This window comes from Clostridium gasigenes (assembly GCF_900104115.1).
GTDB classification, from domain to species: domain Bacteria; phylum Bacillota; class Clostridia; order Clostridiales; family Clostridiaceae; genus Clostridium; species Clostridium gasigenes.
The window spans coordinates 57,672-115,342 of the sequence record NZ_FNJM01000003.1 but is presented as its reverse complement, the minus strand read 5'-3'; the positions used below and the strand labels follow the sequence as shown (position 1 = coordinate 115,342).

The window sequence follows — 57,671 nt, the reverse complement described above, 5'->3', positions numbered from 1 at the left end:
TGATAATAAAGAATTCGGAAGTGGAGATGGATATAGTAAAAAAGAAGCAGAACAAAATGCAGCAAAAGAAGCATTGAAAATTCTGGAGGAAGTAAATGAGTAAAAATCATTACATCATCCCAGTTTTTATATCACATCAAGGATGTCCCCATCAATGTGTATTTTGTAATCAAGATAGAATTGCAAAAGTAGTTAATGAGGTAAAGGCAAAAGATGTAGTAAAAACTATAGATGAATATTTAGAAAGTATAAATAACAAAAGTGCAACTATTGAAGTGTCATTTTTTGGAGGCACATTTACAGCGATAAATGTTGATAAACAAAAAGAGCTTTTAAGTGTTGCCAAAGAGTATAAAGATAAAGGCTTAATAAATAAAATTAGATTATCTACAAGACCAGATGCGATAAACAAAGGTATATTAGATTATTTAAAAGAATATAAAGTTGATGTTATTGAACTTGGAGTGCAATCATTAGATGAAGATGTGCTAAGGCTATCTGGACGTGGTCATGGGGTCTTAGAAGTAGTTAATGCATCAAAACTAATTAAAGAATATGGAATAACATTAGTGCATCAAATTATGCCAGGTCTTCCTGGAGATACATTTGAAAAGGATATTAAAACAGTGAAAAAATCAATAGAAATGAAACCGGATTTATGCAGAATATATCCAGCCCTTGTAATTCGTGATACTCCAATGGAAGATATGTATAAGGATGGACGTTTCACGCCGTATTCATTAGAGGATGCAGTTTCTATATCAAAAGAAATGTATAAGTTGTACAAAAAAGAAAATATACAAATAATAAGAATGGGATTACAACCAACTGAAGCTATAACTTGGGGACAAGATATAATAGATGGACCATTTCACCCATCATTTAGAGAACTTGTTGAAAGTAGTTTAATTTGCGAGAATATACAAAATCAAATAGAAAAAAATGATAATATAATATTAGAGGTTAATTCTAAAGATTTAAGTAAACTATATGCAAATAAGAAAGTTTATTTTAATAATCTTAAACAAAATCATAATGGTCAAATAAATGTAACTATAAATGATAAGTTGAAGATTGGGAAAATAAAGTTAATAGTAGTTAAAAAAATAGAAGATATAATAATCTAGGTGCTTGAAAAATAAATTAAATGGTAAAAAATATAAGGTGGGCATAAATAAAGCCTACCTTATTGCTATTTATATATATATATAATAAAATTAAGGCATCTGAAAAAATAGACTAATATAGCATAGGAGTGATATTTATGAAAAAAGCAACAAGACAAAAAATGATATATGTAATAACAGTTTTTTTAGCAATTATATTTATTATTACATTATTACCAGGCATATTGTTTTAGATAGGGAGTGGATCAATGTTTTTAAAATCATTAGAAATAAGGGGATTTAAATCATTTGCAGATAAAACACAGTTAAAGTTTAAAAGAGGGATAACAGCAGTAGTTGGACCTAATGGAAGCGGAAAAAGTAATATTTCTGATTCAGTTAGATGGGTACTTGGAGAGCAAAGTGTAAAAACTCTTAGAGGTGGAAAAATGGAGGATGTAATCTTTGCAGGTACTCAATTTAGAAAAGCGGTAGGACTTGCACAAGTATCCCTTACATTAGATAACACAGATGGAGAGCTTGGAACAGATTACTCAGAAGTAACAATTACTAGGCGTATATTTAGATCTGGTGAAACAGAATATCTTATGAATAATCAAAAATGTAGATTAAAAGATATAAATAATTTATTTATGGATACAGGTATAGGAAAAGAAGGTTATTCATTAATTGGACAAGGTAAAATAGATGCAATATTAAGCGGGAAGCCTGAAGAGAGAAGATCTTTACTTGAAGAGGCTGCTGGTATTGTAAAATTTAAATCAAGAAAAGAAGAAGGCGAGAAGAAGTTATCAAATACAGAAAATAATTTAGTTAGAATAAGAGATATAATTGGAACTTATGAAGAGAGATTAGAGCCTCTTAGAATCGAAAGAGAAAAGGCTTTGAAATACAAAAATCTAGCAGATGAGTTAAAAATTAAAGAAGTTTCTACAGTGGTTCAGTACATAAAAAAAGTAGAGAACGAAATTAAAAGTTTAACTGAGGATATAAAAGAACGTAATATTGTTTTGCTGGGAAAAAGAAAAAAGCTAGAAGCCGAAAAAACTATAATTGAAGAATTAGAAGTTAAAATAAATTCTTTAGATGAAAAAAATAATATAGAAAAAAAAGATTATTACTCAAAGAAAGAAGATGCTTCTAAAAGTGTAAATGATATTGAACTATTTAAAGAAAGAATTAAGAATCTTTTAAGTATAATAGAAAAAAATACTAATGAAATTACGGAATTAGATAATAGTGTGAAAATATTAGAAGATGAAAGAATTTTTTTAAAAAGCGAACTTCATGAAAAAAGAAATAATCAAATTGAAAAAGAAGAAAATATTAAAAACTTTGAAAATAATATAAAAACATTAAATATTACAATTCAAAGACTAGAAAAAGAAGTTAATTCCTTAAAAGATGATGAATTTGAACTTTTAAGAAAAACTTCAGAAATTAATAATAGTATAGCTGTATTAAATAAAGATATCCTAAATACAGAAGAGGGAGAAACTTATTTAAGTAATTCATTAAAATCTATAGAAAGTAATATAAGCATAAATAGTGGAACAGCTAAAGGCTTAAATGAGAATATAGAAACTAGTAATTTAGAAAGAGAAGAAATTAAAACATTAATAATAGAGAATAAAAAGAAAATAACATCTTTACTAGGCACTTCTACTAAAAAAGAGGTGAATGTAAAAGAAATTACAAGGATTATTAATAACTTAGAAGGTAAATACACTACACTTTCTGACTTAGAAAAAAGTTATGAAGGTTATAATAAATCAGTTAAGAATTTAATGGATAGAATAGAAAAAGGACTAATATCAAAAGCTAAAGAAGGTACAAAAGTAATTGGTGATATATTTACTGTAGACAAGCAATATGAAATTGCTATTGAAATATCATTAGGGGGAGCTATATCTAATGTAATTACGGAAAATGAATTAATAGCTAAGGAACTTATTAAATACTTAACAGATAATCGTTTAGGAAGAGCTACATTTTTACCTTTAAATATAATTAAGGGGAATAGAATAGTAGTTCAAAGTGAAATAGTTAGTGCTGAAGGGTATTTAGGAATAGCATCAGATATAATTAATTTTGATGATAGATATAAAAATATAATGGATTATTCATTAGGTAGAACTATTATAGCTAGAGATATGGATGCAGCTCTTGAAATTTCAAAGATAGGTAAACATAAGATTAGAATAGTTACGTTAAATGGTGAAGTTATAAGCCCTGGAGGAGCATTAACAGGAGGTAGTATATATTCTAAGAACTCTAATATACTTGGAAGAAAGAGAGAGATTCAAGAGTTAGAATTGTCTATTAAGGATAATAAAGAAAAGTATACTAAAGAAGTTAGTGAACTTAAGGAAATAAAAGCTAGTATTAAAGTTTTAGATGATGAAAATTTAAACAAGCGTGATGAAATTCATGAAAAAAATATTGAAATAACAAGATTTGATAGTGAAATTAGAGGTTTAGAAAGTGAAAGTTTAAAGCTTAAGAGTTCATTAGAATTATCTATATCGCAATTAAAATATAATAAACAAACACTTTCTAAGTTAAAAGAACAAATAATTAAAAAACAAGAGGAACAAAAAGCTTTTAAAAATAAAAATGTTAATAATAAAGATAAAGCTTTAGAAATAGAAAAAATTCTTAATATTAAAAGAAGTGAAGTAGAAAAGTTTAGAGATGTTTCTATAGAAATTAAGCTTTTAAAAGCAACATTAGATGAATGGATTCAAGGTAGAACAGTAGAATTATCTAGAAAAGACCGAGAAATTCAAGAGAAGAATAATAAAATTGAAACTTTAAATATAGAGTGCAAGGAACAATATAAAAATATACAATACATTGAAAAAAGCATAAAAGAAAAAAATGAATTAATTAAAGTTATAGAATATAGAATTAGCCAGTTAGAAGAGATATTTAAAGAAGATGAAATAGAAAAAATAACTTTAAAAGAGAAATTAAAAATTAAAGATGGTTTAACTAGTGAATTAATTGATATAATAAGAATTGATGAAAATGATTTAAATAGAAAAGAAATAACAAATGCTAGGTTTGAAAGTGAAAGAGATGGATTATATAAAAAGCTAAATGAAGAATTAAATCTAACTTTAGCAGAAGCAGCTGAAATAGCAGTAGAAATAGAAAATCTTTCAGTTATTAAAGAACAAATTTATAAATTGAAGTCTAAAATAACAGCTTTAGGAACTGTAAATCTTGCATCAATAGCCGAATATGAAGAAGTATGTGAAAAGTATGAATTTATGGCTGCCCAAGAAGAGGATTTAAATAAAGCAAAAGATGAACTTCTTAAGGTTATTTTAGAAATGACAACTAAAATGCAAGGTATATTTAAAGAAAACTTTAAAATCCTTAATAAAAACTTTAACGAAACCTTTAAAGAACTATTTAAAGGAGGAACTGGGGAACTTATTCTCTCAGATGGGGATGAGTTAACTGCAAATATTGAAATAAATGTTCAGCCACCTGGTAAAAAGCTTCAAAATATTAATCTTATGTCTGGTGGAGAAAAGGTTCTTTCGGCAATAGCTCTATTATTTGCTATATTAAAGATGAAACCTACGCCCTTTTGTATATTAGATGAAATTGAAGCTGCATTAGATGATGCTAATGTTTACAGATATGCAGAATTTTTAACTAGGTTTTCAGATCACATTCAATTTATTGTAATTACTCATAGAAAAGGAACTATGGAGGCTAGTGATATGATGTATGGTATAACTATGGAAGAAAAGGGGATTTCTAAAGTTGTTTCAGTAGATTTAAGCAAAAATAACTAGGAGGACAAATGATGTTTGGAAAACTTTTTGACAATTTAAAATCAGGATTAACAAAAACAAGAGATGCGCTAACAGATAAAATAAATGAAGTATTAAAGTTAGCAGTATCAATAGATGATGATTTATATGAAGAACTAGAAGAAATATTAATAATGTCTGATATTGGCATGGATACAACTATAACTATAATAGAAAGATTAAAAGAAAAAATTAGAAAAGAAAAAATAAATGATATTGATGAAGTTAGACCAGCTCTAAAAGCTGTTATAAAAGAAATGATGTTAGAAGGCGATGAAGTACCAGAAGATAAGAGTGATAAAAAGGTGATTCTAGTTATAGGCGTAAATGGGGTAGGTAAAACTACATCAATAGGAAAGCTTGCAGCTAAAAATAAAAATGATGGTAAAAAGGTGTTGTTAGCAGCTGCGGATACTTTTAGAGCAGCAGCTATTGATCAGCTTCAAGTGTGGAGCTCTAGAGCAAATGTTGATATGATAAGACATAGTGAAGGTTCAGATCCAGCAGCAGTTGTTTTCGATGCTATATCAGCAGCTAAATCAAGAAATGTAGATTTATTGATTTGCGATACGGCAGGTAGACTTCATAATAAAAAGAATCTTATGGATGAACTCGAAAAAATAGGGAGAATAGTAGAAAGAGAATTTGAAGAAGCGTCAAAAGAAACTTTATTGGTTTTAGATGCAACTACAGGACAAAATGCAATAATTCAAGCAAAGCAATTTATGGAAGTGTGTAAAATAGATGGAATTATACTTACAAAACTTGATGGAACTGCAAAAGGTGGTGTTGTTATATCTATAAAACACGCTCTAGATATACCAGTTAGATATGTTGGAGTTGGAGAAGGTATTGATGATCTTCAAGAATTTGATGCAGAAAGTTTTGCAGAAGCATTATTTTAAAAAAATAACTAGGTGTTAAGTGAAAGTACTTGACAGGTGGAAATTATTTTGGTAGAATTTATTTGTGGGTAAGGTGATATTTATGAAAGATCGATTTGAAATTTCAAGGTTAATGGATTTCTACGGATCATTATTAACAGAAAAGCAACGTGGTATTATGGAGCTTTATTATAATGATGATTTATCATTAGCGGAAATTGCTGAAATAAGCAGCACAAGTCGTCAAGCTACCCATGACCTAATAAATAGATGCTATAAACAATTTCTATCCTATGAAAGTAAGCTTAACTTACTTAAAAAAAGTTTGGAAAAAGATAAGAAAATTATAGATCTTTTAGATAATATGAAAAATAAATATTCTCTATCAAAAGAGGATTATCAAGAGTATAAATATACTTTAGAGGATTTATAATCATAGGAGGGTTAACATGGCTTTTGAAGGTTTAGCAGATAAGTTACAGGAAGCTTTAAAAAAGCTTAAGGGCAAAGGAAAGCTTACTGAAAAAGATATAAAAGAAGCTATGAGAGAGGTAAAACTTGCATTATTAGAAGCTGACGTTAATTACAAAGTAGTTAAGACATTTATATCAAGCGTTAGCACGCAGTGCTCTGGCAGTGAGGTTTTAGATAGTCTGACACCAGGACAACAAGTGATTAAAATAGTTAATAATGAACTTACTAATCTTATGGGTGGTAGTGAAAGTAAATTAAATTACTCAGATAATGGAACAACAATTATAATGCTAGTTGGGCTTCAAGGAGCCGGTAAAACCACCGTGTGTGGTAAATTAGCACTTCAACTTAAGAAAAATAATAAAAGACCTCTTTTAGTAGCCTGTGATGTTTACAGACCAGCAGCTATTAAACAATTAGAGGTTGTTGGATCACAAATTGATATTCCAGTATTCCAAATGGGAGACAAAATTAGCCCTGTTGATATAGCAAAGGCTGGTATGGCTCACGGAAGAGATAATGGAAATAATGTTATAATAATAGATACTGCAGGTAGACTTCATATAGATGAAGCACTTATGGGTGAACTTGAAGATATTAAGTCAGAGATAAACCCAACAGAAATACTATTAGTTGTAGATTCAATGACAGGTCAGGATGCCGTAAATGTTGCAGAAAGCTTTAATAATACTTTAGATATAACTGGAGTAATATTAACAAAGCTTGATGGAGACACTAGAGGTGGAGCTGCTCTATCCATTAGACATATGACTGAAAAGCCAATTAAGTTTATTGGAGTTGGAGAAAAAATGACTGACTTTGAAGTGTTCTATCCAGATAGAATGGCTTCAAGAATCCTAGGAATGGGAGATGTACTTACATTAATAGAAAAAGCACAAGAAGCTTTTGATGAAAAATCAGCTCAAGATTTAAGTACAAAAATGATGGAAAATGACTTTAACTATGAGGATTATTTAAGTGCCATGGATCAAATGAAGAAACTAGGTTCATTAAGTAGTATTATGGAAATGATGCCTGGTATGCCAAAAGAAATGCAAAATGTTGATTTCACAGCAGGTGAAAAAGCAATTGCAAAACAAAAGGCAATAATTCAATCAATGAGTCCAAAGGAAAGAAGAAATCCTAAATTAGTTTCAACTGTTTCTTCAAGAAAGAAGAGAATAGCTAGAGGGTCAGGTTCAACAATTCAAGAAGTTAATAAACTCATTAAAGGTTATGAAATGATGAAAAAGCAAATGAAGCAAATGAAATCATTACAAAAGAAAGGCAAAAAAGGATTATTTGGTAAGATGCCTTTTATGAGTTAGAAATAAATATATTACCAATGATTTTTAAAGGAGGTGAAATTAAACATGGCAGTTAAAATTAGATTAAGAAGAATGGGTCAAAAGAAAGCTCCTTTCTACAGAGTAGTAGTTGCAGATTCAAGAAGCCCAAGAGATGGTAGATGTATAGAAGAAATAGGTTACTACAATCCATTAACAGAACCAGCTGAAATCAAAATTGATTTAGAAAAGGCTACAAAATGGATAAATGATGGTGCACAACCAACAGATGTTGTTAAAAGATTATTAGCTACAGTTAACAAGTAGTTTTTAGGAGGTGAACCTGTAATTAATATTAATTACAGTTGTTTATGAAAGAATTAGTTGAAGTAATCGCTAGATCCCTTGTGGATAATCCAAGTGAAGTTTCAGTTAATGAGCTTCAAGGAGAGCAATCAATTATTCTTGAACTAAAGGTTGCTCCTGAAGATATGGGAAAAGTTATAGGCAAACAGGGAAGAATAGCGAAAGCAATTCGAACTGTTGTCAAAGCTGCAGCAATTAAAGACGACAAAAAAGTAGTAGTGGAAATTATTGATGTAAAGAGTTAGGATATTCCTAACTCTTTTTACACATATAAAAAAATATTTTATGAGGTGAAAAAATGAGCGGATTTTTAAGAGTTGGAAAAATAGTTAACACACATGGATTAAAGGGTGAAATGAAAGTAATATCTTTAACAGATGATCCAAAAAGATTTGACGAGTTAGAGTATGTTATTATTGATGGAGAAGAAAAAAAGCTTTTAGGTTGTAAATATCAAAAAGATAGGGTTATAGTTAGAATAGAAGGTGTTGATACAATAGAACAAGCTGAAACATATAAAACTAAAATAATAGAAATTCCAAGAGAAAATGCTATAGAGCTAGAAGAAGATTGTTATTTCATAGCAGATTTAGTGCAATGTTTTGTATATGATACAAATGGAAAAGAACTTGGTAAAATAGATGAAGTTATTCAAACAAAGAGTAATGATGTTTATTGGATAAAGAGCCCTAAAGAATTGTTGATTCCAGTTATTTTAGATGTTGTATTAGATATTGATATAGATAATAAAAAAATAACTATTAAACCAGTAGGAGAATGGCAAGATGAAGATTAATATCCTTACTTTATTTCCTGAAATGTTTGATATATTTAATCATAGCATTATAGGGAAGGCAAAGGAAAAGGGGTTAATGGAAATTGAAGCTATTAATATAAGAGATTTTTCTTTGAATAAGCATAAAAAAGTGGATGATTACCCTTATGGTGGTGGAGCTGGCATGGTTATGACACCTCAACCTATAATAGATGCTATAAATCATTGCAAAGAAGCTAATAAGGGGAAAGTTATTTTTCTTGGGCCTAAGGGTAAAAAGTTTAATCAACAAATGGCAGAAAATTTATCAAAAGAACAAGAACTTATATTTATATGTGGACACTATGAAGGTATAGATGAAAGAGTTTATAATCATATTGATATGGAAATTTCTTTAGGAGATTTTATTTTAACTGGAGGAGAAATGGCTGCAATTCCAGTTATTGATTCTATTTTAAGGTTAGTAAATGGAGTTCTTGGAAAAGAAGAGAGTCATATGGATGAATCATTTTCTGATGGATTATTAGAATATCCTCAATATACAAGACCAGATGATTATGCAGGGGATAGAGTTCCAGATATTTTATTATCAGGACACCATGAAAAGATTAGACAATGGAGAAGAAAACAATCCCTTTTAATTACTAAAAACAAGAGACCAGATTTATTTAAAAGAGTATGCCTTAGCAAAGAAGACATAAAATTATTAAAAGAAGATAATTAAAATTATTGAAATTTTACATAACTTATGTTAGAATAGACTTTGTGTTAGTACGAACGGTCCTCTGTCAAAGCAATTTGTTAAGAACGTCGAATTTAAAAAACAAGGAGGGACTTACACAATGAATGAAATATTAAGAGCTATTGAAGCTGAACAATTAAGAACTGATTTACCAAACTTTAAGGTTGGAGATAACGTTAAGGTTTATGTAAAGATCAAGGAAGGTACTAGAGAAAGAGTACAAATGTTCGAAGGTACAGTAATGAAGAAACAAAATGGTGGTTTAAGAGAAACTTTTACAGTTAGAAGAGTTGCTCTAGGAACTGGTGTTGAAAGAACTTTCCCAGTTCATAGCCCAGTTATAGAAAAGATTGAAATTAGTAGAAGAGGTAAAGTAAGAAGAGCTAAATTATTCTACTTAAGAGACAGAGTTGGTAAGGCTGCTAAGGTTAAAGAGTTATTAACTAGATAATATTTAAATTTAGTAGATAAAAAGGGACTTTTATAAGTCCCTTTTTCGCTATTTATTTATAAATATGGCTATAATATAAAAGGTATATTAACATGATTAAATACAATTTATTCGAACTTGATAAGTTCTTATAAGCTTCTGCTGGAGTAAGATATCCTTTGAAAAAGTAAACTCCAGCTGAAGTTAAGAATAACTTGATTAATTAGGAGGTAATGTAATGGCTAAAATAAATTGGTTCCCAGGACATATGAAAAAAACTCAAAGAGAAATAGAAGATAATTTAAAATTAGTTGAAGCTGTAATAGAAATTAGAGATGCTAGAATTCCTAGAAGTTCAGCAAATCCAGATATAGATAAACTTTGCGAGGGTAAGCCAAGAATAATTTTATTGAATAAAAGTGACTTAACAGAATCAAAGATTACAAAAGTATGGATGGATTTCTTAACAACAGACCTTGTTAAGCCAATAGAAGTTAACTGTATAACTGGAGTTGGTCTAAATAAAATAAAACCAATTTTAAATGAGTTATTAAAAGAAAAGCATGATAGATTAAAATCAAAAGGTGTAGTTAAGATTGTAACTAGAGTTATGGTTGTTGGAATACCTAATGTAGGTAAGTCTACATTTATTAATAAAATGGCTCAAAATAATATTGCGAAAACTGGAGATAGACCAGGAGTTACTAAGCATAAACAATGGATAAAAACTAAAATGGATATGGAAATGATGGATACTCCAGGAGTTTTATGGCCAAGATTTGAGCATGAAGCAACAGCTTTGGATTTAGCATTTACAGGTGCTATTAAAGATGAAATAATGGATATTGAAGAATTAGCATTAAAGCTTGTAGAAAAACTTCAGGTTAATCATTCACAAAAGATAATAGAAAGATATAAGATAGAAGAAGTAAATGAAAATCCATTAGAAACTTTAGATGCAATAGCAAGAAAAAGAGGTTGTATAATAGCACGTGGAGAAATTGACTACAATAGAATATCGGTAATACTACTTGACGAGTTTAGAGGTGGAAAGCTTGGAAATATATCTCTAGAAAGTCCAGATGATGACTATGAAGATGTAATTGAAGAAAAAGAATTAACAGAAAAACAAAAAAAGAGAATTGAAAGAAAAGAAAAATTAAAGAAAAAAGTAGCTGAAAAGAAAAAGGAATATAAATAATGGATATTTTAGATCTTAATATTAAAGACCTAAGTTTTAAATCTATTAAAGAAGAAGTGGATAAAATAGATATTAAAGACTCTTTATACAAGGTTGATTTAATAAGAATTATTGACATATTAATATTAGATAAGAGAAAAAATGTTCAAAGTTTAGGAAATAGAATTCAAAGAGAAAAAGATAAAATTATAGCCGAGATTAATAGAGTTAAAGCTATGTATAATTTTGATAAATCTTTTGGAGAGTATGAATATGTTGCAGGAGTAGATGAAGTTGGAAGAGGCCCCTTGGCTGGACCAATAGTAGCCTGTGCCGTGATTTTAGACCTTAATTGTTTAGAAGATAACCTTATTTTAGAAATAAATGACTCTAAAAAATTAAGTGCAAAAAAGAGAGAAGAATTAGCGATAATAATAAAAGAAAAGGCAGTTAATTATTATATTTCAGCTTCTTCAAATACAGAGATAGATGAAAAAGGAATTGCATACTCAAATAATAAAATATTTTTAGAAGCTTGTACTAGATTAGATTTAACACCGGATTTGGTGCTTTCAGATGGATATTTGGTAAAAAATTTAAATATTCAAAATAAAGCAGTTATAAAGGGTGATACTAAATCAGCGTCTATTGCAGCAGCATCTATAGTGGCTAAGGTTTACAGAGATAAGATTATGAAAGAGTATAGTAAAAAATATCCACATTATGCATTTGAAGAAAATTCAGGTTATGGTACGGTAAAGCACATTGCAGGGTTAAAAGAAGTAGGGGCCTGTGAAATTCATAGATTATCATTTTTAAGGAATATATTATAATTCTTTAACAAATTTTTTAAATATACTTAAAGAAATTAACTTTCGCGGAAAGCGTCAATAATATGGTTAATAGAATAAAGATTATTATCTTTATTGAAAAAAACCTCAATTACATCAAATCTAAAGTTATAATTAATAAGCTTATTAATATATATATAGAATTTACATAATTTAATGATTTGCTTTTGTTTAGAGTAGGTAATAGCTTCTATGGGAGAACCGTAGTTATAGTTATACCTACTTTTTATTTCAGCAAAAATAATTAAATCATCTTTTTTACATATAATATCAATTTCACCACATCTATTTCTAAAATTTCTAGATAAAATAAAGTAGCCATTTCTTTTTAAAAATTCAAAAGCTAGATCTTCACCATAATTACCAATATCTTTATTAAAACCTTTCATAATAAAATACCTCCATACTTATAAGGTTTTTCTATTATAAATATAGCCTCTTTTAAAATTTAATAATCATATTTTAAAAATACAATGATTATTATTTTATTCTTTGTCAATAATTTAGAGGGGTGATTTTATGTCAATAGAAATAATAAGTGCAACACATAACGGATTAGATGGAATATTAATTACTGTAGAAGTGGATATAAGCAAAGGTATACCAAATTTCAATATCGTGGGACTACCTGATACATCTATTAAAGAAGCAAAGGAGAGGGTAAGGTCAGCTATATTAAATAGTGGATTTGAATTTCCTCTTGGTAGAATAACTATAAATTTAGCGCCAGCAGATGTTAGAAAAATTGGATCGTTGTTAGATCTTCCTATGGCAATAGGAATATTAATAGCATCTAAGCAAGTTGAAGAAAAGAATTTAAAGGACTACGTTTTATTTGGGGAACTTTCCTTAGGTGGAGATTTAAAAGGAGTTAAAGGAGCGTTACCTATAATTTTTGAAGGTGATGAAAAAAACAAGAGCAAATTCATATTTCCTTTAGAAAATTTAAAAGAAATAAGATATTTTAATATAGGCCAGTTCTATCCATTTAAAAGTTTAAATGAAGTAGTAGGGTTTATAAATAATGAAGATCTTATGCCTTATGAAATAGAAGACATAAAGAAGAAAGTAAATTCAAGTTATCTAGATTTTGGAGAAATTATAGGGCAAACCACTTCTAAAAGAGCAATGGAAATATCAGCAGCTGGAAGACATAATATACTATTGTTTGGTTCGCCAGGTGCAGGAAAGACAATGCTTGCAAAAGCTCTGCCATCAATTTTGCCAAAGTTAACATTAGAAGAAGAAAAAGAGATTGCAAAGATTTATAGTATTTCGGGGTTATTTAAAGAAGAGTGCGGAATAGTTAGGCCTTTTAGAAATCCTCACCATACAATTACTAGAACGGCATTAGTTGGAGGTGGGAAAGAAATTAAAGCTGGTGAAATTACATTGGCCCACAATGGAGTTTTATTTTTAGATGAAATTTTAGAATTTAAAAGAGATGTACTAGAAGTGCTAAGAGAACCAATAGAAGAAAAAATTATTAATATAAGTAGGTTAAGTGGAAGTTATAAATTACCTGCTAATTTTTTGTTAGTCGGAGCCTTTAATCCCTGTCCTTGTGGGGGTATAAGTGAAGAAAGTTGTATTTGTACAGAGGGAGAAAAAAGGAGATACTTAAATAAATTGTCTAGAGCATTTTTAGATAGAATAGATATATTAAATTTTGTTCCAAGAATTAAAGGATCGGATATAGATAAAAGGAAGAATTTAAGTAATGTTAATGACACTAAATCTATGAAATTTAGAGTTGAACTTGCAAGAGAAATACAGGAAATGAGATTTAAAGATACTATATATAAGTACAATTCCGATGTAGTTGGAAAAGATGTTATGAAATTATGTAATTTATCATCCGGGAGCACAGATTTATTACAACTATATTATGATAAATATAATTTAACAATGAGAGGATATACAAAAATTATTAAAGTAGCAAGAAGTATAGCTGATTTAGAAGGATGTTCTGAAGTTTTAGAACATCATTTATATGAAGCAATAGGGTATAGAAAAAATGTTAATGGTGAAATAATATAATAAAGGAAGTGATATTAGTGGAAGAATTTATATTGTGGTTTATATTACTTGAAATTTCTAACGAAAGTAAAATTAAATTATTAGGTATGTATGAAAATGAAGAAGTTATACATAATAATATTGATAATATAGTAAAGGCTAGAATATTACGTGGAAAAAGAATAAATAATTTAAAAACAATAACATTAAATGAAATAAGAGAATTTAAAAAATATTTAAATAAAGAAGGCATTGGCTATATAACCTACACATCTATAGATTATCCAATGTCATTAATGAATCTTAAACAACCTCCGTATATATTATTTTACAAAGGAGATAAAAGTCTTTTAAAAGATAAAACAGGTGGAATAGTTGGATCAAGAAACTGCACTAATTATGGAAGAGAAGTAACAAAACGTATAACTAAAGAACTGTGCTTAAATTCTATAACAATAGTAAGTGGCGTTGCAAGTGGAATTGATTCAATTGCGCATAAAGTTGCTGTTGAGGAGGGCGGAAGAACTATTGGAGTATTAGGTTGTGGAATAGATGTGGTCTATCCTAAAATAAATAAGAAGTTATATAAAGACATAGAGAGAACAGGATTATTATTATCAGAATTTTTTCCAGGTACTGAGCCAATAAGCTATAACTTTCCAAGAAGAAATAGAATAATAAGTGGGTTAAGTGAAAAACTAGTAGTAATAGAAGCATCTCTTAAAAGCGGTTCTTTAATTACTGTAGGATATGCCCTAGAAGAGGGCAAATCAGTAATGGCAGTGCCAGGATCTGTTCTTCAAAGTAATAGTACTGGGTGTAATAAACTTATTGGTGATGGAGCAAGTACTTTTGCGGAAATGGAAGATCTTCGAACATTTTTTGGAATTTATAAAAATAGTTATGCTAAAGTAGGAAATGGAGTTAAAGATGCGCTTTTAACAGTTATTAGTAGTGAACCTAAACATTTAGATGACATAATAGAAAGGGTAAATGTTGACAGAGCGGTATTGTTTGGGTTATTATTTGAAATGCAAAATAGAAATGAAATAATTTGCCTTCCGGGAAATTATTACGCTAAATTATCATAAGAAATAAGGGGGGTGCAAACTCCGTATTTATACTGGAGTTTTTTGTATGGGACATAATCTTGTAATAGTAGAATCACCAGCAAAGGCTAAAACTATTGGGAAGTATCTTGGGAAAAATTATACTGTTGAAGCATCAATGGGGCATGTAAGAGATTTGCCTAAAAGTAAGTTAGGCGTTGATATAGAGGATAATTTTAATCCTAAATACATAACTATAAGAGGAAAAGGCGAATTGTTAAATAAATTAAAAAAAGCAGCTAAAAAAGCTGATAAAATTTATCTGGCGACGGATCCTGACCGTGAAGGAGAAGCTATTTCATGGCATTTAGCAAATATTTTAAAAATATCAGAAGACGAAAGTTGTAGAATTGTATTTAATGAAATTACAAAAAGTGCAGTTAAAGCTTCTATTAAAGCTGCAAGAAAAATAGATTTAGATTTAGTAGATGCACAACAAGCTAGAAGAATATTAGATAGACTTGTTGGTTATGAAATAAGTCCAATTCTTTGGAAAAATGTAAGATGGGGATTAAGTGCGGGAAGAGTACAATCAGTAGCATTAAAACTTATATGTGATAAAGAAGAAGAAGTTAAGGCATTTATTCCTAAGGAATATTGGACTGTAGATTGTAATATGAAAAAAGAAAAGAAGAAATTTGATGTGAAATTAACTACCTATAAGGGTAAGAAAATAGATATTACTAGTAAAGAAGAAGCAGATGAAATTATAAATAAACTTAAAAAGAGTGACTTTAAGGTGATGAAAGTAAAGACGGGTGAAAAGACTAGAAATCCACTGCCACCATTTACTACAAGCACACTTCAACAAGATGCTTCAAAGAAATTAAATTTCATGACTAAAAGAACCATGTCTATAGCTCAAACTCTTTACGAAGGGGTTGAAGTTAAAGGTTATGGAACAGTAGGACTAATTACTTATATGAGAACAGACTCTATGAGAATAGCAGATGAGGCACAAGTAAAAGCTTTGGAATTAGTTGCTGAAATGTATGGAGAAAAATATGTTCCAGATATTCCGAGAGTTTATAAAGGCAAGAAAAATATTCAAGATGCTCATGAAGCTATTAGACCAACACATATAGAGATTACGCCAGAAATTGCAAAAGGAAATTTAACAGGAGAGCAATATAAGTTATATACTTTAATATGGAAAAGATTTGTGGCAAGTCAAATGACTTCTTGTGAAATGAATACAAACTCAATAGAAATACAAAATGGAGATTATAAATTAAGAGCTAGTGGATCAACAATAAAATTTGATGGATTCATGAAGCTTTATGAATATGCAACAGAAGAAGATGCTGAAGTAGTAACATTACCAGTTTTAGAAGAGGGTGAAATACTTGAGGCGGAATCAATAGAAGCGGCTCAACATTTTACACAACCACCAGCAAGGTATACAGAAGCATCCTTTGTAAAAATATTAGAAGAAAAGGGAATAGGAAGACCAAGTACTTATGTTCCGACTATTTCTACTTTACTTGGAAGAACTTATGTAGAAAGAGAAAAGAAAAATCTACTTCCAACAGAACTTGGATTTATTGTTAACAATATAGTTAGTGAATATTTCAAGCAAATAGTAGATGTAGATTTCACTGCTGAGATGGAACGAAACTTAGATTCTATTGAAAGTGGTAATGAGGAATGGAGAAAAGTTGTTGGGGAGTTCTTTGCACCGTTGCAAGTAGCAATAGAAAAAGCAGAAAAAGAAATCTCAAAAGTTGTTATAGAAGATAAAGTTAGTGAGGTTCCTTGTGATAAGTGTGGGCAAATGATGGTTATTAAACATGGAAGATATGGTAACTTCTTAGCCTGTCCTGGGTATCCGGAATGTAAGAATGCAAAGCCAATAGTTGAGGAAATTGATACACCTTGTCCTAAGTGTGAAAAAAAGGTTGTTGTTAAAAAGAGTAAGAAGGGTAAAAAATTCTTTGGATGTTCTAGTTATCCAGCTTGTGATTTTGTTAGTTGGAATGAACCAGTTAAGGATAAATGTCCGGAGTGCAATGCTTACATGGTGTTAAAATATAGTAAAACTAAAGGGAATTTCATACAATGCTCAAATAAAGAGTGTAACCATAAAATAGAAGTTGTAAAAGAGACAAATAATAATTAAGAAAAAGAAATCAATTACAGACTAATGAAGTAATAAATTAACCTCCTTATAAGGTGTAATGTCGAAAACATTGTGAAATTTGTTGAAATAAAGCAAGCCTTGTGATAGTATATATTGGTGGCAAAAATGTTTTAAAAATTTAAAACATTTTAAATATTCTAAATATTTAAAATATAGTTACTAGAGGGCAATTAAGGAGGATGATTAAATGTCATCATTATTAAATAAAACAAGAAAGCTAAATAAAATACTTCAAAAGTCAGGGACAGAAGCTGTATCATTTGAAGATATATGTATAATATTAAGTGAAGTACTTTCTTGTAACGTATATGTTGTAAGTAGAAAAGGGAAAATATTAGGGCATAGTTTTTCTAAAGAATTTGAGTGTGAAATAATGAAGAAACATGTTGTTGATGAGAAAAGATTCCCAGAGGAGTATAATGAAAAGTTATTAAATGTAAATGAAACTATGGCTAATTTAAATAATAAAGGCCTTTGTGTATTTGAAGGTGAAGGTTCATGTATAATGAAGGATAAGATAACAACTATAGTACCTACTATAGGAAATAGAGAAAGACTTGGAACAGTTTTATTAGCTAGATTTGAAGAACCATTCACTGATGATGATTTAGTAATAGCTGAATATAGTTCTACAATAGTTGGTATGGAAATGTTAAGAGCTAAGCAAGATAAAATAGAAGATGAAGCAAGAAAGAAAGCTGTAGTTCAATTAGCGATTGGTACATTATCATATTCGGAATTAGAAGCAGTTGAACATATATTTCATGAATTAGATGGAATGGAAGGTTTGTTAATTGCATCTAAGATAGCTGATAAAGTAGGAATAACTAGAAGTGTTATAGTTAATGCTTTAAGAAAGTTCGAAAGTGCTGGAGTTATTGAATCAAGATCTCTTGGTATGAAGGGTACCCATATTAAGATATTAAATGAAAAGCTATTAGATGAATTAAAGAAAATTAAATAGTTAGTCATCTTAAAAAAATAACAAAACAAGGTACAAGGTACAATGATTAGTTGTTTTTTAAAAAGACGTCTTAATAAAAGCATGATATATTAATTTATATATCGTGCTTTTTTTTGATGAGGCCTTAGGAAGATATAAAAATAGAAAATAAAAAATGTTGCTACTAAATTAACATTATGTTATAATAACTAAGAACTAAAATACACACATTGTCTAATTTATAAAGATGGTGCCTTAAACGGAAACTTTATAAGAAAGAAGACAGTGGAGGTAAAAACCTAGGAGGTAACAAACAATGGCAGTAATTTCAATGAAACAATTATTAGAAGCAGGTGTACATTTTGGACACCAAACAAGAAGATGGAACCCTAAGATGGCTCCTTATATATTCACAGAAAGAAACGGAATATATATAATAGATCTTCAAAAAACAGTTAAAAAGGTAGATGAAGCTTATAACTTCATAAGAGAAGTTTCAACTGAGGGTAAGGATGTCTTATTCGTAGGAACTAAGAAACAAGCTCAAGATGCAATAAAAGAAGAAGCACTAAGATCAAACATGCACTTCGTTAACAATAGATGGTTAGGTGGAATGTTAACAAACTTCAAAACTATCAAAACAAGAATAAAGAGATTAGAAGCTATAGAAACTATGGAAAAAGATGGTACATTTGATGTATTACCTAAGAAAGAAGTTATAAAGCTTAAAGGCGAAATGGAAAAACTAGAAAAGAACTTAGGTGGAATAAGAAACCTAGATGCTAATAATATTGGTGCGATGTTCGTAGTTGATCCAAGAAAAGAAAAGAACGCTATATCAGAAGCTAAAATCTTAGGAATTCCAGTAGTAGCAATAGTTGATACTAACTGTGATCCAGAAGAAGTTGACTATGTAATACCAGGAAATGATGACGCGATAAGAGCGGTTAAGTTAATAACTGGTAGAATGTGTGACGCTGTTATAGAAGGAAGACAAAACGAAGAATCAGAAGAATCAGAAGAATCAGCTGAATAAATTTTATAAATAATTTTTAAGAGGTAGGTGAGGGGTTTCCTTCATTTACCTTTAAAACTAAATAAAAGAGATTACAATTATCTCTAAGGAGGAATCTACTATGATAACTGCTCAATTAGTTAAGGTATTAAGAGAAAGAACTGGCGCAGGAATGATGGATTGTAAAAAGGCTTTAACAGAAACTCAGGGAGATATGGAAAAAGCTGTTGAAGTATTAAGAGAAAAAGGATTAGCAGCAGCAGCTAAAAAAGCTGGAAGAGTTGCAGCTGAAGGAATAGTTAAAACTTTCATATCAGAAGATAATAAAATTGCTGGTATAGTAGAAGTTAACTGTGAAACAGATTTCGTTGCAGATAACGAAGATTTTGTAGGTTTTGCTACAAAGGTTGCTGAAATGGCTTCAAAAACTTCAGCTACTACAATTGAAGCATTCATTGCTGAAAAGTATGAAGAAGAAACTACAATTGCAGAAGCATTAACTTCATTAATCGCTAGATTAGGCGAAAATATGACAGTTAGAAGATTTGGAAAGTTCACAGTAGAAGCTGGGATAGTTCAAAGCTACATCCATGGTGGTGGAAGAATAGGAGTTATCGTTGAACTTGCTTGTGATACAGATAGCGAAATTCTAAAGCAAGTTGCTAAAGATGTATGTATGCAAATTGCTGCAGTTAACCCATTATTCTTAGATAAAACTCAAGTAGATAATGAGTCTTTAGAAAAAGAAAAAGAAATATATAGAGTTCAAGCTTTAAATGAAGGAAAACCAGAAAAAATCGTTGAAAAAATGGTTATGGGAAGAATTCAAAAGTATTACAAAGAAGTTTGTCTTTTAGAGCAAGTTTGGGTTAAAAACGGAGATTTAACTATAACTAAATATCTTCAAGAAAAATCAAAAGAAGTTGGTTCACCAATCTCAATCTCAAGATTCGTAAGATTCGAAAGAGGAGAAGGTATTGAAAAGGCTGAAAATAACTTTGCAGAAGAAGTTGCAAACATGGGCAAATAATACCGAGAGAACACTTTTGTGTTCTCTTTTTTTAAAGAGAACAAGCTAAAAAATGAATTCGTGGAGGTACTAATATGAAAAAATCTGCATATAAGAGAGTTGTACTTAAAATTTCAGGAGAAGCATTAGCTGGTAAAAAGGGCTTTGGATTTGATTTTGACGTACTTAAAAAGATCGCACTAGAAGTAAAGGACTTAATAGCAATGGAAGTTGAAGTTGGCTTAGTTGTTGGCGGTGGAAATATATGGAGAGGTAGAACAGGAGAAGGTATGGACAGATCTACAGCAGATCATATGGGAATGCTTGCAACTTGTATAAATGCTTTAGCACTTCAAGACGCACTAGAAGGTATGGGTGTAATGACTAGAGTTCAAACAGCTATAGAAATGAAAGAAATTGCAGAGCCATTTATAAAAAGAAGAGCAGTTAGACATTTAGAGAAGGGAAGAGTTGTAATTTTTGCAGCAGGAACAGGAAATCCTTATTTCTCAACTGATACTACTGCAGCTTTAAGAGCGGCTGAAATAGAAGCTGATGTTATTCTTTTAGCTAAAAACGTTGATGGAGTTTATGATAAAGATCCTAATAAGTATTCAGATGCTAAAAAATATGATAAACTATCATATATAGAAGTTTTAGAACAAGGATTACAAGTTATGGATTCAACTGCAACGTCATTATGTATGGACAACAGTATTCCAATATTAGTATTTGGATTAGAAACAGAAGGAAATATAAAAAGAGCTATAAGTGGTGAAAAAATAGGAACGTTAGTTTGTAAGAAATAAGGAAGGTGTTTGTAAATGAAAAGTATTATAAAATTAGCAGAAGAAAAAATGAGCAAAACTATTTCAGTTTTAAACTCAGATTTAGCTACATTAAAAGCTGGTAGAGCAAATCCTACTATGTTAGATAAGATTCAAATTGAAGCTTACGGTAGCATGTGCCCTATAAGTCAAGTTGCTAATATTTCAGCACCAGAACCTAGAGTGCTTGTTATAGCGCCTTGGGATAAAAGCATGCTAAAAGATATAGAAAGAGCAATATTAACTTCAAATTTAGGAATAAATCCATCAAATGATGGAATTGTTATTAGATTAATAGTAGCAGAATTAACTGAAGAAACTAGAAAAAATCTTGTTAAAAAAGTTAAAAAAGCTGGAGAAGATTCAAAAGTTGCATTAAGATCTATAAGAAGAGATGCAAACGAAAAGATTAAAGCTTTAAAGAAAGATGGTCTTTCAGAAGATGAAATTAAAGACGGCGAAGATAAGATTCAAAAAGTAACAGATGCTGTAGTTAAAGAAATAGATGCTTTAATATTAGCAAAAGAAAAAGAAGTTATGTCAATATAAAACCTGCTTAATTGCAGGTTCTTTTCCATAAGGCATCTTCAAAAAAATAACTAGTTAATATGCTAGTCTATTTTTTTGAAGATGCCTAAAGAAAATGGCGGGGGGATGAGTATGTTAAGATTTTTTAAATCTAAAAAACATAAAGTTGAAAATAAAGAAATTGAAATAGATAGAAATAACATACCAAAGCATATTGCCATTATTATGGATGGGAATGGTCGATGGGCTAAGGAAAAAAAATTACCAAGAACTATGGGTCATAGAGCAGGTGTAGAATCAATAAGAAGAATAATAAAAGAATCACACGTACTTGGAATAAAATACTTAACTTTATATGCGTTTTCAACTGAGAATTGGAAGAGACCAAAGGACGAAGTTGGAGCTCTTATGAAACTTTTAGTTGAATATTTAAGAAATGAAATAGGTGAACTTAATGCTAATGGAGTTGTAATTAAAATTTTAGGTGATACAACAAAGCTAGCTGATGACTGCCAAAAAGAAATTAAAGATGCAGTAGAGTTAACAAAAGATAATAAGGGAGTAGTTGTAAATATTGCTTTTAACTATGGCGGAAGAGATGAGATATTAAGAGCTGTAAAAGCTGTATCTAAAGATGTAGAAAAGGGTATAATAAATTTAGATGATATTACAGATGATATTTTTGAAAGTTATTTATACACAAAGGGTACTCCAGATCCAGATCTTATAATAAGACCTTCTGGAGAAAAAAGAATTAGCAATTTTTTATTATGGCAATGTGCTTATTCAGAATTTTGGTATTCAAATGTAAATTGGCCAGATTTTAAAGAAAAGGATTTACATAGAGCTATATATGATTATCAAAATAGAGATAGAAGATTTGGCGGCGTATAAAGAAGTGAGGTGGATATTATGAAATCGGATAACAGGTACTTAGGAGCATTAATGATAGCTCCATTTATAATATTTATATTACTTGGAGGTCCTTATTTAAAAGGATTTACAATAGTATTATCAGCGTTTGGACTATATGAGTTCTATAATGCACTAAAACAAAAGGAATTTAATCCAATATCAATAGTTGGGTATATATTATTAATAATCTTCTATATAACAAATAATAATTTCGAAACACTAATGTTTTTAGTAATAATTGCGACATTTGTTTTATTATGTATGCCAATAATAGATCAAAAATACACATTTATAGATGTTGCCATAACTTTATTTGGATTTATTTACGTAGTTGTTTTATTTAGCTTTATACCTCTTGTAAACAACAAAGTAGGTGGAGCTTACTTAGTATGGCTAATATTTATAGGGTCTTGGCTCGCGGATACAAGTGCTTATTATGCAGGGAAGTATTTAGGAAAAAGAAAACTTTGTCCTAAAGTGAGCCCTAAAAAAACTATTGAAGGCTCAATTGGGGGATTTTTTGGAAGTACAATAGGTTGTGGAGTTTTTGGAATTATAATAAGCTCTTTTGTTCCACAAGTTGCAATTATACATTATTTCTTAATAGGTGCACTGTGTGGAGTTATGGGTCAGTTTGGAGATTTAGTTGCATCATCAGTAAAAAGATATGTTGGAATTAAGGATTATAGTAATCTAATTCCTGGACATGGGGGAATATTAGATAGGTTTGATTCTATATTATTTAATGCTACAGTGGTATTTTATTACTTAACATTTATAGTGGGAATTTAATAAATTATTTTTTATATATAAAATATAGAACCGTACGCATTTGCGTATGGTTCTATATTTATATAAGGGAGCTAAAAGAAAATAACAAGTGAAAATTTTGAGGATGTTTTGTGCTAGCCTAAGAACTATAGCTCAAAATAGGCCGAAATATGAGTAGTTATTTTAAAAATAGCTACTTTAGGAGTAATTGAATAAACTTAAAAGTAATATACTTTTACTACAAGGTAAAAGGAGAGAGATTATGAAAATATATAATGAATATGAAAAAATTATTAATTTGATTGTTTTATTTATAGTTTTAGTAATAATTACTTTAAGTATAAAGATTTATTTCCAACCATTTTTTATTATATTAATAATGCTTTTATTTACTACTCCAAGTTATAAAATTCTGGTAAAGTTTAAAATGAATAATAAAGTTGCAGCAGTAATAAGCATAATTTTAATTAATTTTCTATTAGGGTTTACAATTTTTTATTTTGGAAATAACTTAATAGGAATATTTCATAAGTTATATATAGGAAATATAGAAACAGTAAATATTTTTTTGAACAATATAAAAGTATTACTTAATTTTGATTTAAATAAAGGAATAGAAACTTTAAGCAAAATTATAAGTACGCCAATGATAGCAGAGGGAGCGTCTATAACTGGAAGCAGTTTTATAGGATATTTTATAGGTAATGTAGCTACATATTTTATACTTGTAGATAAGGACAAAGTGTTAGATCTGCTATCAAATGTATTTTCTAAGAAAATAATAGAAAGCATTTATATTAAGAAAAAAAATTTAAAGGAAGTATTTTTAATAGAAGTTTTAATAGTGATTGTAAGTACGGTTATTATAGTTATAGGATTTAAAATATTAGGGGTTAAAAATAGTTTATTTCTTGGAATTATATGTGGTATGTTAGATATATTACCTTATGTTGGAACAATAATTGTTTTTATACCAATTATAATATACAATATTATAATGAAGAGATATTTAATAGTAATAGGATTTGTTGCGCTATATCTATTAGTACTTATAAATAAACAAATTTTAGAAGCAAAGTTTTTAAGTAGTAAATTAGATATACATCCGTTAGTTGTAATGCTTTCTATATACATAGGGGTGAATATATTTGGAGTTATAGGTATTATAGCAGGGCCAATTTATTCTATAATTGCAAAAGATATAATTTATACAAATAAAAAACAAAGTATACAAGGAAATAAGGCTCTTTCAAAAAAAAATAATAATAAAAATTAATTTATTTTTTGAAGGTCTCTAAACTAAGGAGGTAAAAATGAAAAACATTTCAATACTAGGGGTTACAGGATCAGTTGGAACCCAAACATTAGATGTAGTTAGGAAATCAGGGGAAGAAATTAAAATAATAGGGGTAACAGCTAATTCATCTATAGAAAAAATGAAAGAAATAATAGATGAGTTTAAACCTAAATATGTAGGCATGATGGATATTGAAAGTGCAAAAAATATTAAAAATTATTGCATAAGTAATAACTTAGATATAGTAGTGCTTGAGGGTATGGATGGGCTTAAAACTATAGCTTCATTAGATGAAATAGAAATGGTTGTAACATCTATAGTTGGTATGATAGGACTTGTGCCAACTCTTTGTGCAATTGAAGCTGGAAAAGATATTGCATTAGCTAATAAGGAGACGCTAGTTGTTGCAGGAGAACTTGTAATGAATAAGGCTAGGGATATGGGGGCTAAGATTTTACCTGTAGATTCAGAGCATAGTGCTATATTTCAGGCTTTAAGTGGATATACTGAAAAGGATATTAAAAAAATTATATTAACAGCTTCTGGGGGACCTTTCAGAGGAAAAGATACAAAGTATTTAAAAAAAGTTACAGTGGCAGAGGCATTAAAGCATCCTAAATGGAAAATGGGTAAAAAAATATCAATAGATTCTGCTACCCTTATGAATAAGGGGTTAGAAGTTATAGAAGCACATTTCTTATTTAATTGTGATTATGATAATATTGAAGTGGTTGTTCATCCACAAAGTATTATTCATTCAATGGTTGAATATAAGGATGCAAGTATTATTGCTCAACTTGGGTCAGCAGATATGAGGTTGCCAATACAATATGCAATTAATTATCCAGAAAGAAAAGCTGAAGTTGCAAATTCTATAAATTTTTATGAAGTTGGATCATTAACATTTGAAAGACCAGATTTTGAAACTTTTAAATGCTTAAAGTTAGCATTTAAGGCGGGAAGAAAAGGTGGATTAACGCCGACTGTATTAAATGGAGCTAATGAAGAAGCGGTAGCTTTATTGTTAGAAGAAAAAATACAATTTCTGCAAGTTGCTGAAATAATAGAAGAATGTATGGAATATTTTAAGGAAGATGCAACTAAAGAATTAAATTTAAATAATATTTTAGAATTAGATGAAAAAGTAAGGAAATATATTAGATCAATATATAATTAGGAGAGTGATGTACGTGTATATAGTTTTTGCTATGCTTGCCTTTAGTTTACTTATAATTGTTCATGAACTTGGACATTTTGTAATGGCCAAGGTTAATGGAATAAAAGTTGAAGAGTTTGCTATTGGAATGGGACCTAAAATATTTTCAGCTCAGGGAAAAGAAACTAAATATTCTATTGGTATTCTGCCAATAGGTGGATATGTTAAAATGCTTGGAGAAGAGGAAGAAGTTGAAGATAATAAAAGCTTTTCATCAAAATCTCCTTTAAGAAGAATAAGTGTAATTTTAGCTGGTTCAATAATGAATTTTTTATTAGCTTTAGTTTTATTCACAATAATACTATCTAAAAATGGATATAGCCTTCCAGAAGTTGGAGGCGTGCAGGAAAACACTCCTGCATATGAGGCGGGTCTTCAAAATGGAGATAAATTTTTGAATATAAATGGAGATAAGGTATTTTCAAAAGATGATGTAGCAATGGGAATTGTTATGTCAAAGGGGAATCCTGTAGATATAAGATTTGAAAGATCAGGAGAGATTAATGAAGTAACAATAACTCCCAAAATAGATGATGAAAGTAAATATCTTATAGGGGTTAGCTTTGTTAGAATAGAAAATCCAACGTTTTACCAAGGGTTTAAGCAAAGTTTTAAACAAACAGAGACACTTATAGTTCAAACATTTAAAGGCTTAAAAATGCTAATTACAGGAAAAGCAAACTTAAAAACTGATGTAGGTGGACCTGTAACAATAATTAGACTATCAGGGGAAGCCGCAAAAGGTGGTATCTTGAATCTTATGTATTTCACAGCTTTTATAAGTGTTAACTTAGCGGTATTTAATTTATTACCATTCCCAGCATTAGATGGAGGATGGACAGTTATACTATTGATTGAGTTAATAACTAGAAGAAAAGTTCCAGATAAAATTGTAGCTACTGTAAACTATATAGGAATGATACTTCTTTTTGGATTTATGATACTAATTACAGTTAAGGATGTATTATTCCCAATTAAATTTTAGGAGAGGATAAACATGGAAAGAAAACAAACGAGAAAAGTAAAAGTAGGTAATAAATTTCTAGGCGGAGATTCGCCTGTTTCAATACAATCAATGACAAATACTGATACAAGAGATGCAAAAAAAACTTTAGATCAAATAAATGAACTTTATAATGCTGGGTGCGAAATTATAAGATGCGCATTGCCAGATATGGAAGCGGCAGAGGCTTTAAAGGAAATATGTGAAAAATCACCTATCCCAGTTGTGGCAGATATTCATTTTGATTATAGATTAGCGCTAGAATCAATAAAAAATGGAGTTTCGGCAATAAGAATTAATCCAGGAAACATAGGAAGCGTTGAAAGGGTTAAACTAGTTGTAGAAGCTGCGAAAGAAAAGGGGTTACCAATTAGAATTGGAGTAAACTCAGGATCGTTAGAAAAGGATATACTAGCAAGAGATGGAAAACCAACCGCTAAAGGACTAGTGGAATCTGCTCTTAGGCATGTTAAAATATTAGAAGAACTAGAATTTTTCGATATTGTAATATCAATAAAATCATCAAATGTTAAAACAATGATAGATGCCTATAGATTAATGAGTGAATCTTGTGATTATCCTCTTCATTTAGGAGTAACTGAATCAGGTACTACTTTTAGAGGAACTATAAAATCAAGCATAGGAATAGGTACATTGCTTGCAGAAGGTATTGGTGATACTATTAGAGTTTCTCTAACTAGTGATCCTATAGAGGAAATTAAAGTTGCAAAAGAAATGTTAATAGCTTTAGAACTTAGAGAAAGTGGAATGCAATTTATATCTTGTCCAACTTGTGGACGAACTCAAATAAACCTTATAAAGATTGCAGAAGAAGTTGAGAGACGATTAGAAAATTGTAATAAGAACATAAAGGTTGCAGTAATGGGATGTATAGTTAACGGACCTGGAGAAGCAAGAGAAGCTGATATAGGGATTGCTGGTGGAAATGGAGAAGGAATAATATTTAAAAAGGGTAAGTTAATAAGAAAAGTAAAAGAAGAAAATCTTGTAGAAGCTTTATTAGAAGAAATAGAAACTTTATAAGGTATTTGAAAAAATAACTAAAGTGAAGTTTGCCAAAATGGAATAAACTATGTAAACTGAAACTTAAAAGAACTTATCCAATGGATAAAATAGGCTAAAATATAAAAAAAGTCAGCGTAAGCTGGCTTTTTTATACTGATTATAGAAAATAAGGTGGGGTGGCGCTTTTGTCAGAAGATATTTTAAAGAAAATTATAATTGAAATAAATAAAACAGAATCTATTGATGATAAGGAAATTAAAATTATAAGATTTCAATTTTTAAGGAAAAGTAATTTGTTGAAAGTGGTACTTAGAGGAAAAGAGTATTTGCTTAAAGACGAAGAGAAATTAGTGAAAAAAGCAATTAAGAATGTATTAAGGCTTAATGTTGATATAGATATATTATTCTATAAGGATGTATCAAATATTACTTTGGAACAGATAATTGAAAGTTACTGGCTAGATGTGGTTAAAGATATTATAAAAAAGACACCATTATCTAAAACATTGTTATTAACAGCGATAAAAGAAGTTAAAGATAATAGATTGGTGGTAAAAAACGGATATGATAAACTAACAGATCATCTTATAAAAAAAGATATTCCAAAAGATATTGCTACAAGTATAGAAGATATATTTGGAATGAATGTAAAAGTAGAGCTTATGTATGATAGTGAACTAGAAGTTAAGGATAGTTATGTAGAAAAAGATAAAGAACAAAAAGAATATATTAAAAATATATTAAATGGAAGAGAGCCAGGTAGCTCTAAACCAAAACAAGAATCTGTTGATAAACAAAAGAAAACTTATGAAAAGAAAGAATTTAAGAGAGAACCTAAAAGTGAGAATTCAATACTTGGAAGAAGCATAAGTTTAGAAGCTACGTCTATTAAAGATATTAATGAAACTTCAGGATATGTTGCAGTGCTTGGAGATGTATTTAAAACAGAAATTATAGAAACAAAAACAGGTAAGACAATACTTACATTCTTTATAACAGATTATGAAGGATCTATAGCAGTTAAATGTTTCTTAAAACCACAAGAAACTGAAGCTGTTCTAGAAAATGTTAAGAAGGGTCTTTATTGCAAGGTAAGAGGAGAAGCTATATATGATACCTATGCAAGAGAAGTTGTTATTATGGGCCGGGATATCCTAAGAATGAGTAAAATGGAAAGAATGGATGGATCAGAAGAAAAAAGAATTGAATTACATTGTCACACTAATATGAGTTCTATGGATGGTATTGCATCAGTAACAAGAATAGTTGAAAGAGCTTCAAAATGGGGGCATCCAGCAATTGCAATTACAGATCATGGAGTGGTTCAGGCCTTTCCAGATGCTCAAATTGCTGCGAAAAAAAATAAGATAAAAGTTCTCTATGGGGTTGAAGGATATTTAGTTAATGACGGGATTCCTATAGCCTTAAATGATAAAGGGCAAAGCTTCAATGATGAGTATGTAATTTTTGATATAGAAACTACAGGGTTTTCACCAAAAAATAATAAAATAATTGAGATTGGTGCTATAAAGGTAATTAATGGTGAAGCTGTAGATATGTTTAGTTCCTTTATATATCCACAATGTAAAATACCTTATAAAATTACTGAACTTACAGGTATTACGGATGAAATGGTTAGGGAAGCGAAAATTATTGATGAGGTTCTGCCAAAGTTTATAGAATTTGTAGGGGATAGTGTTGTAGTTGCACATAATGCAAGTTTTGATACAGGTTTCATTAAAAAAAATTGTAATGATTTAGGGCTAAAATTTAATAATACAATTTTAGATACAGTAAATTTAGCAAGGTTTTTATACCCTGAACTTAAAAGAGTTAAGCTAAATATTGTTGCAAAGCATTTAGGGATATCCCTAGAAAATCATCATAGAGCTGTAGATGATGCAAAAGCTACTGCAGAAATATTATTAATATCATTTAAAAAGTTAAAAGAGGAAAATGAAATTAATGATTTATCAGCTTTAAATAAAGCCTTTTTAAGTAATGTAGATATTAAAAAGCAGAATACCTACCATATAATAATTTTAACTAAAACTCAACAAGGATTGAAAAACTTATATAAGTTAATATCAGAGGCTCATTTAGATAATTTCTTTAGAAAGCCAAGAACAAAAAAGAGCAGGCTTATGGAAATGAGGGAAGGTCTTATTATTGGAAGTGCTTGTGAAGGTGGAGAACTATATAAAGCGGTTTTAGATGGGAAAAGTGATGAACAATTAAAAGAAATAATAAGCTTTTATGATTATGTTGAAATTCAACCACTTGAAAATAATCAATATCTTATAAAAAAAGGTATTGTAAAAGATAATGAGGAGTTAAAAGCAATTAATAAAAGACTATATGAATTAGGAAAACAATGTAATAAACCAACAGTTGCTACAGGAGATGTACATTTTCTAGATCCTAAAGATGAAGTCTATAGAAGAATTATAATGGGTGGTCAAGGATTCTCTGATGCAGATAATCAACCTCCACTATATTTAAAAACTACAGATGAAATGCTTAGAGAATTTTCATATTTAGGACCAGAAATAGCGAGAGAAGTAGTTATTAGAAATCCAAGAAAAATAGCAGATTCAATAGATGTGCTAAAACCAATACCAGATGAAACATATCCCCCTAAAATAGAAGGCGCAGAAGAAGACATTAAAAAAATGACTATGGATAAAGTACATTCTATTTATGGAAATCCACTTCCAGAGGTAGTTCAAAAAAGAATAGATAAAGAATTAAATTCAATTATTAATAATGGATATGCAGTTTTATACCTTATTGCCCAAAAACTTGTTGCAAAATCACTAGAAGATGGATATTTAGTAGGATCTAGAGGTTCTGTTGGGTCATCCTTTGTAGCAACAATGTCTGATATAACAGAGGTTAATGGGTTACCACCACATTATGTATGTCCGAATTGTCAAAAATCGCAGTTCTTTATGGATGGATCTATAAGTTCTGGAGCAGATTTAGATGATAAAAATTGCCCAGATTGTGGAACTCTTTATGTAAAAGATGGTCATGATATTCCTTTTGAAACATTCTTAGGATTTGAAGGGGATAAGGAACCTGATATAGATTTAAACTTCTCTGGAGAATATCAGGGGATAGTTCATAAATATTGTGAAGTTTTATTTGGAACAGGATATGTATTTAAAGCTGGAACAATTGGAACTATAGCAGAAAAAACAGCTTATGGATTTGTTAAAAAATATTTGGATCAAAGAGGATTAGTTGTATCAAATGCAGAAATAGAAAGATTAACTCTTGGATGTACAGGGATAAAAAGAACAACAGGTCAACATCCAGGTGGAATCATGGTTGTACCACAGGATAATGAAATATACAATTTCACTCCAATACAACGTCCGGCAGATGATTCAGAATCGGAGATAACAACTACTCACTTTGATTATCATTCAATATCAGGTAGGCTTTTAAAACTTGATATATTAGGACATGATGATCCAACGGTGCTTAGGATGCTTCAAGATTTAACAGGTATTGATCCAAAAACAATACCACTTAATGATCCAAAGGTAATATCTTTATTTACTTCTCCAAAAGCATTAGGAGTTACAAGAGATGAACTAAAATGTGAAGTAGGTAGTTATGGATTGCCAGAGTTTGGAACAAAATTTGTTCGTGGAATGCTTGTAGATACACAACCAAAGAGTTTTGCTGATTTAGTTAGAATATCAGGGCTTTCCCATGGTACTGACGTTTGGCTAAATAATGCTCAATATTTTATTAAATCAGGAGATACAACTCTAAAAGATTGTATATCTACAAGAGATGACATTATGGTTTACCTTATGTATAAAGGCGTTGAACCTAAGAATGCCTTTACAATAATGGAAAGCGTAAGAAAAGGTAAGGGATTAACAGCAGATCACGAAGCTGAAATGAAGAGAAATGATGTGCCAGATTGGTATATAGAATCTTGTAGACGGATTAAATATATGTTTCCAAAAGGTCATGCAGTTGCTTATGTAATGATGGCAGTTAGAGTTGCCTACTTTAAGGTTTATTATCCAGAAGCATATTATGTAACATACTTTACAGTAAGAGCAGATGATTTTGATGCAGATCTTATTTGCAAAGGAGAAAGTGCAATAGAGGCAAAACTTGAAGAACTTTATGCCTTAGGTAATAAAGTTACGGTTAAGGATAAGGGAATGACAACAGTTTTAGAATTATCTTATGAACTATATAAAAGAGGATTTAAAATGTTAAAGGTTGATATATATAAATCTCATGCTACTAAATTTATTATAGAAGATGGCAAAATAAGACCTCCAATGGATGCACTTGAAGGAGTTGGGTCAAATGCTGCTAAAAGTATAATGGAAGCTAGAGCTGATGGCGAATTTATATCAAAAGAAGATATAAGAATGAGAAGTAAAGCATCTAAAACTGTAATAGAAGCATTAAGTAATCATGGCTGTTTAGAAGGCTTGTCAGATACTAATCAACTTTCTTTATTTTAATATAAATTTTTAATATATATAACATTGTGCATAAATAATATATATTGAGGGAAAGTAATATTGAAAGCTGTGCTTAAATTATAACTCTTAAAACCTTGTATTTATTAGTAAACTATGTTAACATGGTCAAAGACGTGATTTACTAATAGCTAGAGAATTAAGAGTGGGGATGTAATCACCCACTCTTTCTATTTAAACGCAACTACTAGCTAGTTGCGTTTTTGTATATATTTTCTGGAAATCATATCTATTAAAATTGAATATAGAAGAAGGAGGATTAAGATGAGAAATGATGCCTTAATACAAAAAATTGATAAAATAGTAAGACCAATAGCCCATGAGTTAAATTATGAAATTTATCATATTGAATACATTAAAGAAGATGGAGAATATTATTTAAGAATATATATAAATAATGAAGAAGGCATTGCTTTATCAGATTGCGAAAAACTTTCAAGAGCAGTAAGTGAAATCATGGATACAGAAGATCCTATTGAAGAGGCTTACTTCCTAGAAGTATCTTCACCTGGATTAAACAGAGAATTATTTACAGAAGACCATTATAAAAATAGTATTGGTAAAGAAGTGTTAATAACATTCACTACACCTCTTGATGAAAAAACAAAGGTTATAGGAATACTAAAAGAAGTTACTGAAGATTTTCTTATTATTGAAGCAAAAAAAGAAGAAATAGTAGAGTCGAAAACAAAGGCAAAAGCAAGAGCGAAAGCAGAAGCTGAAGCTGGAGTAAAAGAAGAAGCTGCTGAATTAGTAACAGTTCCAAAAGACAAAATTAAGTCAGCCAATTTAGAAGGGGAAATATAATAAGGAGGATATAGATATGAACCAAGAGTTTATAGGTGCTCTTAAAGAAATAGTTACTGATAAAGGAATAAGCGCAGATTTAGTCTTCACTACAATTGAAGATGCTTTATTTGCCGCATATAAGAAAAATTATGCAAATGCGACAACAACAGCGCAAAATGTAAAAGTAACTATGAATAGAGAAACAGGGGAAATACATGTTTATGCTCAAAAAGTAGTAGTTGAGGATGTATATGATGAAGTAACAGAAATATCAATAGAAGAAGCTAAAGCAATGAGTGTTAGATATGACCTTGATGATATAGTGGATTTTGAAGTTACTCCAAAGAACTTTGGAAGAGTAGCTGCGCAACTTGCAAAAGGTGTAGTAACTCAAAGAATAAGAGAAGCAGAAAGAACAATTGTTTACTCTGAATACAAAGAAAAAGAATATGATATAATTACAGGTACAATTTTAAGACAAGATAAAGGTAATGTATTTGTAAACTTAGGTAGAATCGAAGGTGCTATAGGTCAAAACGAACAAATACCTGGCGAAGAATATAAGTTTAACGAAAAGTTAAAACTATATGTGGTAGAAGTTAAGAATACTTCAAAAGGTGCTCAAGTATTAGTTTCAAGAACTCATCCAGGCTTAGTTAAAAGATTATTTGAATTAGAAGTTCCTGAAATATTCCAAGGTGTTGTAGAAATAAAAAGTATTTCAAGAGAAGCTGGTTCAAGAAGTAAAATAGCTGTTTACTCAAATGATGAAAATGTAGACCCAATGGGAGCTTGTGTTGGTCCTAAGGGGATAAGAGTTCAAAATATAGTAAATGAGTTACAGGGTGAAAAAATTGATATAATAAAATGGAGCAAGGATCAAGGCGAACTTATAGCAAATGCTTTAAGTCCAGCTAAAGTTTTAAGTGTTGAAGTTAAGGAAGATTGTAAATCAGCTAAAGTAGTAGTTGATGATAATCAACTTTCACTAGCAATAGGTAAAGAAGGCCAAAATGTTAGACTTGCAGCTAAGTTATGTGGATGGAAAATAGATATAAAAAGTAAGACTCAAGCAGACGCAATAAAAGCAGAAGACTCTAAAGGTACAGATTTAGCTAATGAAACAACTGAAGATTTGGCAGAATAGGAGGGGTTTTTATGAAAGTAAAGAAAATTCCTTTAAGAATGTGCACAGGATGTATGGAAATGAAACCTAAAAAGGAACTTATCAGAGTTGTAAAAAGTCCTGAAGGAGAAGTTTCTGTAGATTTAACTGGTAAAAAATCAGGAAGAGGAGCATATGTATGCAAAAATACGCAATGCTTAGAAAAGGCCTTCAAAGCTAAAAGACTTAGTAGAAACTTAGATACCGCTATAAGTGAAGAGGTATATAATAGATTAAGGGAAGAGATAATAAATGAATAAATTTTTTAATTTTTTAGGTTTAGCAAAAAGGTCTAGTAATGTAATTGAAGGATATAGTAAATGCAATGAACAAAGAAATAGAAGAGACCTTTTTCTATTTATAATAACAAGGGAAGCTTCTGATAAATCAAGAAGTAAGTTTGTTAAACATTGCGAATTCAAAAAGATACCTTGTATTCAAGATTTCTCAAAAGAAGAAATTGGAAGTGCAATAGGTAGAGAAGAGATAAAGATACTAGCCATAGCAGATAAGAGTATGGCCGAAAAGCTTATTTCTTTATATGAAGAAGAAAAAGCTTAAAATTAACCGGGGGTGATTTTATTGTCAAAAATTAGAGTTTATGAATTGGCAAAGGAATTAGAAATAAGTTCAAAGAAACTTATTACTTTATTAATGGAAGAATTTAGTGTAGACGTAAAGAATCATATGAGCGTTCTTGAGGACGAAGATGTTGATTTAATAAAAGAATTATTAGGAACTAGTGAAGATGGTGAAAAGAAAAACATCGTTGACGAATATGAAGATGAATTAGCAGAACAAGTTAATAATGTTGCTAAGAAAAAGAAAAGAAAAAGAGACGATGAAGAGGAAGAAAACATAAGTATGGGAGAAGGCGGTTCTGGAGTTATAGAAATGGGTGATACAATCACTGTTAAAGAACTTTCAGAAAAACTTTCTAAACCAGTAATTGATGTTATAAGAACATTAATGTTTACAGGCGTTATGGCTGGAGTTAATCAAGAAATTGATTTTGCTACAGTAGAAAAAGTTTGTGAAAAGTATGAATGTTTACTTGCAAGAAAGCAAGAAAGGGAAAAATTAGATGAGGTTATCGAAGAAGAAGAAGAAGTAGTTACAGAAAATCTTAAAAAGAGACCTCCAATTATAACAGTAATGGGTCACGTAGATCACGGTAAGACTTCATTATTAGATGCTATAAGAAAAGCAAAGGTTACAGAATCAGAAGCTGGTGGAATAACTCAACATATAGGTGCTTATACAGTAACTTTAAATGGAGAAAAAATCACATTTTTAGATACTCCAGGACATGAAGCTTTCACAGCTATGAGAGCTAGAGGAGCACAAATAACTGATATAGTTATTTTAGTTGTAGCAGCAGACGATGGAATAATGCCACAAACTAAAGAAGCTATAGATCACTGTAAGGCTGCTAAAGTTCCAATGATTGTTGCAATAAACAAAATGGATGCAGCTGGTGCTAACATAGATAAAGTTAAACAAGAATTAACTGAGTTTGGACTTGTATCAGAAGATTGGGGTGGAGATACTTTAATTCTACCTGTATCAGCTAGAACTGGTGAAAATGTTGAAAGTTTACTTGAAATGTTATTATTAACAGCTGAAATGCAAGAATTAGTTTCAGATGCAACAAGAAAAGCTAAGGGTACTGTTATAGAATCTAAACTTGATAAGGGTAGAGGTGCTGTTGCAAGTTTACTTGTTCAAAGCGGTACATTAAAAGTTGGAGATTCAATATTAGTTGGTTCAACTTATGGAAGAATCAGAGCGATGTTTGATGATAGAGGAAACAAAATAGAAGAGGCTGGCCCATCAGTGCCTGTAGAAGTTTTAGGACTTTCAGAAGTTCCAGTAGCTGGAGACAGATTTAACGTAGTTAAAGATGAAAAGACAGCAAGAAACTTAGCAGAAACTAGAAAGCAAAAGCTTAAAGATGCAAGTTTCCAAGCATCTACAAGAGTATCACTTGAAGATCTTTATAGCCAAATAAAAGAAGGTAGTGTAAAAGAACTTAGTGTTATAGTTAAAGCGGACGTTCAAGGTTCAGTTCAAGCTATAACAACATCTCTTGAAAAACTATCAACTGATGATGTAAAGGTTAGAGTTATTCGTGGTGGAGTTGGAGCTATTACAGAAACAGATATAACACTTGCTACTGCTTCAAACGCTTTAGTAATTGGGTTTAATGTAAGACCTGACTTAAATGCTTCAGTACTTGCAGAAAAAGAACATGTTGATATAAAGAGCTATAGAATTATATATGATGCTATAGAAGATGTTAAATCAGCTATGATTGGAATGCTTGATCCTGAATATAAAGAAGTTATAAATGGTAAAGCAGAAGTAAGATTAGTTTATAAGATTTCAAATGTTGGAACAATAGCAGGTTGTTATGTTATAGATGGTAAAATCTTAAGAAATGCTGATTGTAGAATAATAAGAGATGGAATAGTTATAGTAGAAACTAAACTTGCATCATTAAAGAGATTTAAAGATGATGTTAAGGAAGTTGCTAAGGGTTATGAATGTGGTCTTAATGTTGAAAGATTTAATGATATTAAAGATGGAGATATTATAGAATCTTATTCAATGGAAGCAATTAAAAGAAAAGAGCTTTAAAAGAGGTGATTTAAATGGCTAATTATAGAGGCGGAAGAATCGATGAAGAAGTTAGAAGAGAAGTTAGTAAAATAATTAGAGATGAAATAAAAGATCCAAGAATGACTGCGATGGTTTCAGTAACATCTGTTAAAGTTACTAAGGATTTATGCTATGCAAAGGTGTTTGTTAGTATTTTTGGAAAAAGTGAAGAAGAAAAGAAAAATACTTTTGAAGCACTTAAAAGAGCTAGCGGATATATAAGAAAAGAAATAGGCATAAGGATTAATCTAAGACATAATCCTCAAATAATCTTTGAAATTGATGAATCTCTTGATAGAGGATTAAGAATTGAAGAGTTATTAGGAAAGGCTAAAGGAAAGTAGTATGTCACTTAGAGATATTAGCATACAAATAAATAATGCAGAAAAAATAGGTATTACCTACCATGTGTCACCAGATGGTGACGCTGTAGGTAGTGCACTTGGATTATTAAATGGTCTTAGGTTTTTAGGTAAAGATGTATATTTAATTTCAAAAGATATTATTAGTGATAGTCTAAGATATCTTAAATCTTCAGAAGAAGGGGACGGAGAAACAATAGTCCCAACTAAAGATACAGATATGGTTATTGTTTTAGATTGTGGAAGTTTTGAAAGAATTTCAGCAGATTTAAAGAAATTCAAAGGAGAAATAGTTAATATAGATCATCATATTACAAATGATCATTATGGTGATATTAATTATGTAGATCCGAAAGCTGCAGCAACTGCAGAAATAGTTTTTGAACTACTAGAATTCCTAGGAATAGATTTTAATGAAAAAACAGAAACTACTTTAGATGTAGGTACATGTCTTTATACTTCAATAGTTACTGATACTGGAGCATTTAGACATTCAAATGTAACTTTTAGAACTCATACAATAGCGGCAAGGCTAAAAAAAATAGGTGTAAACAATACATTTATTTACACAAGCCTTTTCGATAATAAAAGCTTTAATAAAATGAAGCTAATAGGAAGAGCCTTAACTGATATGGAACTTTTATTAGATAATAAAGTAGCTATAATACAAATTACAGAATCTCTTGTGAAAGACCTAGGTTTGCTAAATCATGATACATCAGATATAATTTCCTTTGCATTACAGATAAAAGGTGTAGAAATCGCTGTATTGATAAAAGAAGCAGAAGATGGAGCTAAAGCAAGTCTTAGATCTAAAAATAATTTTGATGTAAGAAAAATTGCCGAAAGTTTAGGCGGTGGCGGTCATATTAAGGCTGCTGGTGTTAAAATTAAGGATGTTACAATAAAACAAGCAAGAGAGAAAATAATAGAAGCAATCGAAAGTGCCATGAATTAATGAACGGGGTAATTAACGTATTTAAAAACAAAGGAATGACTTCCTTTGATGTGGTAAGAAAAATTAAAAAGATTGCTAATACAGGTAAGGTTGGACATACAGGGACTCTAGACCCAGAGGCTACTGGTGTTCTGCCTATTTGTATTGGAAGAGCTACTAAAATAATAGATTATATAATGAATTCAGAAAAGGTATATGTTGTAGAGTTTAAACTAGGAGTTAAAACTACTACTTATGATTTAGAGGGAGATATTACTGAAGAGATGGATCCCACACATCTAAGTTATGAGGAAATATTAAAGGCTGTAAATGATTTTAAGGGGGGATACCTTCAAGTACCTCCAATGTATTCTGCACTTAAGCAAAATGGAGTTAGACTTTATACTCTTGCAAGGCAAGGTATAAAAGTTGAAAGAGAAGGTAGACCTATAACAATTTATAATATAGAAGATATTGAAATAAATAACCCTTATGTAAAGATGAAAGTTACTTGCTCAAAAGGAACATATATAAGAAGCTTATGTTATGATATTGGTGAAGTCTTAAATGTTGGAGCAACAATGTCAGATCTTAAAAGAAGTAAAACATCTGTTTTTGAAGAGGGAGAATCAATAAACATTGAGGACCTTACAGAAGAAAACATTGGGAATTATATCATTTCAATAGAAGAAGCATTACAAATGTATAGCAAACTTACAGTAAGCAATGATTATACAAAACTATTAATAAATGGTGTTAGACTTTGTGATAATAGATTTACAAAGGATACAGTTATAATAGATAAGCTTTATAGAGTTTATGATGAAGATGATAACTTTATAGGCCTTGGTAAAAAAGATGACCGAGGATTTAAAATACAAAAGCTATTAAATAATTAGGAGATATTTATATGATATTATTAGATGATATTATTATAAAAGAAAATAATAAAGCTAATTATGTTGCTTTAGGAAGTTTTGATGGCCTTCATGTGGGGCATTTATCACTTATACGTAAGGCTATTTATGTAGCTAAAGAACGTAATGGAAATAGTATGGTTTTTACATATAAAAATCATCCTCTTTCTATTATAAAGCCTGAGTTTGCTCCAAAATTTATAATGAATTTACAATATAAGCTAGAGTGTTTAAAAAATGAGAATGTAGATGTTGTAGTAATTAGAACATTTACTAAAGAGTTTATGCGAATGTCTCCAGAAGAATTTGTAAGAATTCTTTCAGTTGATTATAACGTAAAGGGTATTATAGTAGGATTTAATTTTAAGTTTGGACATAAAAATGAAGGCGATATAGAGCTTCTTAAAAACCTAAAAGAAAAGTATGGATATGAATTGTGGGTTATAGATCCTTTGAAATATAAGGAAGAGGTAATAAGCAGCACAAGAATTAGAAAAAGTATTCTAGAGGGTAAAGTAAATGAAGCAAGAAATATGCTATCAAGACCTTATAGTATTCGTGGAAAGGTTAACCATGGTAAAAAACTTGGAAGAACAATAGGTTTCCCAACAGCAAATTTAGGATTTGATGAAAGAATGGTTATTCCAAAAATTGGGGTATATTATACTAATGTTATTTGGAATAATAGTATTTTTAAAGGAATTACATCTGTTGGGCATAATCCTACAGTAAATGGGCAAGACTTAACTATAGAAACATATATTTTAGAGTTTGATAGTGAAATCTATGGACAAGAGATAGAAGTCTTATTCTTAGAACGGATAAGAGATGAAAAAAAATTCCAGTCTTTAGATGCATTAGTAGAAAAACTTAAAAAAGATAAAGAATTTGCAATAAAGAGTAAAATCTTTATAAAAAATATAAAATTTTAATTTACAACTAGTTTTTGTTTTGATATAATAACTAGTGGATAACCTAATTCTAAGATCTGAGATACAATCTTTTTTCATGGATTTAGGGGATAATTATACGGAGGTGCCAATTATGGACGCAATAAGAAAATTAGAAATTATCAAAGAACACGGAAGAAGTGAAGGAGATACTGGATCTGCAGAGGTTCAAATAGCTCTATTAACTGAAAGAATAAATTCATTAACAATGCATTTAAAAATGCACAAGAAAGATCATCACTCAAGAAGAGGTCTTTTAATGATGGTTGGACAAAGAAGAGGATTCTTAAACTACTTAATAGCACAAGATATCGAAAGATATAGAGCTATAATCCAAAAGTTAAATCTAAGAAGATAATTTTTAGAGCGGTTTTACCGCTCTATTATTTTAAAAAAACAAAATAAGTATCTGAAAAAAGATAACAGTTTAGATATACTATAATATATTTAAGGTTATACATGATTTTAAATACACAATTTCTATTTACGGTTATTTTTTGTCAGATACCTAATATTTAGAGGAACCAGAAGGGAGGTTGCAAAATGAATAACATGTTAAAAACTAATATAGCAGGAAGAGAAATGAAGATTGAGTTTGGTAACATAGGAAAGTTGTCAAATGTTGCAATGTTCATGAGTTATGGAGATACTGTAATATTAACTAATGTTAATGCTTCAGAAAAACCAAGAGCAGGTATAGATTTCTTTCCACTTAGCGTAGAATATGAAGAAAGATTATATTCAGTAGGAAAAATACCTGGTGGATTTATAAAAAGAGAAGGAAGACCTTCAGAAAACTCTATTCTTGCAGGAAGAGCTGTTGATAGACCTTTAAGACCTTTATTCCCAAGTGGGTACAGAAATGACGTGCAAGTTGTTTGTACAGTAGTATCTGTAGAAAAAGATAATGCACCAGAAATTTTAGCAACAAATGCAGCATCTATGGCATTATGTTTATCAAGTATTCCGTTCACAACACCTGTTGCAACGGTAATGGTAGGGCTTATAGATGGAAACTTTATTTTAAATCCAACATCAGCAGAAAGAGAATTAAGTCAAATGGAATTAACTGTTTGTACAACTAGTGAAAGAGTAATGATGATAGAAGCTGGTGGAAACGAAATTCCTGAAGAAGTTATGATAAATGCAATAAAGTTTGGTTTTGAAAGTGCTCAAGCAATAATTAAATTCCAAGAAGAAGCAGTAGCTAAATTTGGGAAAGTTAAAATGACACCAGATTATTACAAACCAGATGCAGATTTTAAAGCTGAAGTTGAGGCTTTTGCAAAAGTTATGGTTAAAGAAGCAATGTGGATAACTGATAAAGATGCAAGAAATGCAGCTATGGATATTGTAAATGCAAAGGTTGCAGAAGAATTTAATGAAAAATATGCAGATAAATTAAGTGACTTAAAAGAAATTATGTACAATATGCAAAAGTATGTTGTTAGAGATATGTTACTAAATCATAGAAGAAGACCAGGTGGAAGAGATTTTGATAAAGTTAGACAAATAGATTGTGAAGTAAATATACTTCCAAGAACTCACGGTACAGGATTGTTTACTAGAGGATTAACTCAAGTATTAACAGTAGCAACATTAGGTTCAGTTGGAGATTTCCAAATATTAGATGGTATTAGTGGTAAAGATTCAAAGAGATACATGCATCACTATAACTTCCCAGCTTATTCAGTAGGAGAAGTAAGACCACTAAGAGGACCTGGTAGACGTGAAATAGGTCATGGTGCACTAGCTGAAAGAGCTTTAGTACCACTAATTCCTTCAGAAGAAGACTTCCCATACACTATTAGATTAGTATCAGAAGTATTAAGTTCAAATGGATCAACTTCACAAGCTTCAGTTTGTGGTAGTACACTTGCTCTATTAGATGCTGGAGTGCCTCTTAAGAGACCAGCTGCAGGTATTGCAATGGGACTTATAACTTCAGATGATTTAACTAAAGAAGAAGTTTTAACTGATATCGAAGGTATAGAAGATTTCTTTGGAGATATGGACTTTAAGGTAGCAGGTACTACTGAAGGAATTACTTCCATTCAAGTAGATACTAAAATTGCAGGGTTAAGCTTTACTATTATAGAAAATGCTATTAACGGTGCAAGAACTGCAAGACTTCTTATCTTAGATAAGATAAATGCATGTCTGCCAGCACCAAGAAGTGAAGTTTCTCTTCATGCTCCTAAAACAGTAACAATAAACATCAATCCAGAAAAAATAAGAGATGTAATTGGAGCTGGTGGAAAGATTATAAATAAAATTATAGCTGAAACTGGAGTTAAGATTGATATTAAAGAAGATGGTTCAGTATTCGTATCATCACCAGAACATGAAGGTGTAGATAAGGCTATAAAAATCATTGAAGGTATAGTAAAAGAAGCTAAAGTTGGAGAAATTTACTTAGGTAAAGTAATTAAAATTGCAGCTTTTGGTGCCTTTATAGAAATACTTCCTAATAAAGAAGGCTTATGTCATATTTCTAAGTTAGCTAGGGAAAGAGTAAACAAGGTTGAAGATGTTGTTGCAGTTGGAGATGAGATTTTAGTTAAAGTAACTGAAGTAGATAACCAAGGAAGAATAAATCTTTCAAGAAAAGATGCTCTACCAGAAGAAATAGAAGAAGTAAAAGAAGTGAAAGAAGTAAAAGAAGTATCGGATAAAGAATAGTTATATATATATATATATATATAAAAGGGCAATTTATTGCCTTTTTTTCTTTATATAGAATAATTTTAATGCTTTTTAAATAAACTAAGGGAAGCTGAAAGAAAACAAATTAAAAAGATGAAATAAGACTGAATAGGAGGACTTTATGTATAATTTATATACGTTAAAAAATGGACTAAGAATAGTTACTGAATATATAGAACATGTTAATTCTGTAAGCGTTGGAGTAATGGTTCAAAATGGTTCTAGGAATGAGAAACCAGAAGTAAATGGTATATCACACTTTATTGAACACATGTTTTTTAAAGGTACCGATAAAAGAACTGCGAAAGAAATAGTCGGAGATATTGAAAATGTAGGAGGGCAAATAAATGCATTCACAAGCAAGGATGCAACTTGTTATTATGTTAAGGCACTAAATACTCATTTAGACCTTTCGCTAGATGTATTATCAGATATGATATTACATTCAAAGTTTGATCCAGAAGAAATAGAAAAAGAAAAAGGCGTAGTAATTGAAGAAATAAATATGAGTGAAGATACTCCAGAAGATGTATTAGATGATCTTCATTCAAAAGCTATTTTTGGAGAAAATTCTCTTGCTAGACCTATTCTTGGGACTATAGATAAAGTTAAATCTTTTAACAGAGAAAAAATAGTAGATTTTATTTATAATCACTATACTCCACATAACTCAGTCTTATCAATTTGTGGTAAGTTTGATGAAAAAGAGTTAAATTATTTAATAGAAAAATATTTTTCAAAGTGGGAAAGTAGTAAAATATATGTTCCAGAGTATGATACTCCAATTCTATTAAATGATAGTAAGTATGCAGAAAAGAAAATAGAACAACTTCATATTGATTTAGGGTTAAAAGGATTACCTTATGCTCATGAAAAAGGATATGCATTAGTATTATTAAATAATATATTTGGTGGTGGAGCATCTTCAATTTTATTCCAAAAAGTAAGAGAAGAACTTGGTTTATGCTATACTGTTTATTCATACCCACAACCTTATAAAGGAGTAGGTGTTTTTAATATATATACAAGTCTTAGCAAACAATATGCAGATAAAGCTTTATCAGTAATAGATAGAGAACTTAAATTGTTTGCAAATGGTGGAATATCAAAAGAACTTTTAGATATAAATAAAGAAAAAATTAAAGCTAGTTATATATTAGGTTTAGAAAGTACTGCTTCAAGAATGTTCGCAAATGCTAAATGTGTAATGCTTCAAAATAAAATAAAAACTCAAGAAGATGTTATAAATAGAATTAACAATATAAATAATGATGACATAGAATATGTCCTTGAGGAATGTTTTAAACCAGGAATTATTAGTACAGCTTATGTAGGTCAAAAAGTAGATTACAAAAAATTAAATACTATAGTTAATAATAGTAAGGAAGCTTATGATAATAGTAGCAAAATTGCGAAAATTAAGATATAATATATAATAATAATAATTGGTAATAAAATACTTTCTTATAACATAATATTTACTTAGGGATTTGAAAAAAATAACAAGTCAAGGTGAGATGTATGCTTAAAATATACTAGCATATTGGCTTATTATTTTTTGAATATGAATTAGGATAATAAGGAGGTATGTTTTATGAGAAAGCAAGATTATTATGAAGAAGAAAAGAGAGACAGTAAGTATAGATTGCTTAGTGAACTTGAGAGGTATGAAATTTTTAATACTGAAGAGGCCGAAAAGTATGATACTCAGCAAGCCTTGGATTTTATTATTGATGAAAAAGGAAATTTGCAATTTATTATTGCAGCTGTTTCAGGGAGCAAAAATGGATTTTTTGGTGGACGGGAGTATGTTGAAATTCCTTGGGGATACGTTACAAAGGTTGGGGCCAATGTAATTGTAGTGTCTGCAGAAAAAGATAGGATTAAACGTGTAAGATCATAAAAGGGGGCGTAGTACTTGAAAATTATCGTGCAAAAGTTTGGAGGTACATCAGTATCTTCAGATGAAAGAAGAAAGCAAGTAGTAGCAAAAGTTAAAGGTGCAATAGAAAATGGCTATTCACCAGTTGTTGTTGTTTCTGCAATAGGAAGAAAAGGAGCACCTTATGCTACAGATACATTATTATCATTAGTTGATGATGATTTTAAAAAGAAAAATAAGCAAGCCACAGATATGTTAATGTGTTGTGGTGAAATTATTAGTTCTGTAGTTATGAGCAATACACTGTATGAAGCTGGAATGTTAGCAGTTCCATTAACTGGTGGGCAGGCTGGTATAATTACAAATGATGCATTTACAGAGGCTCAATTCATAGATAGTAAAACTAAGATAATAACAGAAATTCTTGAAGCTGGAAAAATTCCAGTTGTTACAGGGTTCCAAGGAATAACAAAAGAAGGTTATTTTACAACACTTGGAAGAGGGGGAAGTGATACCTCAGCATGTATATTAGGAGTTGCTCTAGGAGCAGAAGAAATAGAAATATATACAGATGTTGATGGTATAATGACAGCTGATCCTAGAATTGTAGACAATGCATCATTAATAGATGTAATAAGTTATAATGAAGTTTTTCAGCTAGCGGATCAAGGGGCCAAGGTGATTCATCCAAGAGCTGTAGATGTGGCAAGAAGAGGTAATATTCCTGTATTAATTAAAAATACAATGAATGATTGTAAAGGTACATTAATAAATAGCTTTGGTTCAGACCATGAAAATACAGCTATTTCAGGAATAACTCATTTAAGTAATAGAACACAGGTTTCGGTTAAACTTGCAGATAATAAAGGAGAGTCTAAATATAGAAATCTTTTAGATATTTTAGCAGATAATAAAATAAGTTTAGACCTAATTAATATATTTCCATCAGAGCAAATATTCACAATAGATTGCGATGAGAAAGAAAAACTTAATAGTGTATTAAATGAAGCAGGTATAGAATTCACTACTATAGAAAATTGTAGTACTATAGCAATGGTTGGATTTGGAATGACTGGGGTACCAGGAATTATGGCTAAAATTATGGCTACTTTAAGTGAACACGATATAGAAGTTTTACAAACAGCAGATTCTCATATGACAATTTGGTGTTTAATACACTCAGGAAAAGTAGTAGAAGCAACAAATTTATTACACAAAGTATTTAAATTAGGAGTTTTTAATGACTAAGGAATATTAAAAGAAATAAGTAATTATATTTTAGTGTATTTTGATTTTTTATTTAGTTAATGATCCTAATGGACATTTAAATATGTAATATTTTTTGCGAAATATAGAATAAAAAAATCTCTCCTGTGCAAAATAAGAATATACAGGAGGGATTTTTTTATGGATAAATATAATAACATAAATTCAGGGAACCGTGAAAATGAAGAGATAAAAGAAAATTTATCAGAATCAAAGGTAAAAATAGAACAAATAAAAGAGTTTGGAAATACAAATGGTATTGGAGATGACCAAAGAGTCCAAATACTTCCTATAATAGGGCAAATAGAAGGTCATATGGTATTGCCTCCACAAACAAAAGCAACTAAATATGAACACGTAATACCTCAATTAATATCTATAGAACAAAATGAAAAAGTTAAAGGTGTTCTTATTGTATTAAATACTGTTGGTGGAGATGTTGAAGCTGGTCTTGCTATATCAGAGATGATAAGTTCATTATCAAAACCTACAGTATCAATAGTAATAGGAGGAGGTCACTCCATAGGAGTGCCACTTGCAACCTCATCAAATTATTCTTTTATTACTCCATCAGCAACTATGATAATTCATCCAATAAGAATGAATGGTTTTGTAATCGGAGTAGCTCAAACATTTAATTACTTTAAAAAAATGCAAGAAAGAATAGATGACTTTATTATAAGAACTTCCCAAATAGATGGTGATGAATTAAGGAAAATGATGTTAAAATCAGATGAATTATTAAATGATATGGGAACTATATTAATAGGTAAGCAAGCTGTGGAATGTGGACTTATAAATGAAGTTGGTGGAATTAAAAATGCTATTGATAAGTTAAATGAACTTATTAAACAAAAAGAAGAGAAAAATAAAATAGACTAGTATATTGACTAGTTATTTTTCAAAATAACTTAGACATTGCAAAAAAAATATAAAGATACTGACTTATTATTTATTTGGAGATGAATTACTAAAATTGAAAAAATATCTTGAAGTAGTAGCTGAATTTGAAATTAAATACAAATTCAGCTTATTTTTAGTGGAATAATAATAAATTTGTTTGCACTTTCATAGATAAAGTTTATAATATACTATGTAAAGAATTTGTTCCCAATAAGTGGATAAAGATATAATATGTAGTGCGAGGTGATAAAGTGGCTAGGGTTAATAGTAAAAATACTAAGGGTAAAAAAGGTCGCAAAAATATTGTAGACAAAAAAAGTGAGACTACAAATGGAGATATTAAAGGTATTATTTATATAGCGGTTGGAATTTTATTAGCTGTTGCTATTTATACATCATGGGCAGGAGCTTTATCTGTGTTTGCAAAAAAAATAATATATAATTTAATTGGTGTTGGAGCATTTATACTTCCAGCATTTTTAATTTATTTTGGAGTAGATAGTATAATATCAAAAGGCAGTATAAAATTTAGCAGAAGACTAGTTGGAACAACATTAGTTGTATTAATGTTAATATTATTATGTGCAACAACAAAACTAAATACAACAGATAACGTTGGTAGTTTTGGCGAGTCTTTGAAAAAAATAATGATAAGTGATGGAGAAATTCATGGAGGCTTTTTTGGCCATCTTATGGCATATCCATTAAGCAAAATGCTAGGATTTATAGGAGCCTATGTTTTATATATAGCAGTTGGATCTATAGGAACTATATTAGTGTTTGACATAACCTTATATGATATAATAATGTACTTTAAAGGCGATGTATCAGATAAAAAGAAAATAAAAGCATCTAAAAAAGAATATAATAGTGAAGAATTAGAGGTAAAGAAAAAGAAAGTTAAATCTGATTTTATAGATGTTGTTCCTAAGGACAAAAACCGTGATGAGTTTATCCAAGGTATAAATAATAAAATTAAAATATTGGATTTTATTAAAAGCTCATCCTTAGATGATGATAAAACAATGGAAGAAGTTGCAGTTGAAAGCGATAAAAATAATCCGTTTAACATTGAAATCTATGAAGAGGAAAAGTTGGAGGTAGCACCATTAATAGAAGTTGTAGATAAAGTTACTAGTAAAGGTGAAGAAAAACATAAAAAGAAAGAAAAGTTACCAAATGAAGTTAAAGAAGTTGTTACTAAAGAAATAGAAGAAAGTATTATAGGTGAGAAAGAAGTACGAGTAAAAAAAGTTTACTTACATCCATCAGTAGAGTTATTAAATATAAATTCAAAAATGAAATTAAGAAGTGAAGATAAAAAAGAACTTATTGAAAGTGCGAATAAGTTAGAAGGAATATTAAATGATTTTGGAGTAGATGGAAAAGTAGTTCAAGTAACAAAGGGGCCATCAGTAACAAGATTTGAACTTCAACCAAGTCCTGGAGTTAAGGTTTCTAAATTTGTAAATCTTCAAGATGATATAGCACTAGGTCTTGCTGCAAGTGGAGTTAGAATGGAAGCTCCAATACCTGGTAAATCAGCAATTGGAATAGAAGTTCCAAATAAAAAGCAAACAGCCGTATTTTTAAGAGAAGTACTAGATTCTAAAGAATTTATAAATTCAGATAATAAGTTGGCATTTGCACTTGGAAAAGATATAGCAGGTAAATGCATTGTTGGGGATATTACTAAAATGCCTCATACATTAATAGCGGGTGCTACAGGGTCAGGTAAATCTGTTTGTATAAATACATTAATAGTAAGTTTAGTGTATAAATACTCACCTGAAGAAGTTAGATTGCTTATGATTGATCCAAAGGTTGTAGAACTTAGTGTGTATAATGGAATACCACATCTATTGATACCAGTTGTTACAGATCCCAAAAAGGCTGCTGGAGCATTAAATTGGGCTGTAAATGAAATGACAAAGAGATATAAACTTTTTGCAGATTTATCAGTAAGGAATATAGAGTCTTATAATTCGTTATTTGATAAGGGTATTACAGAAGAAAAATTACCTTATATTGTAATAATAGTAGATGAACTTGCAGATTTAATGATGGCTTGTCCAAATGATGTAGAAGAATATATATGTAGATTAGCTCAAATGGCAAGAGCAGCTGGAATGCATTTGATAATTGCAACTCAAAGACCATCTGTAGACATAATTACAGGAGTTATTAAAGCAAATATTCCATCTAGAATATCATTTGCAGTTTCATCAGGTATAGATTCAAGAACTATATTAGACTCAGTAGGAGCTGAGAAGCTTTTAGGAAGAGGGGATATGCTTTATTACCCTACAGGAGCAAGTAAGCCTTTGAGAGTACAAGGAGCCTTTATATCAGAGGAAGAAGTAGAGAAGGTTGTTTCTAATATAAAGGACAGAGGCGAAGAGGTTGATTATCAAGAAGCAATAATAGAACATATAAATAATGGTGCCAAAAGTAGTTCTAAAGAAGATGATGAAGATGGTGGAGATGAATTAATAGATGAAGCAATTAAAATAGTTGTAGAATATAATCAAGCATCAACTTCTTTTGTTCAAAGAAGACTTAGAGTAGGATTTAATAGAGCTTCTAGAATAATGGATGAATTAGAAGAAAGAGGGATTATTTCTCCAAAAGATGGAAGTAGACCTAGACAGGTACTAGTTAATAAAGAAGAAATAGCTGTAGAAGAGTAAAAAAACTTGTAAATTTTAAATCATTACTTTAAAATAAATTTAGGAATATTAAATATGATAAATAAAAATATTTTGAGTTTTTTAAAATATGTTTAATACACAACATAGGAGGAAATAAAGTTTGGAAAAATATAAAGTTGGAATGATAAGCCTTGGGTGCGATAAAAATAGAGTGGATTCAGAATTAATGCTAGGATCAATTAATAAGCATTATGAAATAACTAATGATCCTAAGAATGCAGATATAATAATAGTAAATACATGTGGGTTTATAGAAAAAGCAAAACAGGAGTCTATAGACACAATTCTTGAAATGGCAGAGTATAAACAAAAACATAAGTGCAAAATGTTAATAGCCACAGGGTGTTTAATTCAAAGATATGGTGATGAATTAATGGAATCTATGCCTGAGATAGATATATTAATGGGCGTTAATGATTATATGAAAATACATAAATTAATAATGGATTTCATAAAGGAAGAAAAAAGAGTTAGAGTTACGAATTATAGTGATGATAACATTAATGAAGGAATAAGATTATTAACAACAGATAAGCATACTGCATATGTAAGAATTGCAGAAGGTTGTGATAATTTCTGTACTTATTGCATTATTCCTAAAATAAGAGGAAAGTTTAGAAGTAGAAAAATAGAAAATATTATTGAAGAAGTTAAGCATTTAAGAGACCATGGAGTTAAAGAAGTAATATTAATAGCGCAAGATTTAACTTTTTATGGTATGGATATATATAATGAAAAAAATCTTCATAAGCTAATAAAAGAAATTTCTAAAGTTGAAGGTATAGAGTGGATTAGATTATTATACTGCTATCCAGAAGAAATTACAGAAGAATTAATAGATGAAATAGCTAGTAATCCTAAAGTTGTTAAATATTTAGATTTACCAATACAACATATAAGTGATAATATATTAAGATTAATGGCAAGAAGAACAGATAAGAAGACTATAACAGATAAAATAAAAAGATTAAGAGAAAAAGTTCCAGGTATAGTGCTTAGAACATCATTAATAGTTGGGTTTCCAGGTGAAACAGATGAAAACTTTACAGAATTAAAAGAATTCCTGCAAGACTACAAGTTAGATAATGTTGGTGTGTTTAAATATTCAAGAGAAGAGGAAACACCAGCGGCTACTATGGATAATCAAGTTGAAGAGGAAGTTAAAGCTACAAGAGAAAGAGAACTTATGCTTCTGCAAAAAGATGTATCAAAAGAATTAAACAAATTGAAAATGGGAAGAATATATGATACTATTATAGAAGGAAGAAAAGGTAAATATTTCATGGGAAGAAATTCAGAAATGGCTCCAGAAATAGATGGTCTTTTCTATATAAATAGTAAAGAAGATATTAAAATAGGTGATATAGTAAAAGTAAAAGTAATAGAAACATTAGAGTATGATTTAGTGGGAGATGTATGCAATGAATTTGGCAAATAAACTTACAATGCTAAGAATTTTCTTAGTACCATTATTTTTAATTTTTATAGCGGCTCAAGGCATTCCTTTTGGGACATTTATAGCTACAATCATATTTATTATAGCTTCACTTACTGATCAATTAGATGGATACATAGCAAGAAGTAGAAATCAAGTAACTACATTTGGAAAGTTTATGGATCCCTTAGCAGATAAGCTTCTAGTAACAGCCGCATTGATTTCATTAGTTGGAATGCAGGTAATACCAAGTTGGGCAGCTGTAATAATAATTGCAAGAGAATTTGCAGTTTCTGGCTTAAGAACTTTAGCAGCTTCAGAAGGGAAAATAATATCTGCAAGTTATTGGGGAAAAGTTAAAACTGTTATTCAAATAATTGCAATAGTAGCCTTATTAATACAAGCTAGTGTAGGTACATCAAAATATCTTACATCATTAGTAGTGGGTAATGTATTTATGGAAACAACTCTTAAATATGTACCAAATACATTATTAATATTAGCGGTAATAGCAACTATACTTTCAGGCGTAGATTATTTTAGAAAGAATAAAAAAGTTATAAATATGGATAAATAGTTTAAAAACATAATAATTGGGTAATACTGATAAAAAAGAGAGTTCCTTCTAGTATATAGATGGAACTTTTAATATGGAAAATATTTTAAAAAAATATTGACTATATACAATAATTAATTTATAATTCAAGTATAGAACAAATGTTCGAGGGAGGAATAATTATGGCGAATTTAGATGCAGATAAATTAAAGGCGATTGAGAATGCAATGAACCAAATAGAAAAACAATTTGGTAAAGGTGCAATAATGAAATTAGGAGAAAATAGTAAGTTAAATCTAGATGTTGTTTCAACAGGATGTTTAGATTTAGATATTGCAATTGGAATTGGCGGAGTTCCAAAAGGTAGAATAATAGAAGTTTATGGACCTGAGAGTTCAGGTAAAACAACTGTTGCTCTTCATATTGCAGCAGAAGCACAAAAGGCAGGCGGAGCTGTAGCATTTATAGATGCTGAGCATGCTTTGGATCCGGGATATGCAAAAAACTTAGGAGTTGACATAGCAGGCCTAATAGTTTCACAACCAGATACTGGAGAACAAGGCTTAGAAATTGCAGAAGCATTAGTTAGATCTGGTGCAGTTGATGTTGTAATTGTGGATTCAGTTGCAGCGTTAGTTCCAAGAGCTGAAATAGAAGGCGAAATGGGAGCATCACATGTAGGGCTTCAAGCAAGATTAATGTCACAAGCATTAAGAAAACTTACAGGAACTATAAGTAAATCTAATTGCGTAGTTGTATTTATTAATCAACTAAGAGAAAAAGTTGGAGTAATGTTTGGTAGCCCAGAAACAACTCCAGGTGGAAGAGCTTTAAAGTTCTATTCATCAGTTAGATTAGATGTAAGAAGAATAGATTCAATTAAACAAGGTGATAGCATTGTAGGTAACAGAACAAGAATTAAGGTAACTAAAAATAAGGTAGCTCCACCATTTAAACAAGCTGAATTTGATATAATGTATAATGAAGGTATATCAAGAGAAGGAAATATAGTAGATGTTGGTGTTAAAGATGAAATAGTTCAAAAGAGTGGAGCTTGGTTTGCTTATGGAGAAATAAGATTAGGCCAAGGTAGAGAAAATGCTAAAATATACTTAAAAGAAAATCCAGAAGTTGCTCTAGATATTGAAAATAAAATTAGAGCAAAACATAATTTACCATTAGCAAAAGGACCGAATCTAAAAGAGGCGGTTAAAGAAGCAGCAAAAGTGGTAAAGGAAACAAGTAAGGGAACTGAAAAAAAATAAAAAATATTTCTTGGTAGTATAACTTAGTATGAATATAAATATAAATATATGTTTATAATATAGACTGGTGTAAAAGAACTTCTTATAAAAAGAAGTTCTAAGCGCTAGTCTAATTTTTTCGAAAATTTTTCAAAATAAGTCTTAAAGAATATTTTATAGTTTAATAATAAGTTTATATAGAATATATTGATAAATTAATAATTGTAAAAGATTAAAATTTAATAAATAGATTTTATTTAACTAAACTTGACATAATTTTATTTTTAAGATAAAATAATAGCAAATACTGGTTTGTCATAATCAAAGTAACAGCAAGAATTAAGTATGACACCGACTACATTTTCTTATTAAAAGATAAATGGGTTAAATATATTAGGAGGTGTTAATATGGAAATATTTTTTTGGATATTAGCTGATATAGTAATATTAGTTGTTTTAGGATTTATATTACATAAGGCTATACAAAGTGCTTCAAAAAGTAAAATTGAAAGCTTAGAAAAAGAGGCGGAAAATTTATTAGCAAATGCTAAAAGAGAAGCTGAGGCTACTAAGAAAGAATCTATTTTAGAAGCAAAGGAAGAAGTTCATAGACTAAGAAATGATTTTGAGAAAGATTCTCGCGAGAGAAGAAATGAAATCCAAAGGCTTGAAAGAAGATTAATTCAAAAAGAAGAGTCATTAGATAAAAAAGGTGATCTTTTAGAAAAGAAAGAAGAAACAATCAATAATAGAATGCAAAAAATTGATCAAATGGAGGCCAATATACAAGAACTGCATAAAAATAGGAGAGAAGAGCTTGAAAGAATAGCAAATCTTTCTTCTGATCAAGCTAAGGAAATTCTTTTAGATGAAATCAAAAAGGAAATTACTTATGAATCAGCTATGATGGTTAAAGATATAGAAGCAAAGGCAAAGGAAGAAGCAGATAAAAAAGCAAGAGAAATTATTACAAGTGCTATTCAAAGATGCGCTGCAGACCATGTCTCAGAATCAACAGTACACGTTGTTGCCCTACCTAATGATGAAATGAAGGGTAGAATTATTGGTAGAGAAGGAAGAAACATTAGAACACTTGAAACGTTAACAGGGGTAGATTTAATTATAGATGATACTCCAGAAGCGGTTATTTTATCAAGCTTTGACCCTGTAAGAAGGGAAATAGCTAAAATAGCACTTGAAAAGTTAATAGTAGATGGAAGAATTCATCCAGCAAGAATTGAAGAAATGGTAGATAGAGCTACGAAAGATGTAGAAATTGATATCAAAGAAGAAGGCGAACAAGCCGCTCTTGAAACAGGTATTCATGGATTACATCCAGAAATAACTAAACTACTTGGTAGATTAAAATATAGAACTAGTTATGGACAAAATGTATTAAAGCATTCCATACAAGTTTCATATTTAGCTGGTCTAATGGCTTCAGAACTTGGATTAGATGCTAATCTAGCAAGAAGAGCAGGTTTATTACATGATATAGGTAAAGTTGTAAAACAAGAAGGACCACATGCAGTTATAAGTGGAGAAATGGCTAAAAAATACCATGAATCCCCTGCAATTTGTAATGCCATTGCAGCTCACCATGGTGACGTTGAAATGTTAACATTAGAAGCCGTGTTAGTTCAAGCAGCAGATGCCATATCAGCAGCTAGACCTGGTGCTAGACGAGAAGCAGTAGAAAATTACATTAAAAGATTACAAAATCTTGAAGAAATCGCAAATTCTTATGAGGGTGTAGAAAAGTCATATGCCATTCAAGCTGGTAGAGAGATTAGAATTATGGTTAAACCAGATAAATTAGACGATGCAGGTGCAATAGAATTAGCTAGAAGCCTTGCTAAAAAAGTTGAAGAACAATTAGAATATCCAGGACAAATTAAAATTAACGTTATAAGGGAAACTAGAGCCGTTGATTTTGCTAAATAAATTAAAAATACATTTTGCTTTTGCAAAATGTATTTTTATTTGCAAAATATATATAAATATAAAAGGAATTATACAATTTTAGTAGAATATATAAAATAGCAAGAATATAGTTTGCATCAAAGTGTAAACGATTTTCTAAATAGGGGGTAATGGTAAAATGGATGTATTAAAAGTTTCAACAAAATCTAATCCAAATTCAGTAGCAGGTGCAGTGGCGGCTATTATTAAAGAAAAGAATATAGTAGAAATTCAAGCAGTGGGGGCAGGTGCTATAAATCAGGCAGTAAAAGCAATAGCTATAGCAAGAGGATTCGTGGCTCCTAGCGGAAAAGATATAGTTTGTATTCCTGCATTCACAGATATATTAATTAATGGTGAGCAAAGAACAGCTATAAAATTAATCATTCAACCAAGGTAGTTTTAAAAAAATGAAAAGCTTTTAAGTAAAAACTTGAAATTTTATCTTTTTGCGTTTATAATGGAGTAGTTACCTAGGTAACTAAATTAAATTTAGTAAATGAGGTGTGTTTTAATGGTATCTAAAGAGGTTGTAGTTAACAACGGAACTGGTTTACATGCTAGACCAGCAACTTTATTAGTTAAAAAAGCTTCATCATTCAAATCTGATGTAAGCATAGAATTTAACGGTAAAAAAGCTAATGTTAAGAGCTTAATTGGAGTTCTTTCATTAGGAGTTACTAAAGGTGCGGCAATCAACGTTTCAGCAAACGGAGATGACGAAGCTTTAGCAGTAGATGCAATAGTTAAGTTAATAGAAACTTTAGAAGACTAATAAAAAGAGTGCCATTTGGCACTCTTTTTGCATTTGAAAAATAAAATTGTAAAAAATATATGTAAGAATTAAATTTATTTAAATGTCTTACATTTGAATACCAAATAAATTAAGTTTAAAGAGGCAACAAATACCATAATATAAATAATTTTTTGTAAAATGATTGAACCTGCAACTAATAAGGATATAAAATTTAAGTTAAATAAACCTATTACACCCCAGTTAATAGCTCCAATTATTACTAATAAGAATGAAATTTTATCAATTATTGATAATTTAAACATAGAAAAATCCTCCTTTGATTTCGATTTCAACTTATATATATGAGAAAAAAAATTATAATATAACTGAAAAAATATTATATTTATGATATAATACGAATTATATGAAATAAAAATATAAAATTATTCGGAGGTTATACAGGATGAGAGATTTATACAACTCACCATTAAATTCAAGGTATGCATCAAAGGAAATGAGCTACATATTTTCTGAAAATATGAAATTTACAACTTGGAGAAAATTATGGGTAGCATTAGCAGAAGGTGAAAAAGAATTAGGGCTTAATATTACTGAGGCGCAAATTGAAGAGCTTAGATCTAATATTAATAATATAAATTATGAAGAAGCAATAAAGAAAGAAAAAGAAGTTAGACATGATGTAATGAGCCATGTATATGCATATGGATTACAATGTCCAAGTGCTAAGGGGATAATTCACCTAGGAGCTACTAGTTGCTATGTAGGGGATAATACAGATGTAATAATAATGAGAGATGCTATTCTTTTAACTAAAAAGAAAATAGTAACAGTATTAAATCATTTATCAAACTTTGCAATGAAATATAAGGATATGCCAACACTAGGTTTTACACATTTCCAACCAGCTCAATTAACTACAGTTGGAAAAAGAGCATCACTTTGGATGCAAGATTTAGTGATGGATATTGAAAATATAGATTTCTTGTTATCAACTCTAAAATTACTAGGGGTTAAAGGAACTACTGGAACACAAGCAAGCTTCATGAATCTTTTTGAAGATGATGAGACTAAGGTTAAGGCATTAGATAAAATAGTAGCTGAAAAAATGGGATTTGAGAAGAGTTATGGGGTTACAGGTCAAACTTATCCAAGAAAATTAGATTCAATAATTTTAAATACATTATCACAGGTAGCACAAAGTGCATATAAATTTAGTAATGATTTAAGATTACTTCAAAGTATGAAAGAAATTGAAGAGCCATTTGAAAAAAATCAAATAGGATCATCTGCAATGGCATATAAGAGAAATCCAATGAGAAGTGAAAGAATTGCATCTTTAGCTAGATATGTTATAGTTAATTCATTAAACCCAGCGATAACAGCATCAACACAATGGTTTGAAAGAACACTTGATGATTCAGCAAATAAGAGAATAGCGGTTCCAGAAGCATTCCTTGCACTTGATGGAGTATTAAACCTTTATATTAACATAGCAGAAAATATGGTTGTATATGAAAAGGTAATAGCAGCTCATGTAATTAATGAGTTACCATTTATGGCTACGGAAAACATAATGATGGAATCTGTTAAATTAGGTTGTGACAGACAAGAACTTCATGAGAGCATAAGACTTCACTCAATGGCAGCGGCAGAAAGAGTTAAGGGCGAAGGTCTTGATAATGATCTTATAGAAAGAATAATAAATGATGATAGTTTTAAATTATCAAGAGAAGAAATACTTAAAATAATAGATCCAATAAAGTTTGTTGGTAGAGCACCAAGTCAAACAGTAGAATTTATTGAAGAATATATAAATCCAATAATAGAAGCAAATAAGGAAGCTTTAGAAATAAAAAGTGATATAAGCGTTTAAAATTATATCAGGCATATAAAAAAAGACTGAAAGTTAGGTTATATCTAGCTTTCAGTCTTTTTTCTACTCATCATGTAGATATGTATAAATTATTTATTTTTAAGTACCTTACGTTAGATATATCCAAATAAATAACGAGTTAGTATTCTTGATATTTATTTTACCCTGACTTACTTATCATTTCTAAAGGAACCCCAAATATATTTATGAGTAAGGTTATTTATATTATAATAGTCTAACAAATTTGCTAAAGTAAATTTCACTCTAGGATGCTCTAAATCAATTGCTGAATCTAAAGGGGATAATATGCCG

General features: G+C 29.9%; 54 protein-coding genes (2 of these 54 cut by a window edge). 51 read left to right on the top strand and 3 right to left on the bottom strand.

What is annotated here, in order from left to right; all coding sequences use genetic code 11:
• The 13 genes from rnc to BLS77_RS07870 form a co-directional block, all read left to right on the top strand.
• On the top strand, window positions 1–103 hold the final stretch of the coding sequence (rnc, locus tag BLS77_RS07930) for a ribonuclease III (protein WP_089967870.1). 596 nt of this gene lie to the left of the window's left edge; 103 of the gene's 699 nt are visible here — the last part of the coding sequence; the start codon falls outside the window, past its left edge; the stop codon is at window positions 101–103.
• Window positions 96–1,127 carry an elongator complex protein 3 gene (locus tag BLS77_RS07925; RefSeq protein WP_089967867.1) on the top strand — a complete coding sequence of 344 codons (1,032 nt, stop codon included), beginning with the start codon at window positions 96–98 and terminating at the stop codon, window positions 1,125–1,127. Before rnc ends, BLS77_RS07925 begins: the two co-directional genes overlap by 8 nt.
• Before the next feature lie 248 nt (window positions 1,128–1,375).
• Window positions 1,376–4,939 (top strand): chromosome segregation protein SMC, encoded by a 3,564-nt coding sequence (gene smc / locus BLS77_RS07920; RefSeq protein WP_089967864.1) that lies wholly within the window; start codon window positions 1,376–1,378, stop codon window positions 4,937–4,939.
• A gap of 11 nt (window positions 4,940–4,950) precedes the next feature.
• Complete coding sequence (ftsY, locus tag BLS77_RS07915) at window positions 4,951–5,862, top strand: signal recognition particle-docking protein FtsY (protein ID WP_089967861.1); 912 nt, start codon at window positions 4,951–4,953, stop codon at window positions 5,860–5,862.
• A gap of 82 nt (window positions 5,863–5,944) precedes the next feature.
• The gene (locus BLS77_RS07910; RefSeq protein WP_089967858.1) at window positions 5,945–6,274 is read left to right on the top strand and encodes a putative DNA-binding protein; all 330 of its coding nucleotides are present in this window, start codon (window positions 5,945–5,947) and stop codon (window positions 6,272–6,274) included.
• Between the two features lie 16 nt (window positions 6,275–6,290).
• Window positions 6,291–7,643: a signal recognition particle protein gene (ffh, locus tag BLS77_RS07905; RefSeq protein WP_089967856.1), complete on the top strand. Its 1,353-nt coding sequence runs from the start codon at window positions 6,291–6,293 to the stop codon at window positions 7,641–7,643.
• A 45-nt stretch (window positions 7,644–7,688) separates the two neighbouring features.
• Window positions 7,689–7,928 (top strand): 30S ribosomal protein S16, encoded by a 240-nt coding sequence (gene rpsP / locus BLS77_RS07900; RefSeq protein WP_089967853.1) that lies wholly within the window; start codon window positions 7,689–7,691, stop codon window positions 7,926–7,928.
• Window positions 7,929–7,972: 44 nt separating this feature from the next.
• Entirely contained in the window at window positions 7,973–8,212 is a 240-nt protein-coding gene (locus tag BLS77_RS07895) for a KH domain-containing protein (protein ID WP_089967850.1), read from the top strand.
• Between the two features lie 53 nt (window positions 8,213–8,265).
• Window positions 8,266–8,763 carry a ribosome maturation factor RimM gene (gene rimM / locus BLS77_RS07890; protein ID WP_089967847.1) on the top strand — a complete coding sequence of 166 codons (498 nt, stop codon included), beginning with the start codon at window positions 8,266–8,268 and terminating at the stop codon, window positions 8,761–8,763.
• The gene (gene trmD, locus BLS77_RS07885) at window positions 8,753–9,466 is read left to right on the top strand and encodes a tRNA (guanosine(37)-N1)-methyltransferase TrmD (RefSeq protein ID WP_089967843.1); all 714 of its coding nucleotides are present in this window, start codon (window positions 8,753–8,755) and stop codon (window positions 9,464–9,466) included. The genes rimM and trmD overlap by 11 nt, the downstream gene beginning before the upstream one ends.
• Window positions 9,467–9,584: 118 nt before the next feature.
• Complete coding sequence (rplS, locus tag BLS77_RS07880) at window positions 9,585–9,935, top strand: 50S ribosomal protein L19 (protein ID WP_089967840.1); 351 nt, start codon at window positions 9,585–9,587, stop codon at window positions 9,933–9,935.
• 217 nt (window positions 9,936–10,152) lie between these two features.
• Window positions 10,153–11,115, top strand: coding sequence for a ribosome biogenesis GTPase YlqF (ylqF, locus tag BLS77_RS07875; protein ID WP_089967837.1), 963 nt, complete (start codon window positions 10,153–10,155; stop codon window positions 11,113–11,115).
• A complete protein-coding gene (locus tag BLS77_RS07870) occupies window positions 11,115–11,927 on the top strand; it encodes a ribonuclease HII (protein WP_089967836.1) in 813 nt (270 codons plus the stop codon). The genes ylqF and BLS77_RS07870 overlap by 1 nt, the downstream gene beginning before the upstream one ends.
• Before the next feature lie 35 nt (window positions 11,928–11,962).
• Here BLS77_RS07870 and BLS77_RS07865 read toward each other — a convergent pair whose 3' ends face one another.
• On the bottom strand, window positions 11,963–12,334 hold the full coding sequence (locus tag BLS77_RS07865) for a YraN family protein (protein WP_089967833.1): 372 nt from the start codon (window positions 12,332–12,334) through the stop codon (window positions 11,963–11,965).
• 130 nt (window positions 12,335–12,464) lie between these two features.
• On the opposite strand from BLS77_RS07865, the gene BLS77_RS07860 reads away from it, so the two are divergent.
• The 37 genes from BLS77_RS07860 (at window position 12,465) to BLS77_RS07680 (ending at window position 55,504) form a co-directional block, all read left to right on the top strand.
• Window positions 12,465–13,985 carry a YifB family Mg chelatase-like AAA ATPase gene (locus tag BLS77_RS07860; protein ID WP_089967829.1) on the top strand — a complete coding sequence of 507 codons (1,521 nt, stop codon included), beginning with the start codon at window positions 12,465–12,467 and terminating at the stop codon, window positions 13,983–13,985.
• Window positions 13,986–14,002: 17 nt separating this feature from the next.
• Window positions 14,003–15,055 carry a DNA-processing protein DprA gene (gene dprA, locus BLS77_RS07855; protein WP_089967827.1) on the top strand — a complete coding sequence of 351 codons (1,053 nt, stop codon included), beginning with the start codon at window positions 14,003–14,005 and terminating at the stop codon, window positions 15,053–15,055.
• A 46-nt stretch (window positions 15,056–15,101) separates the two neighbouring features.
• Entirely contained in the window at window positions 15,102–17,192 is a 2,091-nt protein-coding gene (topA, locus tag BLS77_RS07850) for a type I DNA topoisomerase (RefSeq protein WP_089967824.1), read from the top strand.
• Window positions 17,193–17,400: 208 nt separating this feature from the next.
• Entirely contained in the window at window positions 17,401–18,177 is a 777-nt protein-coding gene (gene codY, locus BLS77_RS07845) for a GTP-sensing pleiotropic transcriptional regulator CodY (RefSeq protein ID WP_089967821.1), read from the top strand.
• 295 nt (window positions 18,178–18,472) lie between these two features.
• On the top strand, window positions 18,473–19,192 hold the full coding sequence (gene rpsB / locus BLS77_RS07840) for a 30S ribosomal protein S2 (RefSeq protein ID WP_089967818.1): 720 nt from the start codon (window positions 18,473–18,475) through the stop codon (window positions 19,190–19,192).
• A 100-nt stretch (window positions 19,193–19,292) separates the two neighbouring features.
• Window positions 19,293–20,201 (top strand): translation elongation factor Ts, encoded by a 909-nt coding sequence (gene tsf / locus BLS77_RS07835; protein ID WP_089967815.1) that lies wholly within the window; start codon window positions 19,293–19,295, stop codon window positions 20,199–20,201.
• A 74-nt stretch (window positions 20,202–20,275) separates the two neighbouring features.
• Window positions 20,276–20,989 (top strand): UMP kinase, encoded by a 714-nt coding sequence (gene pyrH / locus BLS77_RS07830; protein WP_089967812.1) that lies wholly within the window; start codon window positions 20,276–20,278, stop codon window positions 20,987–20,989.
• A 15-nt stretch (window positions 20,990–21,004) separates the two neighbouring features.
• Complete coding sequence (gene frr / locus BLS77_RS07825) at window positions 21,005–21,556, top strand: ribosome recycling factor (RefSeq protein ID WP_089967808.1); 552 nt, start codon at window positions 21,005–21,007, stop codon at window positions 21,554–21,556.
• A 111-nt stretch (window positions 21,557–21,667) separates the two neighbouring features.
• A complete protein-coding gene (locus BLS77_RS07820; RefSeq protein ID WP_089967806.1) occupies window positions 21,668–22,429 on the top strand; it encodes an isoprenyl transferase in 762 nt (253 codons plus the stop codon).
• 18 nt (window positions 22,430–22,447) lie between these two features.
• Window positions 22,448–23,242, top strand: a complete 795-nt coding sequence (locus BLS77_RS07815; RefSeq protein WP_089967804.1) for a phosphatidate cytidylyltransferase — start codon at window positions 22,448–22,450, stop codon at window positions 23,240–23,242.
• A gap of 241 nt (window positions 23,243–23,483) precedes the next feature.
• The gene (locus tag BLS77_RS07810; RefSeq protein WP_089967800.1) at window positions 23,484–24,497 is read left to right on the top strand and encodes an AI-2E family transporter; all 1,014 of its coding nucleotides are present in this window, start codon (window positions 23,484–23,486) and stop codon (window positions 24,495–24,497) included.
• Window positions 24,498–24,534: 37 nt separating this feature from the next.
• The gene (locus BLS77_RS07805; RefSeq protein ID WP_089967797.1) at window positions 24,535–25,695 is read left to right on the top strand and encodes a 1-deoxy-D-xylulose-5-phosphate reductoisomerase; all 1,161 of its coding nucleotides are present in this window, start codon (window positions 24,535–24,537) and stop codon (window positions 25,693–25,695) included.
• A gap of 13 nt (window positions 25,696–25,708) precedes the next feature.
• Window positions 25,709–26,719 (top strand): RIP metalloprotease RseP, encoded by a 1,011-nt coding sequence (rseP, locus tag BLS77_RS07800; protein ID WP_175490818.1) that lies wholly within the window; start codon window positions 25,709–25,711, stop codon window positions 26,717–26,719.
• Window positions 26,720–26,731: 12 nt separating this feature from the next.
• On the top strand, window positions 26,732–27,781 hold the full coding sequence (gene ispG / locus BLS77_RS07795; protein WP_089967792.1) for a flavodoxin-dependent (E)-4-hydroxy-3-methylbut-2-enyl-diphosphate synthase: 1,050 nt from the start codon (window positions 26,732–26,734) through the stop codon (window positions 27,779–27,781).
• Window positions 27,782–27,948: 167 nt separating this feature from the next.
• Window positions 27,949–32,265, top strand: coding sequence for a PolC-type DNA polymerase III (locus BLS77_RS07790; protein ID WP_089967789.1), 4,317 nt, complete (start codon window positions 27,949–27,951; stop codon window positions 32,263–32,265).
• A 282-nt stretch (window positions 32,266–32,547) separates the two neighbouring features.
• On the top strand, window positions 32,548–33,090 hold the full coding sequence (rimP, locus tag BLS77_RS07785; protein WP_089967785.1) for a ribosome maturation factor RimP: 543 nt from the start codon (window positions 32,548–32,550) through the stop codon (window positions 33,088–33,090).
• A gap of 16 nt (window positions 33,091–33,106) precedes the next feature.
• Window positions 33,107–34,219, top strand: a complete 1,113-nt coding sequence (gene nusA, locus BLS77_RS07780; protein WP_089967783.1) for a transcription termination factor NusA — start codon at window positions 33,107–33,109, stop codon at window positions 34,217–34,219.
• A gap of 11 nt (window positions 34,220–34,230) precedes the next feature.
• A complete protein-coding gene (gene rnpM, locus BLS77_RS07775) occupies window positions 34,231–34,497 on the top strand; it encodes an RNase P modulator RnpM (RefSeq protein WP_089967780.1) in 267 nt (88 codons plus the stop codon).
• A complete protein-coding gene (locus BLS77_RS07770; RefSeq protein ID WP_089967777.1) occupies window positions 34,490–34,798 on the top strand; it encodes a ribosomal L7Ae/L30e/S12e/Gadd45 family protein in 309 nt (102 codons plus the stop codon). Before rnpM ends, BLS77_RS07770 begins: the two co-directional genes overlap by 8 nt.
• Before the next feature lie 21 nt (window positions 34,799–34,819).
• Window positions 34,820–36,877, top strand: coding sequence for a translation initiation factor IF-2 (infB, locus tag BLS77_RS07765; protein WP_089967774.1), 2,058 nt, complete (start codon window positions 34,820–34,822; stop codon window positions 36,875–36,877).
• Window positions 36,878–36,891: 14 nt separating this feature from the next.
• Window positions 36,892–37,242 carry a 30S ribosome-binding factor RbfA gene (gene rbfA / locus BLS77_RS07760; protein ID WP_089967772.1) on the top strand — a complete coding sequence of 117 codons (351 nt, stop codon included), beginning with the start codon at window positions 36,892–36,894 and terminating at the stop codon, window positions 37,240–37,242.
• Between the two features lies 1 nt (window position 37,243).
• The gene (locus BLS77_RS07755; RefSeq protein ID WP_089967770.1) at window positions 37,244–38,218 is read left to right on the top strand and encodes a DHH family phosphoesterase; all 975 of its coding nucleotides are present in this window, start codon (window positions 37,244–37,246) and stop codon (window positions 38,216–38,218) included.
• Entirely contained in the window at window positions 38,218–39,096 is an 879-nt protein-coding gene (gene truB, locus BLS77_RS07750; RefSeq protein ID WP_089967767.1) for a tRNA pseudouridine(55) synthase TruB, read from the top strand. The genes BLS77_RS07755 and truB overlap by 1 nt, the downstream gene beginning before the upstream one ends.
• 11 nt (window positions 39,097–39,107) lie before the next feature.
• Window positions 39,108–40,046 carry a bifunctional riboflavin kinase/FAD synthetase gene (locus BLS77_RS07745; protein ID WP_089967764.1) on the top strand — a complete coding sequence of 313 codons (939 nt, stop codon included), beginning with the start codon at window positions 39,108–39,110 and terminating at the stop codon, window positions 40,044–40,046.
• Between the two features lie 112 nt (window positions 40,047–40,158).
• The gene (gene rpsO / locus BLS77_RS07740) at window positions 40,159–40,422 is read left to right on the top strand and encodes a 30S ribosomal protein S15 (RefSeq protein ID WP_089967761.1); all 264 of its coding nucleotides are present in this window, start codon (window positions 40,159–40,161) and stop codon (window positions 40,420–40,422) included.
• A gap of 185 nt (window positions 40,423–40,607) precedes the next feature.
• Window positions 40,608–42,746, top strand: a complete 2,139-nt coding sequence (locus BLS77_RS07735) for a polyribonucleotide nucleotidyltransferase (protein ID WP_089967758.1) — start codon at window positions 40,608–40,610, stop codon at window positions 42,744–42,746.
• 145 nt (window positions 42,747–42,891) lie between these two features.
• Window positions 42,892–44,199 carry a M16 family metallopeptidase gene (locus BLS77_RS07730; protein WP_089967755.1) on the top strand — a complete coding sequence of 436 codons (1,308 nt, stop codon included), beginning with the start codon at window positions 42,892–42,894 and terminating at the stop codon, window positions 44,197–44,199.
• 165 nt (window positions 44,200–44,364) lie between these two features.
• Entirely contained in the window at window positions 44,365–44,673 is a 309-nt protein-coding gene (locus BLS77_RS07725) for a YlmC/YmxH family sporulation protein (RefSeq protein WP_089967752.1), read from the top strand.
• Window positions 44,674–44,688: 15 nt separating this feature from the next.
• The gene (gene dapG, locus BLS77_RS07720) at window positions 44,689–45,900 is read left to right on the top strand and encodes an aspartate kinase (protein ID WP_089967749.1); all 1,212 of its coding nucleotides are present in this window, start codon (window positions 44,689–44,691) and stop codon (window positions 45,898–45,900) included.
• Between the two features lie 159 nt (window positions 45,901–46,059).
• Window positions 46,060–46,800, top strand: a complete 741-nt coding sequence (locus BLS77_RS07715; RefSeq protein WP_089967746.1) for a ClpP family protease — start codon at window positions 46,060–46,062, stop codon at window positions 46,798–46,800.
• 272 nt (window positions 46,801–47,072) lie between these two features.
• Complete coding sequence (locus BLS77_RS07710) at window positions 47,073–49,511, top strand: FtsK/SpoIIIE family DNA translocase (RefSeq protein WP_089967743.1); 2,439 nt, start codon at window positions 47,073–47,075, stop codon at window positions 49,509–49,511.
• Between the two features lie 121 nt (window positions 49,512–49,632).
• Window positions 49,633–50,970 carry a 30S ribosomal protein S12 methylthiotransferase RimO gene (gene rimO / locus BLS77_RS07705; RefSeq protein WP_089967740.1) on the top strand — a complete coding sequence of 446 codons (1,338 nt, stop codon included), beginning with the start codon at window positions 49,633–49,635 and terminating at the stop codon, window positions 50,968–50,970.
• Entirely contained in the window at window positions 50,954–51,544 is a 591-nt protein-coding gene (gene pgsA, locus BLS77_RS07700) for a CDP-diacylglycerol--glycerol-3-phosphate 3-phosphatidyltransferase (protein ID WP_089967737.1), read from the top strand. Before rimO ends, pgsA begins: the two co-directional genes overlap by 17 nt.
• Window positions 51,545–51,705: 161 nt before the next feature.
• A complete protein-coding gene (recA, locus tag BLS77_RS07695; RefSeq protein WP_089967734.1) occupies window positions 51,706–52,788 on the top strand; it encodes a recombinase RecA in 1,083 nt (360 codons plus the stop codon).
• A 387-nt stretch (window positions 52,789–53,175) separates the two neighbouring features.
• Window positions 53,176–54,711, top strand: coding sequence for a ribonuclease Y (rny, locus tag BLS77_RS07690; RefSeq protein ID WP_089967731.1), 1,536 nt, complete (start codon window positions 53,176–53,178; stop codon window positions 54,709–54,711).
• A gap of 157 nt (window positions 54,712–54,868) precedes the next feature.
• Window positions 54,869–55,129: a stage V sporulation protein S gene (locus BLS77_RS07685; protein ID WP_089967728.1), complete on the top strand. Its 261-nt coding sequence runs from the start codon at window positions 54,869–54,871 to the stop codon at window positions 55,127–55,129.
• Window positions 55,130–55,243: 114 nt separating this feature from the next.
• Window positions 55,244–55,504 (top strand): HPr family phosphocarrier protein, encoded by a 261-nt coding sequence (locus BLS77_RS07680; protein WP_089967725.1) that lies wholly within the window; start codon window positions 55,244–55,246, stop codon window positions 55,502–55,504.
• Between the two features lie 74 nt (window positions 55,505–55,578).
• Here BLS77_RS07680 and BLS77_RS07675 read toward each other — a convergent pair whose 3' ends face one another.
• A complete protein-coding gene (locus BLS77_RS07675) occupies window positions 55,579–55,788 on the bottom strand; it encodes a DUF378 domain-containing protein (RefSeq protein WP_089967722.1) in 210 nt (69 codons plus the stop codon).
• A 140-nt stretch (window positions 55,789–55,928) separates the two neighbouring features.
• Here BLS77_RS07675 and purB point away from each other — a divergent pair, with 140 nt between their 5' ends.
• Window positions 55,929–57,359 (top strand): adenylosuccinate lyase, encoded by a 1,431-nt coding sequence (gene purB / locus BLS77_RS07670; protein ID WP_089967720.1) that lies wholly within the window; start codon window positions 55,929–55,931, stop codon window positions 57,357–57,359.
• Window positions 57,360–57,529: 170 nt separating this feature from the next.
• On the opposite strand, the gene BLS77_RS07665 is transcribed toward purB, so the two are convergent.
• A protein-coding gene (locus BLS77_RS07665) for a class I SAM-dependent methyltransferase (RefSeq protein ID WP_175490817.1) crosses the window boundary here: on the bottom strand, window positions 57,530–57,671 show its 3' portion. It continues 728 nt past the right edge of the window; the window shows 142 of its 870 coding nt (coding positions 729–870); its start codon lies beyond the right edge, outside the window — the gene reads right to left on this strand; it ends in the stop codon at window positions 57,530–57,532.

Coding starts and splice junctions, on each gene's coding strand:
- rplS (WP_089967840.1), top strand. CDS start 9,585: ATGAATGAAATATTAAGAGCTATTGAAGCTGAACAATTAAGAACTGAT.
- BLS77_RS07925 (WP_089967867.1), top strand. CDS start 96: ATGAGTAAAAATCATTACATCATCCCAGTTTTTATATCACATCAAGGA.
- BLS77_RS07895 (WP_089967850.1), top strand. CDS start 7,973: ATGAAAGAATTAGTTGAAGTAATCGCTAGATCCCTTGTGGATAATCCA.
- ispG (WP_089967792.1), top strand. CDS start 26,732: ATGGAAAGAAAACAAACGAGAAAAGTAAAAGTAGGTAATAAATTTCTA.
- frr (WP_089967808.1), top strand. CDS start 21,005: ATGAAAAGTATTATAAAATTAGCAGAAGAAAAAATGAGCAAAACTATT.
- BLS77_RS07770 (WP_089967777.1), top strand. CDS start 34,490: ATGAATAAATTTTTTAATTTTTTAGGTTTAGCAAAAAGGTCTAGTAAT.
- BLS77_RS07805 (WP_089967797.1), top strand. CDS start 24,535: ATGAAAAACATTTCAATACTAGGGGTTACAGGATCAGTTGGAACCCAA.
- BLS77_RS07730 (WP_089967755.1), top strand. CDS start 42,892: ATGTATAATTTATATACGTTAAAAAATGGACTAAGAATAGTTACTGAA.
- truB (WP_089967767.1), top strand. CDS start 38,218: ATGAACGGGGTAATTAACGTATTTAAAAACAAAGGAATGACTTCCTTT.
- ftsY (WP_089967861.1), top strand. CDS start 4,951: ATGTTTGGAAAACTTTTTGACAATTTAAAATCAGGATTAACAAAAACA.
- pyrH (WP_089967812.1), top strand. CDS start 20,276: ATGAAAAAATCTGCATATAAGAGAGTTGTACTTAAAATTTCAGGAGAA.
- BLS77_RS07685 (WP_089967728.1), top strand. CDS start 54,869: ATGGATGTATTAAAAGTTTCAACAAAATCTAATCCAAATTCAGTAGCA.
- tsf (WP_089967815.1), top strand. CDS start 19,293: ATGATAACTGCTCAATTAGTTAAGGTATTAAGAGAAAGAACTGGCGCA.
- rnpM (WP_089967780.1), top strand. CDS start 34,231: ATGAAAGTAAAGAAAATTCCTTTAAGAATGTGCACAGGATGTATGGAA.
- smc (WP_089967864.1), top strand. CDS start 1,376: ATGTTTTTAAAATCATTAGAAATAAGGGGATTTAAATCATTTGCAGAT.
- BLS77_RS07910 (WP_089967858.1), top strand. CDS start 5,945: ATGAAAGATCGATTTGAAATTTCAAGGTTAATGGATTTCTACGGATCA.
- pgsA (WP_089967737.1), top strand. CDS start 50,954: ATGAATTTGGCAAATAAACTTACAATGCTAAGAATTTTCTTAGTACCA.
- trmD (WP_089967843.1), top strand. CDS start 8,753: ATGAAGATTAATATCCTTACTTTATTTCCTGAAATGTTTGATATATTT.
- ylqF (WP_089967837.1), top strand. CDS start 10,153: ATGGCTAAAATAAATTGGTTCCCAGGACATATGAAAAAAACTCAAAGA.
- BLS77_RS07745 (WP_089967764.1), top strand. CDS start 39,108: ATGATATTATTAGATGATATTATTATAAAAGAAAATAATAAAGCTAAT.
- recA (WP_089967734.1), top strand. CDS start 51,706: ATGGCGAATTTAGATGCAGATAAATTAAAGGCGATTGAGAATGCAATG.
- BLS77_RS07810 (WP_089967800.1), top strand. CDS start 23,484: ATGAAAATATATAATGAATATGAAAAAATTATTAATTTGATTGTTTTA.
- BLS77_RS07725 (WP_089967752.1), top strand. CDS start 44,365: ATGAGAAAGCAAGATTATTATGAAGAAGAAAAGAGAGACAGTAAGTAT.
- rimM (WP_089967847.1), top strand. CDS start 8,266: ATGAGCGGATTTTTAAGAGTTGGAAAAATAGTTAACACACATGGATTA.
- rpsP (WP_089967853.1), top strand. CDS start 7,689: ATGGCAGTTAAAATTAGATTAAGAAGAATGGGTCAAAAGAAAGCTCCT.
- rpsB (WP_089967818.1), top strand. CDS start 18,473: ATGGCAGTAATTTCAATGAAACAATTATTAGAAGCAGGTGTACATTTT.
- BLS77_RS07815 (WP_089967804.1), top strand. CDS start 22,448: ATGAAATCGGATAACAGGTACTTAGGAGCATTAATGATAGCTCCATTT.
- rny (WP_089967731.1), top strand. CDS start 53,176: ATGGAAATATTTTTTTGGATATTAGCTGATATAGTAATATTAGTTGTT.
- BLS77_RS07820 (WP_089967806.1), top strand. CDS start 21,668: ATGTTAAGATTTTTTAAATCTAAAAAACATAAAGTTGAAAATAAAGAA.
- ffh (WP_089967856.1), top strand. CDS start 6,291: ATGGCTTTTGAAGGTTTAGCAGATAAGTTACAGGAAGCTTTAAAAAAG.
- BLS77_RS07860 (WP_089967829.1), top strand. CDS start 12,465: ATGTCAATAGAAATAATAAGTGCAACACATAACGGATTAGATGGAATA.
- BLS77_RS07870 (WP_089967836.1), top strand. CDS start 11,115: ATGGATATTTTAGATCTTAATATTAAAGACCTAAGTTTTAAATCTATT.
- BLS77_RS07680 (WP_089967725.1), top strand. CDS start 55,244: ATGGTATCTAAAGAGGTTGTAGTTAACAACGGAACTGGTTTACATGCT.
- rimP (WP_089967785.1), top strand. CDS start 32,548: ATGAGAAATGATGCCTTAATACAAAAAATTGATAAAATAGTAAGACCA.
- BLS77_RS07755 (WP_089967770.1), top strand. CDS start 37,244: ATGTCACTTAGAGATATTAGCATACAAATAAATAATGCAGAAAAAATA.
- nusA (WP_089967783.1), top strand. CDS start 33,107: ATGAACCAAGAGTTTATAGGTGCTCTTAAAGAAATAGTTACTGATAAA.
- BLS77_RS07865 (WP_089967833.1), bottom strand. CDS start 12,334: ATGAAAGGTTTTAATAAAGATATTGGTAATTATGGTGAAGATCTAGCT.
- codY (WP_089967821.1), top strand. CDS start 17,401: ATGTCATCATTATTAAATAAAACAAGAAAGCTAAATAAAATACTTCAA.
- BLS77_RS07715 (WP_089967746.1), top strand. CDS start 46,060: ATGGATAAATATAATAACATAAATTCAGGGAACCGTGAAAATGAAGAG.
- topA (WP_089967824.1), top strand. CDS start 15,102: ATGGGACATAATCTTGTAATAGTAGAATCACCAGCAAAGGCTAAAACT.
- BLS77_RS07675 (WP_089967722.1), bottom strand. CDS start 55,788: ATGTTTAAATTATCAATAATTGATAAAATTTCATTCTTATTAGTAATA.
- purB (WP_089967720.1), top strand. CDS start 55,929: ATGAGAGATTTATACAACTCACCATTAAATTCAAGGTATGCATCAAAG.
- rbfA (WP_089967772.1), top strand. CDS start 36,892: ATGGCTAATTATAGAGGCGGAAGAATCGATGAAGAAGTTAGAAGAGAA.
- rpsO (WP_089967761.1), top strand. CDS start 40,159: ATGGACGCAATAAGAAAATTAGAAATTATCAAAGAACACGGAAGAAGT.
- BLS77_RS07735 (WP_089967758.1), top strand. CDS start 40,608: ATGAATAACATGTTAAAAACTAATATAGCAGGAAGAGAAATGAAGATT.